We start from the raw sequence: 57,671 nt of genomic DNA, 5'->3' as shown, positions 1-57,671 counted from the left end.
GTCCTGCGCAGCAGAAACGGTTTGATCCGACCGTTGAGGTGCTGAAGTCGTACTTCACTGCCGCGCTTTTCAATCGGCACGCGGTAATCGCGGTTGAAGCTTTTCACATCGCCAAGCCAGCCGGGCAGCAAGAAGTGAAACAGCGACCACAGCTCGCCCAAGTGATTTTCCAGTGGCGTGCCACTCAGGCACAGGCGCTGGCGCGCATTCAGTTCACGAGCAGCCTGGGCGGCCTTGCTGTTGGGGTTCTTGATGTACTGCGCTTCATCCAGGACCAGCACGTGCAATGGCACTGCCGCGAGGGTTTCGACATCCTTGGGCAGCAGCGCGTAGGTGGTCAGGATCAGGTCGTAATCGGTCAGACTCTCGAAGTGTTTTTTGCGGCTGGCGCCATACAGGGCCAGCACTTTTAGCTGTGGTGTGAAGTGCGCCGCTTCGTCGAGCCAGTTGGGGATCAGGCTGGTGGGCATCACCACCATGCATGGCCGATCCAGGCGGCCGGCGATTTTCTCGCTGAGAATGTGCGCCAGGGTCTGTAGGGTTTTACCCAAACCCATGTCGTCCGCGAGAATCCCGCCGACTTCCAGTTGTCGCAACGACTGCATCCAGCTCAGACCTTCGAGCTGATACGGCCGCAACGTGGCGTTCAAACCTTCCGGCGCGGTCGATGTAAAGTCCTTGATGTCCCGCAGACGCTGGGCAAAGGTGCGAATCTGCTCGCCGCCTTCCCACAATAGTGGCATGTCTTCCAGCGGATTCAGCCGGATAGCGTCGGCCTTACTCAGGCGCAGCGTAGTTTCGCCAGGCCCTTGCAGGTAGAACTCGCCAAGGGTCGCCAGCACCGGTTTCAAGCGGCCGAAGGGTAGGGCGACTTGCAGCGGACCGTACTCGGAGTTCGGGCGATTCGGGATGTTCACCAGGATCAATTCGTCGTCGCGACGTCGGGCCAGTCGTTCCGGGTTGAGAATTTCGGTGTGCGAGCGCATCAGGTTTAACAGGATCGGCAGCAGGCTCAGCCGCTCGCCATTCACGATAATCCCCAGTTCCAGATCAAACCAGTCGCGTTCCGGTACCTGCTCGACGGTGGCGTACCAGTCGTCCACTGCGGTCAGGTCGAAGCCGAAATCCTCGTCGATCTGCAATTCCCAGCCTTGGGTGCGCAGCTTCGGGAGTTCGTTGAGGGTGAAAGTCAGCCAGGCGCTGTCGTTGACCATCTCGAACAGTTCGCCAGCGCTTTCCGGCAAGGCTTTGCTTTGGCGGGTGGCGATCTTGAAACCGAGGATTCGTAGCTGTTCCCTGTAGGCCTGTTCGACTTCCGGGTGACGTTTTATCCGTAAAGTCTGTGTCTCTTGGCGAATCAGGATGTCGGCATTTTTCTGCCCGGAAACGTATTCATCCAGATAGCTGAAGGACAGCGCCGCACGATGCTGGATGTAGCGCTGCATCTTGCCGTTGCGCGGTTCGAAGGCGCTGAACTCGATACTCGCCAGCCACAGGCGCGGCACCGGTTGCACGTTATCCACCAGCACTTGCGGCAACGCCTTCGGGCTGCGGTTTTCCAGTACGGCCTGGAGTTTTTCCAGCAGTTCGGCGTCTTGCGCGGCGGCGGGGTAGGCCAGGGTTTCCTGGACTTTCAGTAGCACCGCTGCGCAATGTTTGCAGTTGCTGTGGACCGGGCAGGTGCAGGTCGCGTCGATCATCAGCAACGTGCCTTTGGCCGACTCGCGCAGGCGAATGGTCTGACGGTAAACGTTACCGCCAGAGCCTTCGCAAGCGGCGATGATCGTCGCGTCGCCGACCTGGGCGATGCGTACCCGGTTTTCCAGGGCGTAGCGACGGCCGCGCTCCAGGCTCTGTTCCTTGAATCGGCTGACCCAGGAAGGTGCGAGGGGTTTGCTCAGGGTCGGGGGCATAGGGACTTCAATCAGTCCGGAATTTGTTCGGGGGCTGGCCGAGGCGCAGGTGCGGTCAACGAAGTGATCTTGATCAACAGGCCCAAGTGGCCGTTATCGAGAAAATTCAATTGGCCGTTCTTGGTGTGGCTTTCCTGCTTCAGGCGTTCGCTGGCGGTGACCATGCCGTTGGCGTCGATCTGGTTGACCCAGAAGTCGGCGTCGACGTCGGTGAAACGCCCCAGTTTCAGGTCCAGCGTGCCCTCGATCGGGAATTGGCCGTACTGTTCCTTGCCGTCGCTGATCGCGATTTTGCTGGCTTCTTCACCCAGTTCCTGTTGCCAGGCCTTGTGTAGCAGCACCGTGTAGTCGGCACTGGCGGTGAGTTTTTCCACTTCGCCATTGAGGCTCGGCGTGCGCAGGCTGTCCGGGTTGATGCGTTGTGCACCGGCCGCCCAACCTTCCGGCGCGGCACGACTGACAATCGCCGGCACGGCGTTTTGCCGGACCAGGATCATTTCAACCTGATACTTATCATCGGCAAACGCCGAGGGGGCAGCCAGCGTCATCAACAATGTCAGTGAGAGAAACAGGCGCATGCGGCGTCCTTCAAGCAGTTTTCGGGAGGAGGCGCTCAAACAGCGCCTCTACAGTATTAAAGCGTTCTTCCGGACGCTCCATGGGCACCATGAACTTGAACATCGTGGCGCCTTCGAATTTGTAGCGTTTGGGTTGGCTCTGGATCAGTTTGATCAGCGTCAACGGGTCGACCGGAGTCTGCGCCGCGAACTCGATTCGACCGCCTTGCGGGCCACCGTCGACTTTCTTGATGCCCAGTTGTTCGGCCTGCAATTTCAGCAGCGTGATCCGCACCAGGTTCTTGGTGGGCTCTGGCAGCAGGCCGAAACGGTCGATCATCTCCACTTGCAGGTCTTTGAGGCCTTCCTCGTCCGTGGCCGAGGCGATGCGTTTGTAGAGAATCAATCGCGCATGAACGTCCGGCAAGTAGTCCTCGGGAATCAACGCAGGTACCCGCAAATTGACTTCCGGACCACCGCCCAGCGGCTGATCGAGGTTCGGTTGTTCGCCCTTGCGGATCGACTTCACCGCGCGCTCGAGCATTTCCATGTACAGCGTGAAGCCGACGGCCTGGATCTGCCCGCTCTGGCCGTCGCCCAGCAGTTCGCCGGCGCCACGGATTTCCAGGTCGTTGGTCGCGAGCACGAAGCCCGCGCCGAGGTCCTGGGTGTTGGCGATCGCTTCCAGACGCTTTTCCGCGTCCGAAGTAATTTGCTGGCGCGGCGGCGTCAGCAGGTACGCGTATGCCTGGTGGTGACTGCGACCGACCCGGCCGCGCAACTGGTGCAGTTGCGCCAGGCCAAACTTGTCGGCACGCTCGATGATGATGGTGTTGGCGCTTGGCACGTCGATGCCGGTCTCGATGATGGTCGAGGCGATCAGCACGTTGAAGCGCTTGTGGTAGAAGTCGCTCATCACCTGTTCGAGTTCGCGTTCGCGCATCTGCCCGTGGCCGATGCCGATCCGAGCTTCCGGTACCAGTTCGGCGAGGTCGGCGGCGCATTTCTCGATGGTTTTCACGTCGTTGTGCAGGTAGTAAACCTGGCCGCCACGCAGCAGTTCACGGAGCAGGGCTTCCTTGACCGTGCTTTTGTTCTGCTCCATGACGAAGGTCCGCACCGACAGGCGACGGGCCGGCGGCGTAGCGATGATCGACAGGTCGCGCATGCCCGACACCGCCATGTTCAGCGTGCGCGGAATCGGCGTGGCAGTCAGCGTGAGGATGTCGACTTCACTGCGCAGGGCCTTGAGCTGTTCTTTCTGACGGACACCGAAGCGGTGCTCTTCGTCGATGATCACCAGCCCGAGGTTTTTGATCTTCACATCGTCGGACAGCAGTTTGTGGGTGCCGATAACAATGTCGATCTTGCCTTCGGCCAGATCAGCGATGGCGGCATTCACTTCCTTGGTCGACTTGAAACGGCTCATCACTTCCACGCTCACCGGCCAGTCGGCGAAGCGGTCGCGGAAGCTGTTGTAGTGTTGCTGGGCGAGCAGGGTGGTCGGCACCAGAATCGCCACCTGGCGACCGCCGTGCACGGCGATGAACGCAGCACGCATCGCCACTTCGGTCTTGCCGAAACCGACGTCGCCGCAGACCAGTCGGTCCATCGGTTTCGGCGCGAGCATGTCGGCACGCACAGCTTCGATGGTGGTTTGCTGATCCGGGGTTTCTTCGAACGGGAAACCGGCGCTGAAGGTCGCGTAATCGGCTTTCGGGTCAGCGAAGGCATGACCTTCACGGGCGGCGCGGCGGGCGTAGATGTCGAGCAACTCGGCGGCCACGTCACGCACCTGTTCGGCAGCTTTGCGCTTGGCCTTCTGCCAGGTCTCGGAGCCGAGGCGGTGCAACGGGGCCAGCGCATCGTCGCTGCCGGTGTATCGGGCGATCAGGTGCAGGTTGGCAACCGGCACGTACAACTTGGCGCCTTCGGCGTATTGCAGAGTCAGGAATTCGGCAACTTGGTCGTCGATTTCCAGAGTCGCCAGACCCAGATAACGGCCGACACCGTGGTCTATGTGCACCACCGGCGCGCCTTCGCGCAGCTCGGTGAGGTTCTTGATCACTGCATCGTTGTTGCCGTCGGCACGCTTTTCCCGGCGACGACGCTGCATCACCCGTTGACCGAACAGCGGGCTTTCGGCGATCAACGCCAGCGCCGGGTCATCCAGCATCAGGCCTTCGTCCAGCGGCGCAATGGTGATCGCCAGGCGATCCTTGCTCGCGACAAAGTCCGGCCAGCTGTCGACGGTTTTCGGTCGCAGCTTCAGGCGTTCGAGCAATTCCAGCAGCACTTCACGACGGCCCGCGGACTCAGCGGTAAACAGCACGCGGCCGGGGAATTCGTCGAGGAAACCCGCCAGTGCGGCCAATGGCTGGGTGGCTTTGGCTTCGATGGCCAGGTTCGGCAACAACTGCGCCGGGAAACGTTCGCGGCCGACGCCGGTTTCCACATCCTGTTGACTGGCCACCACGCGCGGCCAGTTCTTCAGGCGCGCGAAGCAGTCCTCCACCGGCAGGAACAACTCGGCCGGTGGCAATAAAGGACGGGAAGGATCGACGCGGCGCTCTTCATAGCGATTGCGCACGTCGTTCCAGAAGTTCTCCGCCGCTTGTTCGATGCCCGGCAGGGAAAACACCTGGGTGTCTTGCGGCAGGTAATCGAATAGCGTCGAGGTTTCATCGAAGAACAGCGGCAGGTAGTACTCGATACCGGCCGGGGTAATTCCGCTGCTCAAATCCTGGAAGATCGGGCAGCGGCGGAAGTCGACGTCGAACCGCTCGCGGAACCGTGCCTTGAAGCGGGTGACCGCGTCCTTCTGCAACGGAAACTCACGTGCTGGCAGCAGGCGTACGGTGTCGACCTTGTCGATTGAACGCTGGTTGTCCGGATCGAAGGTGCGCAGGGTTTCGATTTCGTCGTCGAACAGATCGATCCGGAACGGCAGTTTGCTGCCCATCGGGAACAGATCGATCAGCGAACCGCGGACAGTGAATTCGCCGTGTTCGTACACCGTGTCGACATAGCGATAGCCGCTGGCCTCAAGCCGGGTGCGCATTTGTTCGACGTCGAGCTTCTGGCCGACGTCCAGCACCAGGCTGCTGCCGAGCAGGAACTTGGTCGGCGCCAGGCGATGCAGGGCGGTGGTGATCGGCACGACCAGCACGCCATGGGTCAGCTCCGGCAACCTATATAAGGCAGCGATGCGCTGGGAGATGATGTCCTGGTGCGGCGAAAACAGGTCGTAGGGCAGGGTTTCCCAGTCGGGAAAATGCAGCACCGGTAAATCCGGGGCGAAGAAACTCAGCTCCTGTTCCAGCCGTTCGGCACTCTGGCTGTCGGCGGTCAGTAGCAGGGTAAAGCGCTTGGCAGCGCTGGCGGCCTCGGCAATGGCCAGGCTCAGGGCGGCACCGGGCAGGTTGCCCCAGTGCTGTTTACCTGCCGCGGCAGGGAGAAGCGGTAGACGCAGAACGGGCACGGAAGGTTGAGCTCCAAGCGTTGCGACAAAGTCGGTAATTGTAGCGGCCTCTGGTGCTGGCTGTCAGTTGCAGATGTGTCTATTACGCGGCTTGAGCGAAATGTAGTGGTAAAGACAAAATCGAGCGGTTTTTTAGTGAAAATTGCCGATTATGTAGTGGCAAAACGAGTTGGTGTTTCGGATGGTTACGGACAAGGCAGCGCTGTCCCCAAAAAATTGACGATGCTGGAGGCCCCGGTTTTATTGGGCTTCAGCGCGGCGTAATTTTTTTGAATGGAATTTTGTTATGGCTCGCACGACAGGCGCGCATTGCTACGGGAGGCACTCGGCGGCATAATGTAGCCCCTTTTTTCTGCCCCTACATATGTGGAAGGTTCCCGTGACTCAGAAGCCCGACCAGTGTCTTGGTGAATGGATCGACCGTGAAGCACTCGCAGAAGCGATGATTCCGCTTATCGGTCAGCTCTACCGCAATAACAACGTGGTGAGCTCGATCTATGGCCGCAGCCTGATCAATCGTTCAGTCATTGCGATTCTCAAAGCTCACCGCTTTGCTCGCCATCGCCAGTCCGACGACAGCGAACTGTCCGTCCACGAAACATTCCCGCTGCTCAAAGCCATGAGCGAGCTCAAACTCGGCGCCGCATCGGTCGACCTGGGCAAGCTGGCAGTCAAATTCAAGGCTGAAGGCAATGGCCGTACTGCTGAGCAGTTCGTCCGTGAAGAACTGGCTGACGTGGTTGGCCAGCAGAACGTTGCCGCTCGCAAAGGCACCGACGTTGTCCTCTACGGCTTCGGTCGTATCGGCCGTCTGCTGGCGCGCATCCTGATCGAGAAAACCGGTGGTGGCGACGGCCTGCGTCTGCGCGCCATCGTCGTGCGCAAGGGCGCCGAGAACGACCTGGTCAAACGTGCCAGCCTGCTGCGTCGCGACTCGGTTCATGGTCCGTTCGATGGCACCATCACCATTGATGAAGCCAACAACACCATCACCGCCAACGGCAACCTGATCCAGGTTATCTACGCGAAAAACCCGACTGAAGTGGATTACACCCAGTACGGCATCAAAGACGCGCTGCTGGTGGACAACACCGGCGTATGGCGTGACGCCGAGGGCCTGGGCCAGCATTTGGCTTGCCCGGGTATCGACCGCGTTGTGTTGACCGCGCCTGGTAAAGGCAAGCTGAAGAACATCGTTCACGGCATCAACCACGGCGAAATCACCGCTGACGACAAGATCGTATCCGCGGCGTCCTGCACCACCAACGCCATCGTGCCGGTGCTGAAGGCTGTCAACGACAAGTTCGGCATCATCAACGGTCACGTTGAAACGGTTCACTCGTACACCAACGACCAGAACCTGATCGACAACTTCCACAAGGGCGATCGCCGTGGCCGTAGCGCCGCGCTGAACATGGTAATCACCGAGACCGGTGCTGCCACCGCTGCTGCCAAGGCTCTGCCTGAGCTGGCCGGCAAGCTGACCGGTAACGCGATCCGCGTTCCGACGCCTAACGTGTCGATGGCCATTCTCAACCTGAACCTTGAGAAAGCCGCTACCCGCGAAGAGATGAACGAGTACCTGCGCTACATGGCGTTGCACTCCGATCTGCATAAGCAAATCGACTACGTCAATTCGCAGGAAGTGGTTTCCACCGACTTCGTTGGCTCGCGCCACGCTGGCGTTGTGGACGCTGAAGCAACCATCACCCAAGACAACCGCGTTGTTCTGTACGTTTGGTACGACAACGAATTCGGTTATAGCTGCCAGGTGGTTCGCGTGATGGAAGACATGGCCGGTGTAAACCCGCCAGCGTTCCCGCGCTAAGCGTTAGCTGCACATAAAGAGCCCCGACTTTGGTCGGGGCTTTTTTTTTGTGTGCCTTTTAGAGGTGTGTTGTCGCTGCTGGCCTCTTCGCGAGCAAGCTCTGCTCCTACATTGGATAGGTGGCGTTCACAAATCCCGTTGTAGGAGCAAAGCTTGCTCGTGATGGCGTCCTATCGGGTGCCGCCGACCACTGCGGCCTGCGCAGTCCGCAGTTCATGCCGGTTGCCACGGAACAGCACCAGCGTCGCGATCAACCCCATCACTGCTGCACCGCTGAGCCAGATACCCGGCGCAGCCTTGTTGTCCAGTATGTGGATCAGGTAGGTGCACGCCGCCGGCGTAAAGCCGCCGAAGGTTGCGGTCGCCAGGCTGTAGGCCAGGGAGAAACCGGTTGTACGAACTTCTACCGGCATGATCTCGGTAAGGGCGACCACCATGGCGCCGTTGTACGAGCCATACAGGAATGACAGCCACAACTCGACGATCAGCAAATGGCTGAAGCTCGGGTTGGCCACCAGCCACGACAGGGCAGGGTAGGCCGTGAGGATCGCCAGAATCGTCGCCGCCAACAGTAGGGGTTTACGTCCGATCCTGTCGGAAAGCGCGCCCATCACTGGTAGCCAGAAGAAGTTCGACACGCCGATGCACACGGTGACCAGCAGCGCATCAAAATCTGACAGGTGCAGTTCGGCTTTACCGAAGGTCGGGGTGTAGGCGGTGATCAGGTAGAACGATACGGTGGTCATGACCACCAGCGCCATGCCGGCGAAAACGATACCGAAGTTCTGACCGATCGAACGGACGATTTCCTGGAGGGTAGGGCGGTGTTTACGCGCCTGGAATTCAGGGGTTTCTTCCAGCGAGCGACGGATCACGAAGATCACCGGTACGATCATGCAGCCGATCAGGAACGGCACGCGCCAGCCCCAATCACCCATTTGTTCCGGGCTGAGCCAGTGGTTCAGGCCCACACCCAGCAAACCGGCGAAAACCACGGCGGCTTGTTGGCTGGCGGACTGCCAACTGACGAAAAAGCCCTTGCGGCCTGGAGTAGCAATCTCGGCCAGGTAGACCGACACACCGCCCAGTTCCACGCCCGCCGAGAAGCCTTGCAACAGACGACCGAACAGCACGATCAGCGGCGCGGCGACACCCAAGGTGGCGTAACCCGGCACGCAGGCAATCAGCACCGTACCGGCAGCCATCAACGCGAGGGTAATGATCAGCCCTTTGCGACGACCATGACGGTCAATATAGGCGCCGAGAAAAATCGCACCCAGCGGACGCATCAGGAACCCGGCGCCGAAGGTCGCCAGGGACAGCATCAGGGATGCGAAGGCGCTGTCGGCCGGGAAGAAGGTCTTGGCAATGGCCGTGGCATAAAAGCCGTAGACCATGAAGTCGAACATCTCGAGAAAGTTACCGCTGACAACGCGAAAGATCGCCTTGCCTTTGCCCGTGGAAGTGGACATTTTTAGATACTCTTTATTGGATTTTAGAAGCGCGTTGCATCCGTTGGGAGCGAGCGGGCCCTTTGATTCATAATGGCTGGCGCGGTTTTGCGGGGAGATGAAGAATTGTTCATTGGACGATGGGGCGGGTTTGTGATGCTGGCTGGCGTATTGGCGGGTTGTGGCAATGGCGATTCGATCGAGAGTTTCGGTGGCCCTACCATGGGCAGCACGTATTCGATTAAGTACGTGCGTCATGCAGGTGGTCCCGATTCATCGCAAGTTCGCAGGGAAGTAGAAGGCATCCTCGCCGACGTCGACCGGCAAATGTCCACCTACCGCAGCGACTCGGACATCGAGCGTTTCAACGATCTGCCTGCCAATAGCTGTCAGACAATGCCCGCGCCGATCCTCGAATTGGTCCGCGTCGGCGAGCAGCTGTCGCTGCAAAGCGAAGGCTCCTACGACTTGACTGTTGAACCGCTGATGAACCTCTGGGGTTTCGGTCCGCAGGGTCGAGAAGAAAAAGTCCCGAGCGCCGAAGCGTTGGCCGAGGTAATGAAGCGCGTCGGTCACGGGCACCTGCGCATTAACGGCGATCAGCTCTGCAAGGACGCCGCCATCGAGGTTGACTTCAACAGCATTGCCGCCGGTTACACGGTGGACACCATTGCCGCCAGACTCGAAGCGCTGGGCATCCACAGCTACCTCGCCGAAGCCACCGGCGAACTCAAGGCTGTCGGTAAAAAGCTCGACGGTTCGCCGTGGAAGATCGCCCTGGAGGAACCACGGGACGATCAACAAGTGGCTGAACGCATCATTAATGTCGACGGCTACGGTGTGTCCACCTCTGGCGACTACCGTAATTATTTCGAACAGGGCGGCCAGCGTTACTCCCACACCTTCGATGCCCGCACCGGTGCGCCGATCACCCACAACCTCGCCTCGGTCACGGTGATTATTCCTTCAACCCTGATGGCCGATGGCTTATCGACGCTGTTGCTGATTCTCGGCCCCGAGCGGGGTTGGGACTACGCGGAAAAACACAACATTGGTGCATTCTTTGTGATTCGTGCCGATACAGGTTTCGTCACACGGACTAATCAGGCTTTTGAACGCCTCAGTGGCGGCAAAACCGAATGATTACGGCGATTCGCGCATTGAAGGCTGGCGTTGTCGTGCAGGCAAAAGTAGCCTACGACGCGACCAAGGGTTAATGTGCGCGGCGTTGACGCTTCTATAGACTGTGTCCGGGTTCTGAATTGACCCCAAATTGTTCCTTCACGCCGCAGATCGGCGTGATTTAGCCGCCGGTGCCGAGGGCGCCGCGGCCTGTTCTGAGGAGTATGCATGGCTGTCTACAACTACGACGTGGTGGTATTGGGTTCCGGCCCGGCGGGAGAAGGCGCGGCAATGAACGCCGCCAAAGCAGGACGCAAAGTGGCAATGGTCGACAGCCGTCGCCAGGTCGGCGGCAACTGCACCCACCTGGGTACCATCCCGTCCAAGGCACTGCGTCACTCCGTCCGGCAGATCATGCAGTTCAACACCAACCCGATGTTCCGGGCCATTGGTGAGCCGCGTTGGTTCTCGTTCCCGGACGTACTGAAAAGCGCCGAAAAAGTCATCTCCAAACAAGTCGCTTCGCGCACCGGCTACTACGCCCGTAACCGCGTCGACGTATTCTTCGGCACCGGCAGCTTCGCCGACGAGCAAACCATCGAAGTGGTTTGCGCCAACGGTGTGGTCGAGAAGCTGGTCGCCAAGCACATCATCATCGCCACCGGTTCGCGTCCTTATCGCCCGGCGGACATCGATTTCCATCACCCGCGTATCTACGATAGCGACACCATCCTCAGCCTCGGCCACACCCCGCGCAAACTCATCGTTTACGGCGCTGGCGTGATCGGTTGTGAATATGCGTCGATCTTCAGTGGACTGGGTGTACTGGTTGAGCTGGTGGATAACCGCGGTCAGTTGCTGAGCTTCCTGGACTCGGAAATATCCCAGGCCCTGAGCTATCACTTCAGCAACAACAACATCACGGTTCGCCATAACGAAGACTACGACCGCGTCGAAGGCGTGGACAACGGTGTGATCCTGCACCTCAAGTCCGGCAAGAAGATCAAGGCCGACGCCTTGCTCTGGTGCAATGGCCGTACCGGCAACACCGACGCGCTGGGTCTGGAAAACATCGGCGTGAAGGTCAACAGCCGTGGCCAGATCGAAGTTGATGAAGCCTACCGCACCTGCGTGCCGAACATTTACGGTGCCGGTGACGTGATCGGCTGGCCAAGCCTGGCCAGTGCCGCGCACGACCAGGGCCGTTCGGCGGCTGGCAGCATTGTTGATAACAACAGCTGGCGCTTCGTGAATGACGTGCCGACCGGCATCTACACCATTCCGGAGATCAGCTCGATCGGCAAGAACGAGCAAGAGCTGACTCAGGCCAAGGTGCCGTACGAAGTGGGCAAGGCGTTCTTCAAGAGCATGGCGCGTGCACAGATCGCCGGCGAGCCTCAGGGCATGCTGAAGATCCTGTTCCACCGCGAAACCCTGGAAGTGCTGGGCGTTCACTGCTTCGGCTATCAGGCGTCGGAGATTGTTCACATCGGCCAGGCGATCATGAGCCAGCCGGGCGAACTGAACACCCTTAAGTACTTCGTCAACACGACGTTCAACTACCCGACCATGGCCGAAGCCTATCGGGTAGCGGCGTACGATGGCCTCAACCGGCTTTTTTGAGCGGCTCCGGCCGGTGGCCTGAGCCGGCCGGGGAGACCGATTTCAGCAATTCTCGAGCGTGGCAGTGGCCAAACCGGGAAAGTCTGTAATCAGGCTGTCAACGCCGAAGTCGGCGAGTCTGCGCATCAGCGCGGGCTCGTTGACTGTCCATACCGACACATGCAGCCCCTGGCGCTGCGCCTTCTGCAGGCGTTCCGGCGTACACAGGGTCCAGTTCAGCGCCAGAATCTCACAGCCATAGCTTTGCGCGACCTTCAACGGGTCGAGCCAGGCATACTCGGCCACCAATCCGCGGGACACGTCCGGCACCAGGTCCAGCGCGGCTTTCAACACTTCGCGCGAACTTGAGGTGATGGTTACCTTGTCGAGCAGGCCGAAACGCTGGGCCATTTCACGAATCGCCAACACAGTGGTCGCGGCGCGAGTGCGCGAAGCGCTTTTGACTTCCAGTTGCCAGTGCTCGAAATCACACTTCTCGAACAGTTCTTCCAGCGTTGGAATCGGGCACGGCTTGATCCAGCCCGGGCCGCCCTTGCGGGCGTCGTAGGTCACCAGATCTTTTGCCGAATGCTCGACCACTTTGCCGCGACGGTCGGTGGTGCGCTTGAGCGTCGGATCGTGGATGACCATCAATTCGCCGTCCATGGACAGGTGCAGGTCCAGTTCGCAACGGCGAACGCCGTGCTTGAGGCATTCCTGGAAACTGGTGAGGGTGTTTTCCGGTGCTTCGCCTTTGGCGCCGCGATGGCCGTAGATGAGGGTCACGGTTCTTCCTTAATTAAATGCCTGATTCGTTTTGTTCGCGGGCCAGGCGTCGTTCCTGGGCCTGCTTTTGCAATATGTAGCGGGCGAGTAACTGGCGTTGGGCATCGGTTGGGTACTCGAACTCGGTGCCGACGTCGTAGCCGTCGCCCTTGCGGTCGCAGTGGGTGACCTTGGCCCGCAGCAGCAGGCCCAGCGCTTGCGGCATCAGCACCATTTTGACTGACAGGTGCGCCCCGGCCGCAATGGGCGTCGGGTGCTGAAAGTCGATGCCGCCTTCAGAGATGATCACCGGTTGCGGTTCGCCAATGTGCCCGAGCACAGTCAGGGCGATCACCTGACTGAGCAGGTCGATGCGTTTGTTCTGGGATTTCAGGAAGGCGGCGATGCTGCGGTCGCGCTCACTGATCTGGCGCAACAGGTGCTGCGACTCGAATTCGCTCAGGTGCAGTTCGCTGAGCAGGTTGAACAGCGGGGAAGCATCCTGCAACACTTCCTGGCCTGCGGCTTCGGGAGCGGACAGGGGCCGAATTTCCAGTGCGATCGCGTCCTCGATACGGTAGTATTCGCGGCGATCTTCTTCATCTAATGTCGACATGGCGAACCCATGGTAGCGGCGGTGGTCTGAGTGTAAAGCTGGTTATCGACCCCCGCCACAAGGACGTTCCTTTTCCCTCCGAACAAGCCCCGACATGTTCAGACCTCTCTTCGTATTTATTGGCACGCGTTATACCCGTGCAAAGCGTCGCAATCATTTTGTGTCGTTCATTTCCCTGACTTCGATGATCGGGCTCGCCCTTGGCGTGGTCGTGATGATCGTCGTGCTTTCAGTGATGAACGGCTTCGATCATGAGATGCGCACCCGCGTGCTGGGCATGGTGCCCCACGCGACCATCGAGTCCGGTGAACCCATCAGTGACTGGCAAAGCCTGGCCGCGAAGGTCAAGCAGAACCCGCAGGTGACGGCCGTTGCGCCGTTCACCCAGATGCAGGGCCTGCTGACCAACAACGGCAAGGTGTCCAAGGTGCTGCTCAATGCCATCGACCCTGCGCTGGAGCGGCAGGTCTCGATCATTGATAACTTCATGCAGCAGGGCAAGCTCGACGACCTGACCCCCGGCAGCTTCGGCATCGTCATTGGCGATAAGGCTGCGGCCAAGCTCGGTGCGTCCATCGGCGATAAGCTGACGTTCGTCGCGCCGGAAGTCACAGTGACCCCGGCCGGGATGTTCCCGCGTATGAAACGCTTTACCGTGGTCGGCATCTTCCATGTCGGCGCCGGTGAGCTGGACGGCTACCTGGGTGTGACCAACCTGCAGGATCTGGCCAGGTTGCACCGCTGGAAACCCGATCAGGTCCAGGGCCTGCGCCTGAAGTTCGACGACCTGTTCCAGGCGCCGCGCACGGCATGGACCATCGCCCAGCAACTCGGCGAAGACCATTACTATGCCCGCGACTGGACCCGTACCCACGGCAACCTGTATCAGGCGATCCGCATGGAAAAAGCCATGATCGGTCTGCTGTTGCTGCTGATCGTTGCCGTTGCGGCCTTCAACATCATCTCCACGCTGGTAATGGTGGTGAACGACAAGAAGGGCGACATCGCGATTCTGCGTACCCTGGGTTCCACGCCGGGGCAGATCATGGCGATCTTCATGGTCCAGGGCACGGTCATTGGTGTGATCGGTACGCTGATCGGCGCTGTGGTCGGGATCTTCGCCGCGCTGAACGTCAGCGCCGCGATCTCGGCCCTCGAAGGGTTGATCGGGCATAAATTCCTGAACGCCGACGTGTATTTCATTGATTACCTGCCGTCGCAAGTGCAGAGCCAGGACGTATTGATGGTCTGCGCCGCCGCGTTGGTACTGAGTTTCCTCGCCACCCTGTATCCAGCCTGGCGTGCCGCGCGCACCCAGCCTGCGGAGGCGCTACGTTATGAGTGAGTCGGGCATGAGTGATAAAGCAATCTTGAGCTGCCGCAACCTGGGCAAATCCTACGAGGAAGGCCCGGAGTCGGTAGAAGTATTGGCCGGTCTGCAACTGGAACTGCATCCGGGTGAGCGCGTGGCCATCGTCGGCACTTCGGGTTCGGGCAAAAGTACTTTGCTCAACCTGTTGGGCGGCCTCGACACGCCAACCAAGGGCAGCGTCTGGCTCGATGGCGAAGAGCTGTCGGCACTGAGCGAGAAGAAGCGTGGCCTGCTGCGTAACCGTTCCCTAGGGTTCGTGTACCAGTTCCACCACTTGCTGCCGGAGTTCACCGCGCTGGAAAACGTCTGCATGCCGCTGCTGATCGGCAAGACTGCGATCCCGGAAGCGCGTCAGCGTGCCACCGCGTTACTGGAGCGAGTAGGGCTGGGCCATCGCCTGGAGCACAAACCGTCGGAGCTGTCCGGTGGCGAACGCCAGCGTGTCGCCATCGCCCGTGCTCTGGTGAACAACCCGGGCCTGGTGATGCTCGACGAGCCGACCGGCAACCTCGACTCCCACACCGCCCAAGGTATTCAGGATTTGATGCTGGAACTCAGCACCTCGATGCGCACGGCGTTCCTGGTGGTGACTCACGACATGAACCTGGCCCGCCAGATGGACCGCGTCCTGCATTTGCAGGAAGGTCGCCTGACAGCCATCTGATCGGCCCAAACCCGACGTCTGAAAAGACGTCGGGTCTTTTATTTTTATACGGTGCCCCAGCGAATGTTCAGACCGTTATCGATCTTTATCGGCGCGCGCTATACCCGCGCCAAGCGCCGCAATCGCTTTGTATCCTTTATCTCGATGACCTCGATGATCGGCCTCGCCCTGGGCGTATTGGCGATGATCGTCGTGTTGTCGGTGATGAACGGCTTCCAGCGCGAAATGAGCTCGCGCATTCTCGGCATGGTGCCCCACGCGACCATCGTCGGCGTGAACCCGATCGACGATTGGCAGCCAGTGGCCGCCGCAGCGATGAAAAATCCGGAAGTGACCGCCGCCGTGCCGTTCACCGAGATGGAAGGCATGCTGTCTTATAAAGGCTCGATGCAGCCGATCCAGGTTAGCGGCATCGATCCGGCGCAGGAAGGCAAGGTCTCGATCGTTGCGCAGCACATCGTGCAAGGTCGCCTCGATGACTTGAAACCCGGCGAGTTCGGCGTGGTAGTCGGTGAAATCACCGCGCGGCGCTTCCGCTTGAACGTCGGCGACAAGATCACCCTGATCGTGCCGGAAGTCAGCACCGCACCGGGCGGCATCACTCCGCGCATGCAGCGGCTGAACGTGGTCGGTGTGTTCAAGGTCGGCGCCGAGCTGGACGGCTCGATGGCGCTGATCCACATGGCGGATGCCGCGCAAATGCAGCACTGGCAACCGAATCAGGTGCAGAGCGTGCGCCTGGCGGTGAAGGATTTGTACGCGGCGCCTAAAGTGTCGAACGACATCGCCACCGCCCTCGGCGCGGGTTACAAGGCTGACGACTGGACCCACACCCAGGGCAGCCTGTTCAGCGCAATGAAAATGGAAAAAACCATGATCGGCCTGCTGTTGCTGATGATCGTCGCGGTGGCGGCGTTCAACATCATCGCAACCTTGATCATGGTGGTGAACGACAAAGGCGCGGACATCGCGATCCTGCGGACCATCGGCGCCACGCCACGTCAGATCATGGCGATTTTCATGGTGCAGGGCACGGTGATCGGGGTTGTCGGCACGTTGATCGGCGGCATTCTGGGTGTGATTGCGGCGTTGAACGTCAGTGAAATGGTGGGTTGGCTGGAACGCGTCAGCGGGCAGCATATCTTCAGTTCGGATGTGTATTTCGTCAGCAACTTGCCGTCCGAGTTGCAGGGCGGGGATGTGTTGTTGATCTGCTCCGCCGGGTTCATCTTGAGCTTTTTGGCGACGGTTTACCCGGCGTGGCGTGCGGCGAAGATCGAGCCGGCTCACGCGTTGCGGTATTCGTAACTCCTGATACCGCCTTCGCGAGCAAGCCCGCTCCCACATTAGATCTGAGTCAGCTCGATCAAATGTGGGAGCGGGCTTGCTCGCGAAGAGGCCGGCGCTGCCGGCCTCAATCCCCCTTCGGTAACTCAATCACAAACCTGGTCCACCCACTCTCCGATTTGCAACGAATCTGCCCGCCATGGGCACGGATGATCGACTGGGTGATCGCCAATCCCAATCCTGCATGTTCACTGCTGCCTTCCTGGCGCGCCGGGTCGGCCCGGTAGAAACGGTCGAACAAGCGCGGCAGCAGATCTTCCGAAATCCCGTCCCCGCTGTTCTCAACCGTCAGGCTCAAACCCTTGGGCTGATCGACAATCCGCAGCCGAACCTCGCCGTTGGCAGGCGTAAACCGCAATGCGTTATCCAGCAGGTTGGAAAGCGCCCGGCGCAACATGTTGCGGTCGCCCTCGATGTGCCCGCTGCCATCGCGGGTCAGCGTTACTTGCGCGTCCTCGGCCAGCGGCGCGAAGAACTCCAACAACAGATCTGCTTCCTCCGCCAATTCCAGCGGTTCGCACTTGGGCATCAGCAAACCGTGGTCAGCCTTGGCCAGGTACAACATGTCATTGACCAGTTGCGCCATCCATTGCAGTTCTTCGAGGTTGCTGTGCAGCGCTTCGCGGTAATCCTCAAGCTCGCGCGGGCGGGTGAGGGTGACCTGGGTATGGGTCAGCAGGTTCGACAGTGGCGTGCGCAGTTCATGGGCAATGTCGGCGGAGAAGGCCGAGAGCCGTTGAAAAGAGTCGTCGAGACGTCCGAGCATTGCGTTGAAGTTGTGGGCCATTTCCGCAAGTTCTGGCGGCATGTTCTCTTCCGGCAACCGCGCATTCAGCGATTGCGCAGAAACGCCGCTGGCCACTGCACTCATGCGCCGCAACGGCCGCAATCCACTGCGTGCCGCCCAGGCCCCGAGCAGCGCGGTGGCCAGGGCCGAGAGGCCAACGGTCAGCCAGATCAGATGCTGCATGCGTTGCAGAAAGTGCTGGTGATGGGTGATGTCCAGCAGCAGGGTCAGTTGCGGTGAGTCGGGTTTGTCCAGGTACAACGGCGCATTCAGGACGCGATAGTCAGTGCCGTCGTCGTTCACGGTCGACAAGCCCGGTTTTTGCGGGAGTTCCTTGGGCAAATTCGAGGCGCTGTCGTACCAGCGCTGGCCATCACTGCCAGTAATACGCAGCGACAGATCGGCCTGTCGGCTCAGTTCATCCGCAAGCTTTGCCTTGCTTTCACTGGACTGAATGTCGTGTAGCGCCCGGCGCAAACCGATCAACTTGCCGTCCAGCAACTGCTGATCGAGTTCGATGAAGTGGGCTTCGCTGGCGCGGCTGAACAACACCCCGGCGAATAACGAAACCACCGCCGTGCAGGCCGCAAACAGCAGCGCAAGGCGATTACTCAAGGACAGTCGGCGCATCAGGCGTCGCGCTCTTCAAGGACGTAACCCATGCCGCGCATGGTGTGGATCAGCTTGTTGGGGAATTCGTCGTCGATCTTCAGGCGCAGCCGTCGGATCGCCACTTCAATGACATTGGTGTCACTGTCGAAATTCATGTCCCACACCTGGGAAGCGATCAACGATTTGGGCAGCACTTCACCTTGCCGGCGCAGGAGCATTTCAAGCAGGGCGAATTCCTTGGCGGTCAGGTCGATGCGCTGGCCGCTGCGTTCGACCCGGCGGCGGATCAGGTCCAGACGCAGGTCGGCCAGTTGCAGGCAGGTCTCCTGAGGCGTGGTGCTGCCACGGCGCAACAGGCTGCGGACTCGGGCCAGCAGTTCGGAGAAGGCGAAAGGTTTGACCAAGTAGTCGTCGGCGCCGAGCTCCAGGCCGTGAACCCTGTCCTCCACCGCGTCTCGCGCCGTCAGAAACAGTACCGGCGTGTCGAGACCCGCACCGCGCACCGCTTGCAAGATTTGCCAGCCATCACGGCCGGGCAGCATCACATCGAGGATCAACAAGGCGTAATCGCCGGTCAGCGCCAATTGCTGGCCGGTACTGCCGTCGGCCACCAGTTCGGTATTGAAGCCAGCCTCGGTAAGGCCCTGGCGTAAATAATGGCCGGTTTTGGCCTGGTCTTCGACGATCAGCAGTTTCATGGGTAACTCTGGGTAAATGGAACGAAAGCTTTATACCGTGGGCGGCCGCAAGGCAGGCCAACCTGACAAAGTTGTAATCTGGCTGTCAGGTTGCGGGCAGGCGTGTCAGTTTAGAGTTTTCCACAGGCTGAACCTTATCTTGTTGGAGTACGACTATGTTTTTGCGCAATCGTCTGGTGTTGGCCGCGTGTTTGCTGGTACTGGGTTCGCCGGTATGGGCCTCGCCCGCGCAGACTTACGACTTCGGTCAACCGGCCGCGGCGGCCAAAGCCAGCCGCAGCGTGGAAGTGGTGATGGGCGATATGTCATTCGATCCGAAGACCATCGAGGTCAAGGCTGGTGAGACCATTCGTTTTGTGTTGGTGAATAAAGGCCAGTTGCTGCACGAATTCAACCTCGGCGATGCGGCGATGCATGCCGCACACCAGCAGGAAATGTTGAAGATGCAGCAGAACGGAATGCTGACTCCTACAGCGATGAAGGAAATGGACCACGGTTCGATGTCCGGTATGGATCACGGCTCGGCGGATCACGGCATGAAGCACGACGACCCCAACAGTATTTTGGTGCCGCCGGGCAAAACCGCCGAGCTGACCTGGACCTTCACCAAGGCGACCAACCTGGAATTTGCCTGCAATATCCCTGGCCACTATCAGGCTGGCATGGTCGGCAAACTGACAGTCAGTCAGTAAGCACTCAAAGGCGGACGCAAAGGCTGATAGAATCCGCTGATTCTTCAGTCAGGTTTCCGCCATGCATCCCGCAGCCGAACATTCGCCGCTGGGCAAATCCAGCGAATACATCGCCACCTACACGCCGTCCTTACTGTTCCCGATCCCGCGCACCGCGAAATGGGCCGAGTTGGGGCTGACAGCGGACACGCTGCCGTATAAAGGCGTGGACTTCTGGAACTGCTTCGAGCTGTCGTGGCTGTTGCCGTCGGGCAAGCCCGTGGTGGCGATCGGTGAATTCAGCATCCCGGCGGATTCGCCGAACATCATCGAATCCAAGTCGTTCAAGCTGTACCTCAATTCCCTGAACCAGACGCCGTTTGCCGACACTGCGAGCCTTGAAGCCGTGTTGGTGAAAGACCTGTCGGCGGCTGCCGGTAAACCGGTCGGCGTGCGGATTCGCAGCCTCAAGGACGTTGAGGCGGAAGGCGTCGTGGCGTTGCCGGGCGTTTGCGTTGATGACCTGGACATCAGCGTCAGCAACTACGAACACCCGCGTCCGGAACTGCTGCGTTGCGATGATTCGCGCATTGTCGAAGAGAGCGTGCACAGCCATTTGCTCAAGTCCAATTGCCCGGTCACCAGCCAGCCGGATTGGGGCAGTGTGGCGGTCGAGTACCGTGGCGCGGCACTGGATCACGCGAGTTTGCTGGAGTACATCGTGAGCTTCCGTCAGCACTCGGACTTCCATGAGCAATGCGTGGAGCGGATCTTCCTCGACCTGCAGCGGTTGCTGAAACCGGAGAAATTGACGGTGTATGCGCGGTATGTGCGGCGTGGTGGGTTGGATATCAACCCGTATCGCAGTACTGAAACGGTCCAACTGCCGAACCACCGTCTGGTCCGCCAGTAAGATCAAGATCAAAAGATCGCTGAAAACGAAAAAGCCCCGCTATCACTGGCAGGGCTTTTTTGTATCTGGCGGGTTCAGATCCCGATGTTGCCCAGGGTCTGCACAATGTTGCGTAAGGTGCCGGCAATGGCCGGGTGTTCCAGTTCGAAGCGTTCGACAGCCAGGTTCACGCCATCGGCGAGGTTGGAGTCTTTGGTCTTGGTTTCCAGTTCAATCTCAAGTTCGATCTGTTGCATCAGCGCGTGCAGGTCATCGCGCTCGGCTTCGGACAGCGGCGGATTCTGTTCCAATTGCTCGCGCAGGGTATTGAGCTGTTCTTGCAGTTCGCGGGCAGGCATGGCGTTCTTCCTTTTATCGATAGGCACTGGCATAGACCGCAGCAGCACGCCAAAGGTCTATGGCTGGTCTTTAGATTAATCCACTCCCGGGCAACCTGCATGATCTCTGTCAGGGCTTTTCGCCCTTGAGTCGGCGCAGGCTGATGTCCGCCAGGCAGGTATCGAGTTCACCGAGGTGATCAATCACCGAATGTACCCCTAAACCAAACAGCTGCATCGTCGCCTTGCCCCGCAGGTGTTCGCGGTCCTTTTGGCTCAAGGCTTGCCATTCGTTCGGCGCCAGCCCGCACAGCGAACCGCAGGACGCCAAGCCAATGGTCCACAACCCGGCATTGAGCCCGGCCTGCAGCAATCGCGGTTCGCCGCTGACCAGCACGCAGCCGTCCAGTCGCTCGACATTCAACGCCATTAACGCTTGCCAGCAGGCGTTTGGAGCCGGCCATGGATTGATTGTTGCTGGATGTTGCGAAGGTTTGATCCACGCTGGCAGGGCGGCAGCAAGGGCTTGGCTGAGGGCAGGGGAGAGTTCATCCAGCCAGGCGCAGGGGATTTTCTGACGCTGCAAGCTGTGCAGGCTATCCAGGGCACCGGGGGTGACCTCGGCGTGTTCGGCGCAGGGCGCGCCCGGCTGGCGCGTACGGGCGCCAAAATCCACCAGGCAACCACTGAGTCCGAACAGTACGGCAGTCAGGCTGAGTGCGGCGTCAGGCAAGGCTTCGGCATGCGACATATCAACGTCCCTGAAATAGCGACAAGACTATGGGAGGACGGTGACAGTTGAGTGACATTGATGTGAATTGCTCTCAGTCATTTTGCAACATCCGCAAGCCGACTCATGCGACGCTGACTAAACTCGCTTTTCCGTCTTATACTAGCCGTCTTAACGCTTGGGCCGCGCGCCCGCGCCAGTACAATCCAAGGAGTTTTTCTATGCGCTGGAGCAATCAACTCGCTCAGCTTTGTGTGTGTGCCAGCGTGTTGCTGGTTCCGTTTGCCGCTCAGGCAGCTTCGGAAGACGATCCTTGGGAAAGTGTCAACCGCCCGATTTACCAGTTCAACGACTTTGTCGACACCTACGCGCTGAAGCCGATTGCTCAGGGCTACGACTACGTGACGCCGCAATTCCTGGAAGATGGTATCCACAACATGTTCCGCAACGTCGGTGACGTGACCAATCTGTTCAACAACGTGTTGCAAGCCAAGCCACATGCTGCTGGCGTCGATACCGCACGTATCCTGCTCAATACCACTTTTGGTCTGGCAGGCTTCTTCGATGTAGGCACCAAAATGGGCCTGAACCGCAGCGACGAAGACTTCGGTCAGACCCTCGGTCATTGGGGCGTTGGCAGTGGTCCGTACGTGATGCTGCCATTGCTCGGCCCAAGCACCCTGCGAGACGCACCGTCCAAGATTGTCGATGGCTACACCGGCCCGTACCCGTACATCAACGATATTCCGGTGCGTAATTCGGTATTCGGCCTGAACATCGTCGACACCCGTGCCAGCTTGCTGTCGGCCGAGAAGCTGATCAACGGCGACAAGTACATCTTCATCCGCAACGCTTACCTGCAGAACCGCGAATTCAAAGTCAAAGACGGCCACGTCGTAGACGATTTTTGATTTAAAGCGGTAAAACGAAGAAGGCGGCCATTGGCCGCCTTCTTTCGTTGTGGATTGGTGGTTATTTCATTTTCAAGATTGTAAGCCCGAGTTTCTGACTTTCGCCGTCCTGTTCCTTCACCCACACCACTTCGGTGTCGGCTTCAAGGCCCTTGAGGGCGGTGTGATCGGAATCGATCCGTACGTTCAGCCGGTCCCCGACCTTGAACAAGCGTGGTGCCTCAACCTGCATGCCACTGCTGGAAAGGTCGATGCAGACGGCTGGCACCTCATCGCCTTCGTGAATCAGCGACACATCGGCATCGACCCGCATGCGAATGAAATCGCGCTTTTCGCTGTAGTCCCGATCGGTTTGACTCATGGGCTTCATCCTTCCATTGGGTTACGGTTTTGCCTGTTCTTATAACTCCCGGTGATTTGACAAGTAAAGACGTCAAGCGACCATCGGCGTGAGCTTGAAACGCCCCGCGGATGGGAGTACCGTCTGCGCCTTAGAAGGGCACCTTTGGTGGACCTGTGTGTAGGGCAAACGCTCGAAAACAGTGCAACAGAGAGGCTAGAAAGCGAATCCAGTAGTACGAGCCGGGATAAAACCCTTGCCTGCTACGCCAACCTAATTCTGGCGCCGTTTGCCCACATGCCAAAAACCAGTGCCACGCTGCTGATAATCGATGATGACGAAGTAGTGCGCGCGAGCCTCGCCGCCTATTTGGAAGACAGTGGTTTCAGTGTCCTGCAAGCCAGCAATGGCCAGCAGGGTCTTCAGGTATTCGAGCAAGACAAGCCCGACTTGGTCATCTGCGATCTGCGCATGCCGCAGATGGGCGGACTCGAACTCATTCGCCAGGTCACCGAGCTGTCGCCTCAAACCCCGGTTATCGTGGTATCGGGTGCCGGCGTGATGAACGATGCGGTCGAGGCCCTGCGCCTGGGCGCGGCGGACTACCTGATCAAGCCTCTCGAAGATCTGGCTGTGCTCGAGCACTCTGTGCGCCGGGCCCTGGATCGTGCGCGCCTGCTGCTGGAAAACCAGCGCTACCGCGACAAGCTCGAAAAGGCCAACCGCGAGCTCGAAGCCAGCCTGAACCTGCTCCAGGAAGACCAGAACGCCGGTCGCCAGGTGCAGATGAACATGCTGCCAGTCAGTCCCTGGACCATCGATGAGTTTCAGTTTGCTCACCAGATCATCCCGTCGCTGTACCTATCGGGTGATTTCGTTGACTACTTTCGGGTCGACGAACGTCGGGTAGCCTTCTACCTGGCGGACGTTTCCGGTCATGGCGCCTCTTCAGCCTTCGTTACTGTGCTGCTGAAATTCATGACCACGCGCTTGCTGTTCGAATCCAAGCGAAATGGCACATTGCCGGAATTCCAACCTTCAGAGGTCCTTGGTCATATCAACCGAGGCCTGATCAGTTGTAAGCTGGGTAAACACGTCACAATGGTCGGTGGTGTCATCGACGAGGAGACAGGTTTGTTGACCTATAGCATCGGCGGTCATTTGCCCTTGCCTGTGTTGTACACGCCAGACAGTGTTCGTTATCTGGAAGGGCGTGGTCTGCCGGTGGGCCTCTTTAACGAAGCCACCTACGAAGATCACGTGATGGAGTTGCCACCGACGTTCAGCTTGACGCTGATGTCTGATGGCATCCTGGACCTTTTGCCAGAACCTACACTCAAAGAGAAAGAAGCGGCGTTGCCCCAACGGGTCAAGGCTGCGGGCGGCACCCTGGATGGGCTGCGGCAGGTTTTTGGATTGGCCACGCTAGGGGAGATGCCGGATGATATCGCCCTGTTGGTGTTGAGCAGGAATCTTTAATGAGTACCGGTAGAATCCAGTTCGCCGAGCAGGATGGCACCTTCGTCCTTAAGTTCGTCGGTGAAGTTCGCCTGACCCTGTGTTCGGCGTTGGATGCGACTATTGAGCGGATCTTCACGGCGTTGAACTTCAACGCGATCGTGATCGACCTGACCGAAACCCGCAGCATCGACAGCACCACGTTGGGCCTGTTGGCCAAACTGTCGATCCTGTCGCGGCAGAAGGTCGGCCTGCTGCCGACCGTCGTCACCACCCACGAAGACATCACCCGTCTGCTGCAGTCCATGGGCTTCGAGCAGGTGTTCAACATCGTTGACCGCCCTATCCCGTGCCCTGAGTGCTTGACCGACCTGCCAGACCAGGATCAGTCCGAAGAAATCGTACGGATCAAAGTGCTTGAAGCACACAAGATCCTCATGGGCCTCAACGACTCCAATCGTGAAGCGTTCCATGATCTGGTGAATGCTTTAGAGCGTCATTGATCCCCGGCCATCCGCTGGCCTGTGGCGAGGGAGCTTGCTCCCGCTGGGCTGCGAAGCGGCCTTAAAACCATTCACCTCGTTACGTCAGTCAAATCCCAGTTAGCCGGATTACGAATGCTGCGCAGTCGAGCAGGAGCAAGCTCCCTCGCCACAGGTCCTCATCTGCCTCAACGCCGCACAAACACCAGCGCATAAAAAAGGGCGAACCTGTGAGGGTTCGCCCTTTTTGCATTGCCTCGAACTAGATCACAGCTTGGCTTGCAGCAGCGCCTCAAGCTTCTCTTGATCCCGAGCAAACTGACGAATCCCCTCAGCCAGTTTCTCGGTCGCCATAGCGTCTTCGTTGGACAACCAACGGAACTGCGCTTCATTCAAGTTCAAACGCGCTTCCCCGGCATGCCCTGGCGCCAATTTGCGCTCCAGCTTGCCGTTATCCGCTGCCAGTTTCTCCAGCAGGTCCGGGCTGATGGTCAGGCGATCGCAACCGGCCAACTGCTCGATCTGATTCAGATTACGGAAGCTCGCGCCCATCACTACGGTTTTGTAGTCATTGGCCTTGTAGTAGTTGTAGATGCGCGTCACCGACTGCACACCCGGATCATCCGCGCCGGTGTAGTCGTTGCCGTTGGCCTTCTTGTACCAGTCGTAGATGCGACCCACGAACGGCGAAATCAGGAACACACCCGCATCAGCACACGCCGCAGCCTGAGCGAAGGAGAACAGCAGGGTCAGGTTGGTCTGAATGCCTTCCTTTTCCAGAATCTCGGCGGCACGGATGCCTTCCCAGGTGGAAGCGATCTTGATCAGTACGCGGTCGCGGCCGATGCCGGCTTTGTCGTACAGCTCGATCAGACGGTGCGCGCGCTTCAATACGGCGTCAGTGTCGAACGAAAGGCGCGCGTCCACTTCAGTGGAAATGCGGCCAGGGACCACTTTCAGAATTTCTTGACCTACCGCAACGCCAAAACGGTCGCTCGCCAGGCCCACATCGCCCTTGCAGTCGTGAACGCAAGCGTTCAGCAACTCGGCATAACCGGGAATGGCGGCCGCTTTGAGCAGCAGGGAAGGGTTGGTGGTAGCGTCCACGGGTTTTACGCGAGCGATTGCTTCGAAGTCGCCGGTGTCGGCAACGACGGTAGTGATTTGTTTGAGTTGTTCCAGCTTGGAAGTCATGGGCGTGCTCTGTCCTATGGGTCTGATGACATTACCCGAGCGCTGACAGCCACTCAAGGGCGTGTGTGCGTATCAATGGCCCCAGCGGCAACATCCGCGAAACGGGTGTTTGAATGGCGGGGCGCGGTATCGGTAAATACGATGCCAAATCAGACCACAGGTTCAACGCAACCGACCTGCGTACAGACCGGTTGCGCGGGGACTATTCGGCGTTCAACAGGGCTTCGACCGACAGGCGTGCCGGTTTCGGCTGGCCGTCAGAGGTCAGCAGGCCGAAGTTCTTCTCGCGATCATTACTGCCCGTATCACTGTTTTTCCATTCATAGATGGAGGTCAGCGGGATCTTGAGTTTTTTAACATCGCCGATAAACGCGTCGATCTTGCTCGCTTGCCCTTCAGCGCCGCCGTTGGACGCGAGCGCCGAGATACCCCATTCACTGATCACCCCCGGCAGATGAAAGTTTTGCTGAATGAAGTTCTGCGCATTACTGATCTGCGTGGCCGTCATGCCATACGGGTGATAGGAAACGGCGTTCAGGCATTTGGGGTATTCGCTGACGATGCGGCTCAGCGCCACGGTGGACGCTGAACCAGCGCTGGGTGGACGGGCGAAGCCGTAACCGATCACCGGGGTCGATTGCGGTTGCTCCTGCAGCGTCTTGCATACGCCGCTCATGAACGGCACAAACGTCGTGTCGAAATTACGCGTCGGCCAGTACGTTTCCAGGTCGGGCTCATTCCATAGCTCGATCGCTACCAGTTGCTCGCTGTACGACTGCTGCAGCCCTGTCACGGCTTTAGCGAAGCCTTCCCCGGCGGTGGCCAGCTCGGCGCTTGAGGTTGCGGGCAACGGTTTGATCGCACGGACCGTCAGCAAGACCGGCAGGCCCGCAGACTGGGCCGCTGCAAACGCATCGCTGACCTGTTTCTGATAAGCCTTGGCACTCAGGCTGTCACTCCACACGCCGAAGCGTACAAAACCGAAGCCTGCCGATTTGATTTGCGCGGCGTCAGCGGCAGAGAAGTTCTGAATCTTCACCTGAACGCCGATGTTCTTGGCCGGAAGGTTGGGAAACGTTTCGCTGGCGTGCACCTGAGTCGTTGTACCCAGCACCATCAGCGCCAGCGCGCCGAGTTTTTTGAGATGGACTGATTTCATGTCTGCTCTCCCGAAGAGAAGTGACAACTACGAACAAATATCTCGTTACCCAAGTTTCGATAGGGATGATGGCACTTAGTGCACGAATGTTATTTTTTGTCGGAAATCAAACAGCTGAAAATCACAGTTATTTTTAGTCCGCTAATTGTGGTTGGGGGCTTTTAAACGCTGTGGTACTTAATGCTCCGGTACTAACAGGGCGAATCTATTTCTGAGTGCAGGAAGATCTTGAGGGTTCATTCAAATGCCCTCGGGATGTTGGCCGTTTGACATGACAGAGGAAAGTAAAACCTTGTTCAGAAAGATCCTTGTTGTTTGCGTGGGCAATATATGCCGAAGTCCGACGGCAGAACTGTTGTTGCGTAATGCGCTGGGTGCCTCGGCAATCACGGTGTCCTCTGCGGGCCTGTCGGCCAGAGTCGGCGAGGGCGTCGAGGCTTCGGCCCGCGAAGTTCTCGAAAACCACGGACACTGCGCCGAAGCGTTCCAGGCGCGGCAACTGACCTCGGACATCATCAATGACTCGGACTTGATTCTGGTCATGGAAAAACAGCATGTAAATCAAGTATTGAAGATTGCCTCTCACGCGAGGGGCAAAGTGTTTCTACTCGGCAAGTGGCAAAGCGAGCGCGAAATACAAGATCCGTATCGTCAAGGCAAGGCCGCTTTTATTCATGCCCATGCATTGATTGAAGATGCTGTCAGCTCATGGGCGCAACGCTTGGCGCGTTGATGAATATTCTTCAGATCAATGAATGGTAAGAACAGACTTATGCAGTTACCGTCCGTAATCGGCACCCGTGACAACGATCAAGACAGTATTGATCTGCTCGGTATATTTGGCAGTCTGATCGATCAGAAGTGGTTGATCGGCGCATTGACCGGGGCCTTTATGGTCACCGGTGTTGCCTATGCCGTTCTGGCGACGCCGGTGTACCTGGCGAACGCGCTGGTGCAGGTCGAACCGAAAAAGAACGACATGCTCGGGTTCTCCGACCTCAACAGCATGCTCGGCGGCCAATCGCCATCGGTGACCGAAATCGGCATCATCAAGTCCCGCGCCGTCATCGGTAAAACCGTTGACGACCTGCGCCTGGATATCGATGTCACGCCCAACACGTTCCCGGTCATCGGTGGCTTTCTCGCCCGGCGTTACCGCGGCGAAACCGATACCAGCGTCGCCGCGCCGCGCTTCGGCCTGAGCAGTTACGCCTGGGGCGGTGAGCGTCTGGAATTTTCCCGGCTCAATCTGCCCAAAGAACTGCTGGGCAAGAAACTCACCCTGATTGCGGGTGAACAGAAGCGCTTCCAGTTGCTCGATGACAACGACAACCTGCTGGTCGACGGCGTCGTCGGTGAAGCGTTCGCGCAGGACAGCGTAGAAGGGCAAATCACCCAGTTACTGGCTAACCCCGGCACCCGTTTCGAAGTGGTGCGCAATCCACGGATCGTGACCATTCAGGGGTATCAGGACGCGCTGGATATTTCCGAACAGGGCAAGGAGTCGGGGATCATTCGTCTGGCCCTGGCCAGCAGTGATGCTGCGGAAGCGGTGAAGATTCTCAACAAGATCGCGTCGCTGTACGTTGATCAGAACGTACGACGCACTTCAGCCGAAGCCGCACAGAGCCTGGCCTTCCTGCAAAGCCAATTGCCGCAGGTCAAGCGTGATCTGGCCAAGGCCAGCGATGCGCTCAACGCCTATCAGACCCACGGCAAGACCGTGAACATCTCGTTGGAAACGCAATCGGTGCTCGGCCAGTCCGTAGCGCTGGAAACGCGGATTTCCGAGCTGAAAATGCAGCAGGCGGAGATGGATCGCAAGTTCACCAAACAGCACCCGGCCTACCGCGCACTGATGAGCCAGCTCGGTGAACTGGTCCAGCAGCAGAAGTCGCTGGAAGGCAAGGTCGGTGATCTGCCCGCCACGCAACAGGAATTGCTCAACCTGACCCGCGACGTTGAAGTCGCCTCGCAGATCTACACGCAATTGCTGAACAAGTCCCAGGAACTCGACATCATCCGCGCCGGTGCGGTGGGCAACGTGCGCCTGATCGATACTGCGGACGTCGACCTGACCAGCCCGGTCAAACCGAAAAAGCCTTGATCGTGCTGATCGCAACGCTGCTCGGCGCTTTCGTCGGCGTGGCGCTGGTGCTGCTGCGTAAATCCTTGAGTCGCGGCCTCGAAGGCCCCGAAGCCATCGAGCAACTGGGCTTGCCGGTGTACGCGTCGATCCCCTACAGCGCGTTGCAGCAGGAAGAGGACAGCAAAAAGGTCGCGCCCGCGACGGCGTCGATAAACCGGCGTATCTGTTGGCGCTGCGCAACCCGACGGATTTGTCCATCGAGTCGATTCGCAGCCTGCGCACGTGCCTGCATTTCGCCGGGCTTGATTCGACCAACAACCGCATCATGATTTCCGGGCCGAGCCCGCAGGTCGGCAAGACCTTCGTGTCTTCCAACCTCGCTGCGGTGATGGCGCAAAGTGGTCAGCGCGTGGTGCTGATCGATGCCGACATGCGCAAAGGTCATCTGCACAAAACCCTCAACACGCCGATCACCAACGGTTTGTCCGATCTGCTGGTCAAGCGTTGCAGCATCGAACAGGCAATCAACCGCGTCGAAGTCGACAATTTGCACTTCATCAGCCGTGGTCAGGTGCCGCCCAACCCGTCCGAGTTGCTGATGCACGCCAACTTCCGCGAGCTGCTGGCGCAACTCAGCGAAATGTACGACCTGGTGATCATCGATACGCCGCCGCTGCTGGCCGTGACCGACGCAGCGATTGTTGGCCGTGAAGCCGGCATCAGCCTGATCGTCACGCGCTTCGGGGTGAACCCGGCCAAGGAGATCGAATTGACCATCCGCCGCTTCGCGCAGAACGGCATCGAGTTGAAAGGCGCAGTGTTCAACGGCGTCGAGAAGCGTGCCGCGAGCTATTACGGCAATGGCGGCTACGGCTATTACAACTACGAATACGCGTCCGACAAATCCTGACTGTCAGCGACTGTTTTTTCCTGTTTGAAGTGGGTGATTTGTGAAAAAAATACTGCACGTGGCCGAGACGATCAAAGGTGGCGTAGCGACCGTTATTCGCACGATTTCGGCGTCCCCCGAGGGCGACGCGGCGAACTACGAGCTGGTGTATCTGGTCCCGCAGGATCAGGAAAAAGAGCTGCACGGCATCGAAGCGCAGCAGATCCGCACCTTCGCCCGCACCGGGCGCAATGTGCCGTCGCTGCTGCGCTTCGCCTGGCGTCTGACCCAGGTGATGCTCAAGGAAAAACCCGATGTGGTGCATCTGCACAGCACCTTTTCCGGGGTGATCGGGCGTTGCGTGTGCGTGCTGTTGCGCCCGTGGCGCAAGCCGAAAATCGTCTACTGCCCGCATGCATTTTCATTCCTGATGGAAAGCTCGCCGATCAAGCAGAAAGTCTATGCGTGGATCGAGCGAGTGCTGCAGAAAGTCACCGACGTGATCATTTGCGTCAGCCAGTACGAGCTCGATAAAGCCGCGCGTTTCGGCATCGAGCGCAAGCGCATGAAGCTGATTTACAACGGCATCCATCGCAAGGATGACGCGCCGAAAGCCAGCAGCCCCGAGCCGATTCATCTGCTGTTCGTCGGCCGTCTCGATTATCAGAAAGGCTTCGACGTGTTGCTCAAGGCTTTCGCCAAGGTGCAGCGCAACGACCTGAAACTGACGGTGGTGGGCAGCGCGGTCAATGAAGATTCGGTCGAGTGTCCACCGATGGCCGCGGTTGAATATTTGCCGTGGGTCACGCCGAGCGAAGTGCAGGCGCTGTACCAAAAAGCCGATGCGTTGATCGTGCCGAGTCGCTGGGAAGGGTTTGCCATGGTGCCGCTGGAAGGCATGGCCATGGGCTTGCCGGTGATCGCGAGCAATTGCACGTCGCTGCCCGAGTTGGTCACCAACGAAGTGTCCGGCTATGTCTTTCCCTCCGGCGATCACCAGGCGCTGGCCGATGTGCTGGCGAAAATCCAGAAGCCGCGCTTGCTCGACCTCGGCAACGAGGGTCGCAGCATCGTCCGCGAACGTTTCAGTGCCGCGTTGATGATTCGCCAGACCTACGACCTGTATTGCGCCCCCACTTATTAAGTAGAACTCAAGCTTATGAACGTAACGATTTTGCATGGCTACAGTGCGTCCAACTCCGGTGACGGCCTGCTCGTCGATCTGGCGATTGCCTTGGTGCAGCGCAATTTTGGTGAGGACACCGCGATCAGTGTTGTGGCCTCCGATCCAGATTCTTTCAGTTACTTGCCGCATCCACGTTTTGACGCGCCAGTGATGGCGGCCAAGGGTTTGGGCCGGGTCAAGCAGGCGGTGTTTCTCAACCAGTCCTACGCTGGCCTTGCCGATCTGTTGAAGAAAACCGATTTGATCGTCGGCGTCGGCGGCGGCTACATGCGCTCGAAAAGCGCCTTCGAGCACATCAAATTGAAACTCGGCCACGCCAAGCAATTGGAAACCGCGATCCTCAGCAAAGTGCCGTCGGTGTATCTGCCGCAAAGCATCGGCCCGTTCCATGGCGAGAGCAGCAAGATCGTCGAGCACTACGCCAACGCTGATGCGGTGTTCGTGCGCGACAATCGCTCCTCGGCGATCTTCGACGCCTGTGAAAACGTCTACCGCGCGCCGGATCTGGCGGTGCAGTCGCTGGCGAGCAAAATTCTTCAGCAACCCAAGTTCACCCGCTGCGCCTCGTCACCAGCAACGGTGTGCGTGGTGCTGCGCAAGCCGCCGGAGTGGAGCAAGGAAAAGAAGCTCGCCTACGTCGCCAACCTGAAGGTGCTGCTGCAGCGCCTGAAGGACAAAAGCAAAGTGGTCTGCGCCGTACAAAGCGCGGTGCGCGGCAACGATGACGGCGCGTTCTATCGCGAGCTGGGCATTACTGAAGATTTGCTGTCGTTGAAGGCGACGATTGCCAAATATCAGCCCGACCTGGTGATCTCCGTGCGGCTGCACGGCGCTATCGAATCGCTGCTGTCGGGCGTGCCGGCGTACCACATCAGCTATGAGCGCAAAGGCTTCGGCGCCTATCAGGACATGGGCGTAGAAGACTGGGTGATCAACGGCGGAGACATTAATGTCGACACCATCATCAACACGGTTTACGCGCCGAATGCGCTGTCGAATTTCGGCCAGCGCCTGACCGATACCTGCCGTGAGATCGAAGCGAAAACCGTGGCCATGGACGACATCATCAAAGGTGTCGTTCGATGATATTTCGGCTGTTGCTTCGCGGCGGTGCCTTGGGCGCGAAGTTTTTGCTGGTGTTGGCGATCACTCATTACCTCGGTTATGAGGCCTTGGGCTTTTATGGCGTAGTGGTCGCGGCTTCGCTGATCGCCTCGAAGTTCTACAGCGTCGGCTTCAGTTCCGAGATCAATCGTTTGATCAGCGTGGGCGGCAGTTCGCGCCGGGTCGTCGACAAAGTCCTGCTGCTGTACCTGGCCGTGGGGCTGGTGCTGTCGGTGGTGACGGTGCTGATTTATTCGCTGTTCCAGACAGTTGAAGCGACCGCTGCATTGATCCTCTGTGTAACGCTGGTGCTGCTCACCGAACACCTGTCGTTCGAGATCAACTCGTTCGTATTTTCCGCGCAGAAAGCCACGGCCGGTGCGTTGCTGTTTTTCATCAAGACCGGCCTGTGGGCGGTGTTGGCGGTGGGCGGGATGATGCTCGGCTGGGTGTCGGGTATCGCCAGTGTCTTGTGGTTGTGGGTCGCCGCGAACGTGATGGTGATCATCGCCGGTTATTTGATCGTGGTGAATGTGCACAAGGGGCGCGTCGCCGGCACCTTGGCCACGGCCACCGTGTGGAAGGCCGGGTTGCCGTTCTATCTCGGTACCGGGCTGATTGCGCTGAGTCAGTACGCCGAGCGTTTCCTGATCATCGACCTGGAACCCTACGCCAGCCTCGGTAAATACGTGTATGCGTGGTCGGCGGCCAACACCTTGCAAGCTTTGTCGTATGCGGTGGTGGCGGTGGTGGGCATTCCGGTACTGGCCAAGCGTTTTCAGGCCGATCAACAAGCGTTCACGGTCAAGCAACTGTTCATCAACAAGTGGGTGATGCGCTCGCTGGTGGTGTCGGCTGCGGTGGCAGTGGCGATTTATCTGTTCTTCAACGTGGTGCTCGATTACGTCGCCACCAGCGTTCCGCGCCCGGACAACGCGATCCTTGGCGTACTGATTTTCTCCTTTGCCTTGCGCGCGATTGGCGACATCGTCTGGGGTGGTTTGATTGCCTCGAAAAACAGTCGTGTATCGCTGGCCAGTGCGGCGATTTGCTTGCTGGTCTCGGTGCCCGTCAGCTATGTGTTGATCAAGCACTATTCGATCTATGGCGCCGCGTGGGGCAACGTCTTTGCGATCATCGTGCAGCTCGGCGTGATTGCCGTGTTGACCCGTGTAACCACTGCGAAAAAGGCCGCTCTGTCATGGGCCTGAAGCTGCCGTGCATCGAGTTTCGCGGCAAGAAACTCGACTCGTCAATTTCGTTCCTGATCCTCTTCACCGGGCTGTTTCTGTCGGTGGCCATGCCGCTGCTGATCCCCCGTGATCCGGGGCCGGATGCGATGACCTTGTGGTCGTCCTACGCGCGTGCCGACAACTGCAACTTCTGGAACCCGTTCTCGCCGGATCGCTCCTCCTACGAGTGTTCGGCGTTCCTGCTGCGGCCCACCGGGATCAACCTGACCAATGCCTGGGCCTACGGCATGTTCTGCAATTTTTTCCTCACGGCGATTCCGGTGGTGGTGTTTCGGCGCATGCCGTTGGCGATCTTCGGCACCTTGTGTCTGTGGGGCATCGTTCGCTCGTTCTTCCTGGAAAACCTGACCAAGGAAATCATTGTGTCGGTCGCGGTGTTGAGCATTTTGCTCAGCTCGTTGACGCGCAAATATCGCGGCGGATTTTTCTTTTCGGCGGTGATCTACGGCGTATTGATCAGGCCCTACTGGATTCTGTTCTCACTGTCGTGGGTCGGCGTCTGCGTGATGAAGAAGTACGTATCACGCACGACCTTCTTCCTGATGCTGTTCCTGTTCTACCTGGCCGTGGCGATGTCGATCCAGATCGCGCTGGGCTTTCCGGTGTCGTCGATTCGCGCCAGCAACAACGAGCTGCGCACGGCGGGTGAAGAGGGCTCGAAATCGTTGATTGTCTCGTGGCTCAGCGGCAGCGACTTCGTTTCGCAGGCGCTGGACTCGATGATCATCTTCTTCCGCCTGTCGTTTCCGGTGGAGCTGATTCTGTTGTCCGGGCCGGGCCAGGTGATCTTCGTTGCGTTGATGATCATGACCGCGCTGCTGCTGTTCAAAGTCATCACCTCGACCGATTACAAGGGCGCGCCGATCCAGACCAAACCCAAGGAATTGATCGCGATTCCGCTGGCGTTTCTGCTGGTGCAAGGCTTGTTCGAGCCGGATTTCGGCTCGTTCGCCCGACACTTCTCGATGGTGGTGCCGGTGCTGTTCGTCGGTTTGGGATTGATGCTGCGGGCGAACAAACCGGTGCAGGTTGAATCAAGAATTCTGAATTGAGGCAGGTGCTTTATGTCGAGCAAGAAAAAGTCCCTGGAGATTGAAACCCTGCGCGGCCTGGCGTGCCTGCTGCTGGTGCTCTATCACGTCATCGGGCCGTTGGGCGGTGGTTTGAAGATCGATATCGGCTCGCCGTTCCGGGTGATCGCCGATTCGATGGTGTACGTGCGCATGCCGCTGTTCACCTTTATTTCCGGGTACATCTATTCCATCTACAAAATTCGCGGCAATGACTTTTCCGCGTTTTTCAGCGGCAAGGTGCGGCGTTTGATTGTGCCGTTGTTTTGCGTCGGTGTGCCGTTCTCGGTGTTGCAGGCGGTGGGGCCCGGGGTGAACAAGGATGTCGGCGTGATCGACGCATTGTTGTCGTTTTGGGTGCCGATCAACCACTTCTGGTTCTTGCAGGCGGTGTTCATCATTTTCATGTTCGTCGGGCTGCTGGAATGGCGCGGGATGCTGCGTTCGGCAACACGCTTGTATGGGCTGTTCGTTTTTTCAGCGGTACTGTTTCTGCTGCCGCCCTTCAAGTTCGACGCGTTCGGGATTAATGGCGCCGTCTATCTGCTGCCATTTTTTGTCGCGGGGATGATTGGGCAGGAGAACGTCGACGTTTTGAAACAGCGGTTCAAAGTGATCGGGCCGCTGGTGTTTGTGTTGATTTCACTGACGCTGTTGTATGTGGCGGCGATTGATCGTGAATTGATTGTTGATCGTCGCAGCCTGATCGGCCTGACCGTGGGGTGCGTGTCGTGCATCGCTTTGCTGTCGAGTGATATGCGCTCGAAGGCGCTGACCTGGCTCGGTGGGTATTCCTATGCGATTTTCCTGTTCCACGTGCTGTTCGCCGCGACTTCGCGGTTTGTGCTGGGGCGTTTAGGCATAAAGGATGAAAGCCTGCTGGTGTTGGGCGGCTTGACCTTCGGCCTGCTGGGGCCGGTGGTGCTGTCGATGATCTTCAGTCGCTTCAACTTCACCTCGGTGCTGTTCCTCGGCGAGCGCGCGGCAAGCAGAAAACCGGCGACGCCTATCGTTCCGGTGGTGCAGACGCAAAACAGCTAAAAGCTTCGAGAGCAGGCTCGCTCCCACGGGGATGGTGTGCCCTGCACAGATCCACTGTGGGAGCGAGCCTGCTCGCGAAGGGGCCATTTCAGATTTAAGGAATTTTGCATGTTGGCAGTAGATGACGCGCAACCCGTTGCTGCGTCGGTGGTTCAGGTGGGCGACGCCCGTGAGCGTTTTGCGCAGTGGCGTGAAGGCAAGGCCGGTAAGGTTTTGTCCGTCTCGGTGATCGGCGACAGCTACAGCGCCGGACAGGATTTCTATCTGAACAAACTGGTGCAACGCGTGGCCGGGGAGGTCGGTTTTGCCGGGCCGGGTTACGTCGGTTTCAACCATGGCGCGGCACTGGGCGGTACCCACTTCAAATACACCCGCAGCAGTGAAAAGTATTTTGGCGGCGGCTGGAAGGTTTCAGGCCTGGGGCAGGCGAGCCCGGACAGCCGCACCGTGACGGGCAAGTCGGGCGCATGGTTGCAGGTCGATGCCAGTCCTACGCCCGCGATCGACACGACGGTCAGCCAGGCAAAACTGCTTTACCTGGGTAACGGCGAATCCAGCGAGATCCGCTATCGCTGGTCAACCTCGCAAGACTGGCAACCCTTGAAGCTTGACGGTTCGGGCGTTCAGGAAGTGCCGCTGGCCGGACTGTCATCGGCGCAGGACTGGTCCTTCAGACTGGAAGTGGTCAAGGGCGCACCGACGTTGTTCGGCCTGTGGATGAGCAATGATCAGAAGGGCGTGCGCGTTTCGAAACTGGCGGCATCCGGTGCCGCCTCCGCAGACTTTTATCACAAGGATCCGCAGTGGCAGATTCAGTGGAAAGCCGCTGTATCGAAGATCCCTGCGGACGTTTACCTGATCATGCTCGGTGGCAATGACCAAGGCTTCGGCGTCAAGCCAGCGCAGTATCTACAGAACGTTCAGGGGCTGGTGGGCATGCTGCGCGAGATTCAACCGCAGGCGAGCATCAACCTGATCATGCGCCAGGACACCACGCGCTCCAGCGCTTATCCGATGTCGGCGTATGCGCAGGTGCTTGAGCCGTGGGCGCGTGAGCAGCGTCTGGGGTACGCGAACCTGCAATGCGCGTTTGGCCCCAACGTCAAACGTTACGCGGCGGCAATGATCGGCCCGGACAAGATTCATCCCGTGCCGGCCACGGGCGGCAAGGTGATTGCCGATTACTTCTACGCCTGGATCACTGGCGCCAACGTGCGCTGCAATAATTAGCCACTGCAGGAGCTGCCGAAGGCTGCGATCTTTTGATCTTGTCTGTCAAAACAAGATCAAAAGATCGCAGCCTTCGGCAGCTCCTACAGGGGACAGTTCAGGCGTCGGTGAACGTGTCGATCTGATCGAGCAGTTCCTTGAGCTTCTGTGGCATCAAGCGTGTATCGCAACGGGTTTCCACGTTGATGATCACCGCCGGGTCGCTGCAGCAGATGCGCACGCGAAAGCGCCAGTCGCTGAAGATCACTTTCAGACCATCACAGTCGTCCATTTCCAGTGCCTGCTCGGCGTACAGACTTTTCAAATGAGCGAGCAGGGGATAGGGGTTGCGCAGCGTGCGGCGAATATCGCCGGACGCGGGAAACACGCCGATGCGCTCCACCAGCAGAATCGTGCCCAGCCAGGATTCGTTGGCGCTGGGCAACGGTTGATGGCGTGACAGCCAACTCATCACCCCAAGGTTACCCACCTCGCGTTCAATCTCTACGGAATGTTGTGCAATGTTCATGGTTGCCTGCCTGAAGTGAAAAGTGGGCGTCGGGTTCTGGAGCCGTTTCAGCGGCCCTTGAGGTAGACGTTTTCGAAGCAGAAATTGGTCGCTTCGATATACCCTTCGGCACCTCCGCAATCGAAGCGTCGGCCCTTGAATTTGTAAGCCAGCACACAACCGTCCTTGGCCTGTTTCATCAGCGCATCGGTAATCTGGATTTCACCGCCCTTGCCAGGTTCGGTGTCGGCGATCAGGTCAAAGATGTCGGGAGTCAGAATGTATCGGCCGATGATTGCCAGATTGGAAGGTGCGTCCTCCGGACGAGGTTTCTCAACCATGCTGCTGACCCGATAAATGCCCTCACTCAGCAACTGGCCGGCAATCACACCGTACTTTTGAGTCTGCTCGAGGGGGACTTCCTGGATCGCCACGATTGAACAGCGGTACTGCTCGTAGAGCTTGAGCATTTGCGCCAGTACGCCATCACCACCCAGGTTCAGGCACAGGTCGTCCGCCAGGACCACCGCGAAGGGTTCATCACCGATCAGCGGGCGACCGCTGAGAATGGCGTGCCCCAGGCCCTTCATCTCTACCTGACGGGTATAGGAAAAACTGCAGGTGTCGATCAGCTCCCGAGTACCGGCCAGAAACATCTCCTTATCGGTGCCGCGAATTTGATGTTCCAGCTCGAAGCTGACATCGAAATGGTCTTCCAGCGCTCGCTTGCCGCGACCGGTGACGATGGCCATATGTTGCAGGCCGGCATCGCGCGCTTCCTCGACGGCGTACTGGATCAGCGGCTTGTTGACGATCGGCAGCATTTCCTTGGGCATGGCCTTGGTCGCGGGTAAAAAACGGGTTCCATAGCCGGCAGCGGGGAACAGACATTTACGAATCATGAAAGTATCCTGGACAGTCATGGAACACAGGCAACGATTGCGTGCACTAATTAAGTGCGTGCAAGTTTCAATGCATATTGAACGATTGCTTTAATACCTGAGTCAGGTTGTTAATGGCAATCAACCATCGCGGTTTAACCCGACAATGTTATGAGATGTCGGTCAGTGCGTTATTAGTTATTTTTAGTCGGTATCTGTTGATAGTGATGAGTGCACAGGGAGTGCTAATAAGTAGCGGGCAATACAGTGTGACCTGCAAAAATATTTATTGCCAGTCATTGAACTAGTTTTGTTTTCGATTGTTGTCGCCTTATTTGTGTGGAGTGCAACACATCTTCAGCAAGTCAGGCTTGACACGCTACTTGTCACTCATCCAAAGACGGACCTCGCTATGAAGATTCTGGTTACGGGTGGCGCCGGTTATATCGGCTCGCACACCACACTCGCGCTGCTGCAAGCAGGTTATGAAGTTGTCGTGCTGGATAATCTTTGCAACAGCAGCGAAGCCGCATTGCACGCCGTTGAAACAATCTGCGGCAAGAGTGCCTGGATGATCCGTGGCGATGTCTGCGACCGGGCACTGCTTGACCGGATTTTCCGTGAGCACAGCATTGAAGCAGTGCTGCATTTTGCCGGTCTGAAGGCGGTCGGCGAGAGCGTGCGCAAGCCGCTTGAGTACTACGAGACCAACGTCAGCGGCAGCATCACGCTGTGTCAGGCAATGGCGGCAGCGGGGGTGTTTCGCCTGGTGTTCAGTTCCTCGGCGACCGTGTATGGCGAGCCTGAGCAGATGCCGATTCGCGAGGATTTCCCCACGGGTATCCCGACCAATCCTTACGGTCAGTCGAAACTGATCGTCGAGAACGTGTTGCGTGACTTGAGCCAGGCTGAGCCGCGCTGGAGCATCGCTTTGCTGCGCTACTTCAACCCGATCGGTGCTCACGACAGCGGTCACATGGGCGAAGACCCCAACGGCATTCCCAACAATCTGGTGCCTTATATCAGCCAGGTAGCGGTCGGCAGCCTGCAAGAGCTGTCGATCTTCGGCAACGATTACCCCACAGTCGACGGCACGGGTGTGCGCGATTACATCCACGTCGTCGATCTCGCCGACGGGCATTTGAAGGCCTTGCAGTCGATCGCCGGACGCACCGGCATTCACACCTGGAACCTTGGCACCGGCGATGGCTACAGCGTGTTGCAAGTGCTGCACGCGTTCGAGCAGGCGTGTGGGCAACCGGTGCCGTATCGGATGATGCCGCGCCGCTCCGGTGATATCGCCGAGAGCTGGGCCGATGCCTCCAAGGCTGCCAAAGAGCTCGGCTGGAAAGCCACGCGCAGTTTGCAGGACATGGTCACCGACACGTGGCGCTGGCAATCAAATCATCCCAATGGTTACTTGCGATGATGGCCATTTAGTCCAATGTTATTTTCAGTCAGGTTGTTAGATAACGTCGGGAAATTACACTGGCAATGCCTTTTGCAAGTCCGTAGATATAAACCTGCCGTTCGACTTTTATCAGTTGCGTAAGACTGTGAAAGAACAACGGATCTTGTTCGCGCTTTTTGCGGACTTGAACGCTACCACCTCTAGCACAGATCAGTTTTTAACAGATCGAATGTTAGAAAGGAGTTGATATGAAAAAAGTGATGGCAATTGCCCTGTTGTCGATGTTGAGCAACTGGGCTGCCGCTGCTGAAGCACCGCTGACAGCGGTAACCAATGTAGGTGGCAATGTAGCGGCTTCTCAAGCGCCTGCAGCCAGTACTGCAATGGTTGCCAGTGCTGTAGCGGCGTCTAACAGTGGTGGCAGTGCCAACGGCGGTACCACCGGTACGACGGGTACCACCGGCACCACCGGCACGCACAACTAACAGGAACATTTGTTAGTGCAGTACAAGGTCGCCCGACGCAAGTCGGGTGACTTTGTTTTTGGATTCGCCCTTGAATAGCGTAGTGCCATTATGACTCGTAGTGTTTATCTTTTAATGTTGGCAAGTCTCGCTTTGCAAGGTTGCATGTTTTCCCCGGTCAATACCTCAGCACCGGCAGCATCACCCGCCAGGGCGCCAGTGAGAGCAGCCGGGTCGAGCTGATCCCGATTACGCCCAAGCTGATCGCCATGAACCGCGCCACGCAAAAGCGTGAGTCGTTGCCGGCGGAGCTGTTGGTGACACCTGCCGAATACCGTATTGGCAACAATGATGTCCTGTACATCACGGTGTGGGATCACCCTGAGCTGACCGCACCCTCGGGCGCGCAACAACAGATCGATGCCAACGGCCGTCTGGTGCGTTCCGACGGCACGCTGTACTACCCGTTCATCAAGGAAGTCCAGGCCGCCGGCCGGACGATCCAGCAACTGCGTTCGGACATCGAGCAGCGACTGTCGGCGTTCATCGCCGAGCCACAAGTGGATGTCGCTGTGCTGCGTTTCGCCAGCCAGAAGGTGGTGGTCACCGGCGCCGTGGCCAAGGCCGGCCCGCAAGCAATTTCCACCAACCCGCTGAGTGTGGTCGAGGCGCTCGGTTCGGCCGGTATCGATACCAACAACGCCGATTTGTCCGGGCTGTTGCTGACGCGTAGCGGACGCACCTATCCGTTGAATCTCGATTCGCTCAATCAGCAGGATTCCGAGTTGCAAAACGTCTACCTCAAGGGGGCGACCAGCTCTATCTGCCGTACAACGACAACAAGCGCATCTACGTGATGGGCGAGGTCAACCAACCGCGCGCGCTGAGTTTCAAGACAGCGACCATGAACCTCACCGATGTCCTCGGTTCGGTCGGAGGCTTGAGCCAGACCACCTCCAACGGCAACGCGGTGTACGTCATTCGTGGCGTGGAAAACCTCGATGTCGAACCGGCCAAGATCTATCAGCTGGAAGCCGAATCGCCGACCGCCATGGCGCTGGCCTCGCACTTCGAAGTCCGCCCGCAGGACGTGGTGTATGTCGGGCCTGCCAACGTGACTCGCTGGAACCGTCTGATCAGTCAATTGGTGCCTTCGGCATCGATTGTCGGCACGGGCGCTTCCGCTGCGAAGAACTGGAGCGAATACAGTAACAACAGCAAATAAGGTCGCCGACTGTGAACACGTTGAAAGTTGGCGTCTGCCTGATGGCGGCCCTGATGTTGAGTGGCTGTAACCCGCTGATGAGTGCTTCGTTGAACAACCTCAAGGCAGCGGTCGTTGGCCCGGATGAAGTGGAGGTAACGCCGGCCGAAGTCGCCGGGGTCAACTATCCGCAACTCAAATTGACCACACCGTCCGGCTCCGGGGTACTGGCGCTGGTGCGTGAGCGTGAAGACCTGCAGTTCTGGGTCGCCTCCGGCAAACAAGTCCTGCTGCTGCGTAATGGCCTCGCCGTGCGCAGCATCGGCCTGGGCCTGGAAGGCGATCTCGATGGTACGCGGCTGTCCGATGACTCGCCGTTCAAACAAGGTCTGCAGCACGTCGTGGACGGTTTCACCACGCGGCGCTGGATTGATCTCTACAAGGGTCAGGAAGTCGGGGTGATCGTTAACAGCCGCTTTTCCCGCCGTTCGGAACAGACCCTGCAGATTCTCGACAAGGAGTACACGGTGCTGCGTGTCGATGAGCAGATTGATGCCCCGGCCATTGGCCTGAGCGCGACCAATCGTTACTGGGTCGACCCGCGTGACGGTTTCATTTTGCAGAGCGAGCAGCAACTGACGTCGCAGTTGCGCGTCAAGGTCGTGCAACTGACCCCTGATCGCAGGCACTTGCCGTGATGCGCCTGAGCATATTGGCGGCGGGCCTGATGCTGGTCGCGAGTGTCAGCCAGGCGGCCGTCATCGTGTCGGGCGATGTTGCTAATCCCGGGCCGGTCGAGTTGCCGGTGGGTGGGCGCTTGCTCGATGTGATCAACGAGGCCGTACCGAACGCCGAAGGCTACTGGCTGGCGGGCGCCTTGTTGCGTCAGTCGCTGGTGGAGCAGCAGACGCGGCTCAAGGTCGGCGTGCTGTTTGATCTCGACGTGTTGCAGCGCATGGCAATGTTGTTCGACAGACCGAGTCGTGCAGCGTTGGCGCAGCGGATCGCCGAAGAAGTCCGGCAGATGCCGGTCACCGGGCGCCAGGTCGCGGATCTCGATCCGGTGGCGCTGGAGGTGGGTTTCGCGCGCAACATCCGCCTCGACGATGGCGATCGACTGATCTACCCAGCGCGGGTGGATGAAGTGCAGGTTCTTGGCGCGGTCGCCGAGCCATGCCACTTGCCGTATCAACCGCTGCAAGAGGCCCGTGAGTATCTGCAAGGCTGTTCGATTCTGGCCGATGCCGAAGCCGATTACCTGTGGCTGATCCAGCCCAACGGTGCTGCGCAGCGCGTCGGCATTGCCCACTGGAATCGCGAGAGCGGGCACTTTGCCGTGGCCGGCAGCAAGATTCTGGTGCCGGTAAAAAATGATGATCTTGATCCGCCTATCCCTGAGCTCAATCAACAATTGGCCGAGTTTCTCGCCACGCAACCGCTGGCTGAGGTGGCCCCTTGAAGATACGTTTTGCTGCTGTTTTGCTCCTTCCCTGTGGATTGGTTCATGGCGAACCGCGTTACACCCAGAGTGATTTTGGTGGTGTCGGTTTATTGCAGACCCCTACAGCGCGGATGGCCCCGGCGGGCGAGTTGAGCGTCACTGCCAGTCGTACCGACCCCTATTCGCGTTACAGCTTATCCCTGCAACCGTTCGATTGGCTGGAAGGCTCGTTCCGTTACACCGCGATCACCAACCGCAAGTACGGCACCGAGGCGTTGAGCGGCAGCCAAAGCTATAAGGATAAGGCGGTCGACGTCAAAGTCCGGCTGTGGGAGGAAAGCCACTGGTTGCCCGACTTCGCCCTGGGCATGCGAGACGTCGGCGGTACGGGTTTGTTCTCCAGCGAATTTTTCGTCGCCAACAAGCGCTTCGACAACTTCGATTTCAGTGCCGGGATTGCCTGGGGTTACCTCGGTAATCGCGGCGACATCGACAACCCGCTGGGCTACGTCAGTGATCGCTTCGATACCCGGCCAGCCCTTGAAGGCACCGGTGACGTCAACTCGGGTTCGTACTTTCGCGGCAAGCCATCATTCTTCGGCGGCGTGAGTTACCAGACGCCCTGGGATCGCCTCAGCCTGAAACTCGAATACGAAGGCAACGACTACAAGCACGAGCCCAAAGACAACATCATCAATCAGGACTCGCCGATCAACTTCGGTGCGATGTTCAAGGTGACTGATTCGATCGACCTCAGTGCGGCGTGGGAGCGGGGCAACACGGCGATGTTCGGCGTGACGTTCCACACCAATTTCGTCAGCCGCAAGGCGCCGGCCAAGACCTACGATCCGACACCCGAGCCGCTGCCGGCAAAGATGCCGACCACCTCGATGGAGCAGGTCGATTGGGCCAACGTATCGCAGCGCTTGCAGCAGAATGCCGGCTACAAAGTCGAGCGCATTGCTCAGCGTGATTCCGAGCTGATCGTCTATGGCGAGCAGCAGCGTTACTTCCACGCGCCGAAGGCTGTTGGCCGGGCGAGCCGGATCCTCGACAACAGCGTCAACGACGATATCGACTGGTTCACCGTGGTCAACAAGCGCTACGACCTGCCGCTGGAAGAGACCAGCGTGCCGCGCCAGACCTTCCGCGAAGTGATCAACAACGAGGAACCGCTGGAGTCGCTGCACCGCACCACCGAGATCAACCCGGCGATGCCGCACAACGAGAAAACCCTCTACACCGAAGCGCCGCAACACTTCAGTTATGGCGTGGGGCTGGGTTTCAAGCAGAACGTCGGTGGCCCGGATGGTTTGCTCTATCAATTCACTGCCGACGCCGACGCCGAGTACCGTTTCAATCGCAACACCTGGTGGAACGGGTTGCTCAGTGCCAACCTGGTCAACAACTTCGACAAATTCACCTACGACGCGCCGAGCGGTTTGCCGCGTGTGCGCACGGATTTGCGTCAGTACCTGACCACGTCCAATACGACCATGCCGCTGTTCCAGGTCAGCCACGCCGAGCAGTTGGATAAAGACCTGTATGGCATGGTGTATGGCGGTTATCTGGAGTCGATGTTTGCCGGTGTGGGCGGCGAGGTGTTGTTCCGGCCGACCGGTGAACGCTGGTCGGTGGGCGCGGATATCAACTGGGTGCGCCAGCGTGATTTTGATCAAGGGTTTGCGCTGCGCGATTACTCGGTGGTGACCGGGCATATCACCGGGTATACGGATTTGCCGTTCGATACGTTGGCGGCCGTCAGCGTGGGACGTTATCTGGCCGGGGATTGGGGCGGGACGGTCGACATTTCGCGCGAGTTTTTCAATGGCGTGCGCTTTGGCGCCTGGGCGACGATCACCACCGCAGGCAGTGCCGAGTATGGCGAGGGTAGTTTCGACAAGGGCCTGTATCTGTCGATTCCGTTCGACGAAATGATGAGCATGTCGACCATGCGCCGCGCCAACCTGGTGTGGGCACCGCTGACCCGTGACGGTGGCGCACGCCTCAACCGCAGCTTCCAGCTGCACTCCATGACCGACAGCCGCGAAGGCGACATGTTCTACCGCAACTTCGAGAAGATCACCGAGTAACGCTCGATCCTTCAGGCACACCCGTAACCTGTGGGAGCGAGCCTGCTCGCGAAGGCGTCGACACAGTCAGCATCATCGTTGCCTGACCCAGCGCTTTCGCGAGCAGGCTCGCTCCCACATTGGCCATCTGTCACGTCACAGATCCTCAGCCAACCACAAATCCCCTGTAGGAGTGAGCCTGCTCGCGATAGCGTCCGAGCAGTCGACATCCCTGTTGCCTGACCCACCGCAGTCGTTATGCGGAGGAACCAGAATCCACACCACGCCCAAATCCCTGTGGGAGCGGGCTTGCTCGCGAAAGCGGTTTCACATCCCACATCAATGTCGGCTGACACTCCGCCATCGCAAGCAAGCCAGCTCCCACATTGGTTATTTGTCACGCCACAAATCCCGAACCAACCCCAAATCCCCTGTAGGAGTGAGCCTGCTCGCGAAGGCGTCCGAGCAGTCGACATCCCTGGTGCCTGACCCACCGCAGTCGTTATGAGGAGGAACCAGAATCCACACCACGCCCAAATCCCTGTGGGAGCTGGCTTGCCAGCGATGAGGCCGGCACATTCAACATTGATGTCGCCTGACCCACCGCCATCGCTGGCAAGCCAGCTCCCACAGGCTTGTGCGTCGAGCCCAAATCCCAGGCACAAAAAGGGGACTTTCGTCCCCCTGCGCAGTGCAACTTCGATCTCAGTAAATATCCTTGGAAAACAGCGTGAAGGGCGTCTTGATCAGAATCTTGATATCAAGCCACAACGACCAGTTGTTGATGTAGTTGAGGTCGATTTCCACGCGTTTTTGCATCTTGTCGATGGTCTCGGTTTCGCCGCGGCAGCCACTGATCTGCGCAAGCCCGGTGATGCCCGGTTTGATCCGATGGCGCGCCATGTATGCGCGAATTTTGCCGGTGTAGTAGTCGTTATGGGCGACGGCATGCGGACGAGGTCCGACCAACGCCATATGCCCTTGCAGAACATTGAAGAACTGCGGCAATTCATCGATGGAGGTGCGCCGTATAAAGCGCCCGATCGGTGTAATGCGAGTGTCCTGACGGCTGGCCTGTTGGACCTCGTGATCATCGTGCAGGCGCATGGAGCGAAACTTCCAGACCTTGATGATCTTGCCATTCCAGCCGTGGCGCTCCTGTTTGAAGATGACCGGGCCGGGAGAGGAGATTTTCACCGCTAGCGCAATGATCGCCAGCACCGGACTCAACGCAATGATCGCCAGCAGGGCCACGGTTTTTTCCACCAGACTTTTGCTCAGCGCAGCCGTCGGGCGGCTGGTCAGTGGGCTTTCGTTCAAGTAGATCGCCGGCAGGCCATCCACGACTTTCACCGAGTGATTGAGCAGCGTCAGCGCGTTCAGATCCGGCACCCAGACCACGTCGACATTGGCGCCCAGCAGATCGATGTACATCGCTTCGATCTTCGCCGCTTCGCACAGCGGCAGGGTGATGTACAAGCGGCGGATGTCATGCGCCTCGATCAGCTCCAGCAACGCTTCCTGATCGCCAACAATGCGTGGTGCATCCGCGTTCAGCGAAGGCACATCGCCGTTACTGACCAACCCTACCAACGGCAGGTTTTCCAGTTGGCTGAGCTTCTTCGCCAAGCCCAGCGCCAGTTCGCCTGTCCCGACAATCAGGGTCTTGTGCTCGCTTTTACGCGAGCGCTGATAGAACTTCGAAAACGCATGCAGCGGCGCATACAACAGTGCCTGACCGAGGAAACCGTACACCGCCCAGCTCAGGATCACTTGCCGCGAAAACAACTCATCGGCCTTGCAGACAAAGGCAATGAACGCCAGTGCCGCCATGGTCATCGCCCAACCCATGAACAGGCGACCCAGGCCAGTCAGATAATTGTCACGTTTTCGATAAACACCGCTAAAGGTGTAAGCCGGCACCGAGGCCAGTACCGCCAGTGTTGCGCACATTCTGTAGTAGAACGCGACGGTTCCGGTGTGCTGTTCAGCGAGTATGAACAACAGAGTTACAACAAAGCCCTGTGCCAGCGCCCATTGGCCCCAAAAGGTCAGTCCCTTGAGGCCCGTGTTTCGATTGATACTAAGAGAAAGATCCATACGATATCCCCAAAAGACGTCCATTCAGGTTTCAACAGTTGAAAGCCGAGTTGTTAGGAAGACTTATTGTTTTTGTTGTAGAAAGTGTCCTGAGGTAACAACGTCGAGAGGTCGAACTGTCGTCAGTCAATAGACTAATTTATTGGCGGGGATGGTGTCTGACGAGTTCTAACAAGATGGCAAAGTGCCAACTTTTTAATAATTAAATATTAGAGTGTTAGAAATGGTCGCAGAGCAAAGGGTGAATAAATGATGTTGTATTTGTTACTGTTGGAGGGGTCGAAGCAGGGAGTTGGAATCTTGATGAGGGAGGTGTAGCCAAACAGAGTGCTCTTGTTGTTTTTATAATCGCACTTTTTTCTGTTTGTTGTGTTCGCAGGTGTCGGGTGAGATTACGCGACGATTTCCTGGATCAAGCAGTAACCGCGATTTCTGACGGCGCGAAACAATCGCTCACCGTTACTCGCGCTTTTGAATTTGTCCTGCAGGCGACTCAGGCACATTTCCAGGCCACGGTATTGTTCCGGCTCTCGACCGATGCTCAGAATCAAATCGTCGCGGCTGACAACACGCTCTTCATGGTTGAGCATTTTTCTGACCAGCGCTGTTTCCAGGCCCGTAAGGCTGATCTCGACATCGTCTTTTACCAGTGCGCCCTGATCATCATCGAGATGCCAGGTTTCGCTGGCAGGCATATCAGCTTCGATGGCCACTGGTGTCTGGCTTTCGCCGGTTATGACCGGAATGCTCTGGAAAGGATTGGTCGATTGTGCGGCCAGCCATTCGGACTCAAGAGTGGCCAATATTCGCTGGGTATCATGTTCAATACTGCGGGCGACGTTCTTTCGACTGACGCTGGGATATGTGAACTCCATCACCATCGGAGTGGAGGAGGGCGAAGCAACACCTTCAACAAACATTTGCGCCTGAGACGTGCCAAATGAATTGAAGCGCTCGCTGGACAAGAGGTTCTCAAGTTCGCGCTGGGACGTTGTACTGTGAGTCACGACGACAAAATATTTTCTGGGGAGGGTTGTACTAGTTTCCATGTCTCTCTCCTTAACTGCGTACCAAAAATTGGCTAAAAGGTAAATCGGCAGGCGAGCAATTGCTTCCTTGGAAGTAATCGACAGGCAGGGTCTGGGCCCGAAATGGCCCTCGATAAGTTCCACTCGATCTGCTGCTATGTTGTTAAGTTTATTGTTATGGTGTCGCGCTCATTCAATTGCTTTTTTATAGGTAGGCTTGAAGTACAACTAGGGCTATATGGTTGCATCAGACGATCCTTCGTACGTATGCAAAAGGTGGCTGCCCTTGAGTCAGGCAGTCGATATCAGACCCCGCAGCAGGCGATAGCCATAACCGCGGATACTCTGAATCGCGTTTGTACCATACATGTCCTTGATTTTTCCACGCAAGCGACTGATCGATTTTTCCAGCGCTCGAGGGTCGTAGAAATTGGTATTGAGCCCCATGATGCCTGCGATTTCATCATGGCTGAGAATGTGATTACCGGTTTGCGCAAACGCTTCCAGGATCTTCATCTCGGCAAATGAGATGTCGAGTTTCCGGCTGGCATCCATCAAGCAGATGCGTGTCGGATCAAGCGTCAGGTTGATCTCGCGTTGCCATTCTTCACTGTTGAAGAACTCGCCCAGCAAGTCGGCGCCATCATCGGAAAGGGTATTGAGCTTGATACAGACATCCGCCCCGGCAAGATAGTATTTGATCTTGTTGAAGGCGCCTCGCCCGGTAATGACCGCGCAAATGATCGGTTTCAAGTTATCGCTGCGCAGGTTCTCCACCAGCGCGAGATTGTCTTCGAGGGCCTGTGGGCTGTCGATGACGAGGAAGATGGCGCGATACGAACCAGAGTGTTCATTGTGCTGATATGAACTAGCGTACGCATCGGCCTCAAGTGCCATATCAGTTCGCACGTGCTTGGCGACCAGCGCTCTAAAATGTTCAGCCACGCCACGGGTACGACCCAAAGTGAGAACACCGGGTTCGTCGTTTGTCGGGCGCGGGCTTCTAGTCGCTAAGTTCCCTGAGAGCATCATGCATTGACTCGAATTAGTGCTGACGTCGGGATGTTAAAGCACCGGTTCTCATCTGTGACTGACAATTGGTAACATTTACGCGGATTTTAGACGTGTCTCCCGAGTTTTCTAACAATAAATAAGCTTTTCAAGCTTTTAGTTGATTTTCTCGGGGTGGTGAACTAGTCACTAGATGGTGGCTATATGCAATGGTGCCACTATTTTGAGTCTATTGCGATGGCTTTGTTTATGTCCTTTTGCCACTGTCTGGCCATCTCTGAATAGTGTGATATTGATCACAGTTTGTTGGCGGGGCAAGTTTTTTCTGCGCAAGGCCTAAATATTCTTCGTTTAGATCGTCAGCCGACGATTACTAACATGGCTTGAGTGTGGCAATTCATAAGCCCTATTCTTTCAAAGTCAAAAGATCGCAGCCTTCGGCAGCTCCTACAGGGGAATGCGTTCTCGTGCAGGAGCTGGCGCAGCCTGCGATCTTTTGATCTTCAAATAAACCAATTGTTTAACTTCTGATACTCAACCCCTGAGTGTTATAGCCCGGTCGCTCGCCAAGAGCGCTCTGACGGAGGATTAATGGATTTCTGGACTCTTTTTCAGGTGTTGATATTAGGTGCAGTAGAAGGCCTGACCGAGTTCCTGCCCATCTCAAGTACCGGTCACCAGATCATCGTCGCCGACTTGCTCGACTTTGGCGGTGAACGCGCCATGGCCTTCAACATCATTATTCAACTGGGTGCCATCCTTGCCGTCGTCTGGGAGTTTCGACCAAAGATCATCGACATCGTCAAAGGCCTGCCCACCGAGCGTAATGCGCAACGCTTCACCCTGAACTTGCTGATCGCCTTTCTGCCCGCCGTGGTGTTGGGCGTGTTATTCGCGGACGCCATCCACGAATACCTGTTTAACCCGATCACCGTCGCCGTGGCCTTGGTGGTCGGCGGCATCATCATGCTGTGGGCCGAACAGCGCAATCATGTGATCAGCGTCGAACACGTCGACGACATGCGCTGGTCCCACGCACTGAAGGTCGGTTTCGTACAATGCCTGGCGATGATTCCCGGTACCTCGCGCTCCGGTTCGACCATCATCGGCGGCCTGCTCTTCGGCCTGTCGCGCAAAGCCGCCACTGAGTTCTCGTTCTTCCTCGCCATGCCGACCATGGTCGGCGCCGCCGTGTATTCCGGCTACAAATACCGTGACCTGTTCCAGCACAGCGACCTGCCGGTCTTCGCCCTCGGCTTCGTCACCGCATTCATCTTCGCCATGATCGCCGTGCGCGGGTTGCTGAAGTTTATTGCCAACCACAGCTACGCCGCGTTCGCCTGGTATCGGATCGCGTTCGGCTTGCTGATTCTGGCAACGTGGGCGTTCGGTTGGGTCAACTGGACGGCAGCAGCGGCAAGCTGATTACTGACTGCTGATCAACGCGGCGACGGCGAGGTCGTTTAACTCGCTGTCGGGCGACTCCTGGCGAAAACGCTGTAACGCTGACGTGAAGTACGCGGCCTGCAGCATGCCGTCACTGGCAAGGTAGAGACGCGCGTCCTCCAGCTCTTCAGCGGAGTAAACGCGTTTAAAGCTTTCGGTGGTGTTATTGGTCGCCGAGAAGGGCGTCAGCAACAGCACCATGATCGAAAAGCCGGAAAACTGCGTAACTTGCCACGGCGTCTCGGTTTGGCCCATGCAAAAGCCATCGCAATGCGCATAAGCATTGGAGGTAAGGCTAAACAAGGCGAGAAAGGCGTAACGCTTGAAACCGGAGAAGTTAAACGCGGGCATACCCAAAAGACATCCTGTCAGCAAAACAAAACTACGGGCAACGCTCATGCATTGCCCGCCTATTCAAACCTTCAATCAACGCCCCTCAAGCAACTCCGCCGCCTGATCCAGCAATGCCAAAGGCTCTTTAGCCTTGTGAATATCCACCGACAACAACTGCCGAAACTTGCGCGCCCCCGGAAAACCGGTGCCCAGCCCGAGCACATGCCGAGTGATATGGTGCATCGAACCGCCTGCATCGATGTGCGCGGCTATATAAGGTCGCAGCTGCGCCAGTGCCTCGGCCCGGGTGATCACTGGCGCCGTACTGCCGAACAACTGCTGATCCACCTCAGCCATCACATAAGGATTGTGATACGCCTCACGGCCCAGCATCACGCCGTCAAACGTCTGCAAATGCTCGTGACAGGCCTCCAGCGTCTTGATCCCGCCGTTGAGAATAATCTCCAACTCCGGGAAATCCTTCTTCAACTGCGCCGCCACGTCATAGCGCAGCGGCGGAATGTCCCGATTCTCCTTCGGCGATAACCCCTCCAGAATCGCAATCCGCGCATGCACCGTAAAACTCGTGCACCCGGCATCCCGAACCGTGCCGACGAAATCACACAACTGCTCGTAACTGTCCCGCCCATTAATCCCGATCCGATGCTTCACCGTCACCGGAATCGACACGGCATCGCGCATCGCCTTCACACAATCGGCCACCAACTGCGGATGCCCCATCAACACCGCGCCAATCATGTTGTTCTGCACCCGATCACTCGGGCAGCCGACATTCAGGTTTACCTCGTCGTAGCCGTGGTCCTGAGCCATGCGTGCGCAAGCGGCCAGGTCGAGGGGGACGCTGCCGCCGAGTTGCAGGGCTAACGGGTGTTCGGCTTCGTTGTGGCGTAGGAAACGGTCGTGATCGCCGTTGAGCAGCGCGCCGGTGGTGACCATCTCGGTGTAGAGAAGAGCTTGTTTGGATAGTAGGCGTAGGAAGAAGCGGCAATGTCTATCGGTCCAATCCATCATCGGTGCGACGCTGAAGCGGCGGGAGAGTGGGGCGGGTTGTAGAGGCATTGGGGGAATCTGGATCAGAGGGGCGAAGGTGGGGGAGTTTATCAGGATCGGTGGGGAGAGGCTTGAGTGAGTCGAGATAGGAGGACTTCTGATGACCACGAATGGATGAATGGGGGGATGTAAATTAGCTTCCTGTTCTATTGCGCCGTCATTGCGAAAAAGTACGGTCCGAAGTGAGAGCAATAATGCTATAGGTTTTGCAAAATTTAGTGTGCAAGCGGTTCAGCATTCACGGGCTTGACGAATATCGTTTTTGCTTGGCGAAGATTGTTTTTTTCACTATGCTCGGCATCGATATTGATATTACCTTTGTTCAGATAAAAAAAGGCATGGGATGGCAATGGCAGAATTAGCTTCGCAACAGACTCCGATCCAATCTGTTTATACATGGTATCGAGAAGATAAGTTGTACGTGAATAGACGCTATCAACGAAAGTTAGTATGGACGCTAGAGGAAAAACAGAAGCTTGTAGAATCCATCCTGAAAAAATATCCAATCCCAGCAATTTTGATAGCAGAGCGGGAAGAGGAAGCAGGAACTTACGAGATTATTGACGGATTGCAGCGCCTGCACGCCATCGTTTCGTTTATTGAGACCTCATTCCCCACGCTTGAGGGAGAGCTTTTTGATCTGAATTTCTTTCCTACCGCTCTTGCATATTCAGTAGATGGTGATTTTGTTGCCGAAACCGCTGATGAATATATTACGCAGAAACAGGTCAGCACCCTACTCGATTACCCCTTGGCCTTATCGGTGATGCGTCAAGCTACAGATGCAGAAATTAATGATGTTTTTGATCGCATCAACACTTATGGACACCGACTAAGTGATCAAGAGCGGCGACAAGCAGGGGTGCAAAACGATTTTTCGAACATGGTGCGTTTGATTGCATGTACCTTAAGAGGAGATGAGTCTTCTGATACGTTAGTGTTACGTGCAATGCCGGCTATTAGTATTGACTTGCCGAAAACCAAGCATGGTTACGAAATTCAGGCTGATGAAGTATTTTGGGTGAATCAAGGGATTTTGAAGTCGACAGATCTTCGAGATAGCATGGATGAACAATGTATCGCCGACATTGCTGCTTGCATAGTAGGGCCGGATTTGATCGAGAGATCCAAAGATGCTCTAGATAAAATATATAATTTTGAGACTGCTGAAAGCAATCAAATAATGAATGCGATGGAGGTTTATGGGGCAGAGCGTTTTGCGAAAGAATTCAAGCATTGCACAGACGAAATATTGAAAGTGTGTCACGTCGCCCCGGCTAACAAATTGAGAAATATTGTATTTAAAACGAAGACGACTAACGCGTTTCCTTCGTTTTTTGCCGTAATTATGATTGCTTTTCATGAGTTGGTTTTTAAAGAGAAAAAGAGGATTTCTGACTACGCCGGAATAAGGAAGATCATCACCAATTTGAACGAGCGAGTTGAAACTAGTAAAAAATCTACGTCGCCTCAAGAGCGAAGAATTAACGTTAATACTATTAAAATGTTAATTGATAATTTCTTTGTGGATGCTGGCGAGTTTGAGCCGATTTATGGAGATCATGCTACTGCTGATATTGACGCTCTCATCAAACGCTCGGAAATTGAGCTTCCAAATTATGAATTGAAACAAGGGATGCTCTCGCTCGGTACAGAACGGAAGGTTGACAAGAATCTTATTGCCAAAGTTTTAAAAACAATCTGTGCTATCGCAAATAACGGCCCAAAGCAAATGGGGAAACTAATTCTTGGTGTCACTGACAAGAAGGCTGATGCGGACAAGGTCGCGCGTTTGGATAGCATTGTTCCTGCTAAAGTAGGGCATCGTTTCGTGGTAGGGATCGCCCGAGAAGCCAAACAGCTCGAAATCAGCGTTGAGGAATATTATTCGCGTTGGAAACGTTCAATTGCTGATTCAAAGCTTTCTGATTCCCTAAAAATGTCTGTTTTATCGAGTATGGACTATAATTCGTACTTTGGGCTTGGCGTAATTGTAATTACCATAAAACCTCAGCAGGATATTTCTTATTTTGGTGGGGAGGTTTATTGGCGGGATGGTGACGAAACTAAAAAGGCGGAGGATGCAATGCAAGTTGCAACAATAGCCAAGCGTTTCTAGCGTTTGTTTGTTCGAAAGGCCCAATATGCGGGCCTTTTTTATTTTTTGAACTAGAGCTTGAAAAGATAAATTCTCCTATTGTTCTGTGTATCTCCATTTTTCGTGATTCTCTATTCTCCACAATAAAAGGTATCTGCATATCCAGCGTCTTCTTCACGACTCCATTTTGGTCTACTCAAAAGTTAGAGATGTATTCGCACATTCTATTGAAAACTGCCGGGAGATCGACGCAGAATACGCGAGATTTACTGGAGCTCAAATGCACTAATACGCATCTAGATGCCAAGCCGTAAATATATTGCTTCAACAAAATAAGCTTTGGGATAGCGATATTGTGATGCGATCGGCTCTCGAGTGTGCCACACGCTTCTTGTTTGTTAGTATTGCTTCACAGCCAGAGCGAGGTGAAAGAATTATTGAGTGTACGGTGTTTTTAAAGGAAATTGAGGATATCCAGCGCGCCGAAAAAGCTAGGGCTGCTGGTAGAAATTCTATTAATGCTAATTCGGCGATGTTATTCAATGGAGCGGCATTGGATGCAGATAGGGAGGCAGAACTTCGCTCTAGATGGCCAAAAACAAAGCGACAAATACTGAATCAGAAATGGTCATTTTCACAGATGGTTAGAGTTCTCGAAAAGGTAAAGGAACCAACACTTGATCTGACCCGTTATGATTCGTTGTTACACAGTTATGGTATTAGTAGCCATCTAATTCATGCGGATCAAACCGCTATGGATTTCATGTACGATAGAGTCACCCGGGAGCCAGAAGAAAGGTGTTTGATGGAACGAGCTCACTTCGCTCGGCTTGCCGTTCAGCAAACTACTCTGCTTTTTCTTTGTTGGCGTGCGCTAGAGCACGCAACTGGAGGTAGAAAGGTAGAGAGGGCTCTGGCTGATGATTTATTTTCACTTTATGAAAAACATGAAAAGTACCAACACGAATTTGCGCTTTCCCAAAAGCATCGCTACAAAACTAGCAATCCACACTAACTAGCAACAATTCTTCCGTTGTTGTAGGCACATCTACCTTTTTATTGGTCTTGTGTAAATCTTTTGGCGCTTGTATCTATAATATATTTTTCAACGTCGGGTATCCTTTTCATTTAAACGACCAAATCGCTGGCGTTTAATGTGGTCTATGTTGAGGGCGCTTAGGCCTACAACACCTTGCGCCACGCCCTACACCTAAGACAGAATCCGCCGGCTTGTGCCTCTAGCTCGCGGGTTCTATTGTTCCTGGGTCACTGAAAAACAGTGATCGGGTTTGGTAGACCCGCAGCATTGATGCATTGCGTCATCCCAGCACAGCGCCTTTCTTGGGGGCTGTTTTTATGGTGGTCATGCGTAGGGCGTCCTCGGATGCGCCGGGCTTTTGCTCCAGGTAACCGGTCTACCAACCTGCGTATGGCCCCCACCCTTCGTTTGGTAGCGAGGCTGATAGCTCCTTATGTCTTACCTGGAGTTTCATCTATGTTCAAAATTACACCCAACCCACCAGCAACCGATTCAATCCCCCACGACCCGGCCCTCGACCCCAAAAGCTCAAGGAAGCCGCCGACCGCGCGCTCGATCACTATCTCCTTCCCGCCAGCCAGAACATTGCCGACACCGACGAGCCTGAACGCATGTACTTCGCTAATCCGAAGTACGACTCGGAATCCCTGTTGGCCAATGCCAGCGAAACCCTGGGTTCTGCCTCGGAGATGCTCAACAATTTTGCCGCGACGCTGGACAACACGCGCCGGAAAACCGCGCTAGGCATTGCGCAGGTGGTGATGTTGGCCGAGTTGGCGGTGAATCGGGCGTTGGATAACGTCGAAATCAAGCCGTAAATCCGTGTCCCTCTGCGGCGTGCGGCACACCGTTGTCGCAGAGGGGCGGGGTTTTGAATCGGCATTTTCAGCGTCTTTTTGCGCCAGTAGCGATGTGCCACAAATCGTGATGGCAATGCGTCATCACGCAGCTCCAAAAGTTCAACGATTGTACAAAAATAAAAAGTTGTACAAGTTTTCGCAAAGTTAATAGCATCCCTCCCAGACACCTCTGCTGAATCGATAAACCCTGCATCCAGACCTTCTTTCTGCGATGTGTTGGCGTTGTCTGTCGATGTTCGCGCCGGGCTCTTACGGACGTGACAACCAGCAGGCGCATTTTGCATTTCCGGGACAGCTGGAGCGTCCCGTAGCACGCCTTGGATGACGACCCCTGAATGTCTGGACGGTGACTGTGGTTGCCGGAGATCTATTTTTTGTGCCTGGCGTTTAGCGTCAGGGCGTTTGAGGCTGAATATGGCAGTTGCATCGAATTTCCTGGGTGACATGAAAGTTTCCCGCAAGCTGGGAACCGGTTTCGGCATTCTTTTGCTGGCTGTTCTGGCGGTTGCCTTCATTGGCTATAACAGCAACAACGTGCTGGTGGATCGCTTGAGCACGACGCGCCTGATCGGCACGCTGAATGACGCTACGCAAAATATGCGTCTGTCCGAGAAACAGTACGAAGCGGCCGCCGATGCAGCTTTCGCCGACGCTTATCGCGTTCAGCTGAATGTCTTGCAGGGCCTTGTGAGCAAGGCACTCGAAACATTGACGCGCACTGAAAACCAGCAAGCCTTGAAGGCGTTGCAATCCACGATTGTTGCCTATGATCAGAAGGTAAAGCGGCTGATCGATGCCGATAAGTCGACGACGGATGCCCTGAAACCGCTGGGTGCGCTGTCGGACAAGTACGCGCAGACTTTTGCCGGCATGCTTGAAGGCACCACGAGCAGTGCCTTGGTGTCTGCCGATAGCGAACGCGTTCGGGAACTGCGCAGCGTGGCCGACTTGCGCTACGGCATGACCACGTTTCGCCTGATGTTGCGTCGTTACATTGCGGTGCCCGACGAGGTGAACAAAAAAGTGCTGCTGGAGACCATCGATACGTTCCTGAGCGATATCACCCAAGCGCGTGCCAGCCTGCCGGCGACCCTGTCGAGTCAGTTGGAAGAAGCGCACGCCGGTATGCGTCGTTATCGCGAAGTATTGGTAGAAGTGACCGGGCTGTTTGAGCAGAAGCAAAGCATGCGCCAGCAGGTCGATCAGGAAAGCAAGGCGATGGACAGCATCGTGAACGGCCTGATGGACACCCAGCAGCGCCTGGCGCGTGAAGATCAGCACTCAGCCTTTATCCAGATTGCGCTGTTGACCGTGTTGGCGCTGGTGGTCGGGCTGTTTGCTTCGGTGGTCATTTCGCGCCAGATCACTGCGCCGCTGGCGCTGACGGTTGATCTGGCCCGGCGTATTGCCAAAGGCGATCTGACGGTAAAGGCCAAATCAAACCGTAAAGATGAGTTGGGCGATATGCAAAATGCGATGCAGGACATGGCGCAAAACCTGAACATGCTGGTGCAGGGTATCGGCAATGGCGTGACGCATATTTCCACTTCTGCGGAAAAACTCTCGGCCATGAGCGAGCAGACCAGCGCGGGTGTGCGTCAGCAAAAAAGTGAAGTGGATCAAGTTGCCACGGCGATGCACGAAATGGCCTCGACCGTGCAGGAAGTGGCCCGCAACACCACCGATGCGTCTGCTGCCGCGACCTTGGCCGATCAACAGGCTCGTCACGGCAGTGCAGTGGTGAAGCAGGCGACTGTGCAGATCAGTGAATTGTCTGTGGCCATTGAAGAGTTGGGCACTGCGATGAACGTGCTGTCTCAGGACAGTGAACAGATCGGCAAAGTGATCGACGTGATCAAAGCCGTCGCCGAGC

The 57,671-nt window shown here is 57.1% G+C and carries 47 protein-coding genes and 4 pseudogenes (2 of these 51 cut by a window edge); 31 read left to right on the top strand and 20 right to left on the bottom strand.

The window, feature by feature from the left end; genetic code table 11:
• The 3 genes in view from JFT87_RS23515 to mfd are tightly spaced (at most 11 nt apart) and all read right to left on the bottom strand, a layout consistent with a single transcriptional unit that may run on beyond the window.
• On the bottom strand, positions 1-1,913 hold the 5' portion of the coding sequence (locus tag JFT87_RS23515) for a DEAD/DEAH box helicase (protein WP_201204966.1). It extends 781 nt beyond the left edge of the window; only the first 1,913 of its 2,694 coding nucleotides appear in the window; its start codon is at positions 1,911-1,913; the stop codon falls past the left edge of the window.
• Between the two features lie 11 nt (positions 1,914-1,924).
• On the bottom strand, positions 1,925-2,491 hold the full coding sequence (locus JFT87_RS23510) for a CsiV family protein (protein WP_201204964.1): 567 nt from the start codon (positions 2,489-2,491) through the stop codon (positions 1,925-1,927).
• A 10-nt stretch (positions 2,492-2,501) separates the two neighbouring features.
• Complete coding sequence (mfd, locus tag JFT87_RS23505; RefSeq protein WP_201204962.1) at positions 2,502-5,951, bottom strand: transcription-repair coupling factor; 3,450 nt, start codon at positions 5,949-5,951, stop codon at positions 2,502-2,504.
• A gap of 364 nt (positions 5,952-6,315) precedes the next feature.
• Here mfd and JFT87_RS23500 point away from each other — a divergent pair, with 364 nt between their 5' ends.
• On the top strand, positions 6,316-7,779 hold the full coding sequence (locus tag JFT87_RS23500) for a glyceraldehyde-3-phosphate dehydrogenase (RefSeq protein ID WP_131059940.1): 1,464 nt from the start codon (positions 6,316-6,318) through the stop codon (positions 7,777-7,779).
• Positions 7,780-7,949: 170 nt separating this feature from the next.
• Here the strand turns inward: JFT87_RS23500 and tcuC are convergent, their stop codons facing one another.
• A complete protein-coding gene (gene tcuC, locus JFT87_RS23495) occupies positions 7,950-9,251 on the bottom strand; it encodes an MFS transporter (RefSeq protein WP_201204960.1) in 1,302 nt (433 codons plus the stop codon).
• A 135-nt stretch (positions 9,252-9,386) separates the two neighbouring features.
• Here tcuC and JFT87_RS23490 point away from each other — a divergent pair, with 135 nt between their 5' ends.
• Positions 9,387-10,373 carry an FAD:protein FMN transferase gene (locus JFT87_RS23490; RefSeq protein WP_242487341.1) on the top strand — a complete coding sequence of 329 codons (987 nt, stop codon included), beginning with the start codon at positions 9,387-9,389 and terminating at the stop codon, positions 10,371-10,373.
• A gap of 207 nt (positions 10,374-10,580) precedes the next feature.
• Entirely contained in the window at positions 10,581-11,975 is a 1,395-nt protein-coding gene (gene sthA / locus JFT87_RS23485; RefSeq protein ID WP_201204956.1) for a Si-specific NAD(P)(+) transhydrogenase, read from the top strand.
• 42 nt (positions 11,976-12,017) lie between these two features.
• Here sthA and JFT87_RS23480 read toward each other — a convergent pair whose 3' ends face one another.
• Positions 12,018-12,740, bottom strand: coding sequence for a glycerophosphodiester phosphodiesterase (locus JFT87_RS23480; RefSeq protein WP_201204953.1), 723 nt, complete (start codon positions 12,738-12,740; stop codon positions 12,018-12,020).
• 13 nt (positions 12,741-12,753) lie between these two features.
• On the bottom strand, positions 12,754-13,335 hold the full coding sequence (locus JFT87_RS23475) for a PilZ domain-containing protein (RefSeq protein ID WP_201204951.1): 582 nt from the start codon (positions 13,333-13,335) through the stop codon (positions 12,754-12,756).
• Positions 13,336-13,429: 94 nt separating this feature from the next.
• Here JFT87_RS23475 and JFT87_RS23470 point away from each other — a divergent pair, with 94 nt between their 5' ends.
• From JFT87_RS23470 to JFT87_RS23460, 3 genes are all read left to right on the top strand, one after another.
• The gene (locus JFT87_RS23470) at positions 13,430-14,680 is read left to right on the top strand and encodes a lipoprotein-releasing ABC transporter permease subunit (RefSeq protein WP_201204950.1); all 1,251 of its coding nucleotides are present in this window, start codon (positions 13,430-13,432) and stop codon (positions 14,678-14,680) included.
• A 7-nt stretch (positions 14,681-14,687) separates the two neighbouring features.
• The gene (lolD, locus tag JFT87_RS23465; RefSeq protein WP_201192792.1) at positions 14,688-15,371 is read left to right on the top strand and encodes a lipoprotein-releasing ABC transporter ATP-binding protein LolD; all 684 of its coding nucleotides are present in this window, start codon (positions 14,688-14,690) and stop codon (positions 15,369-15,371) included.
• 63 nt (positions 15,372-15,434) lie between these two features.
• Positions 15,435-16,679, top strand: a complete 1,245-nt coding sequence (locus tag JFT87_RS23460; protein ID WP_201204948.1) for a lipoprotein-releasing ABC transporter permease subunit — start codon at positions 15,435-15,437, stop codon at positions 16,677-16,679.
• A gap of 106 nt (positions 16,680-16,785) precedes the next feature.
• Here JFT87_RS23460 and JFT87_RS23455 read toward each other — a convergent pair whose 3' ends face one another.
• Together JFT87_RS23455 and JFT87_RS23450 are read right to left on the bottom strand one after the other, a co-directional pair.
• Positions 16,786-18,135, bottom strand: a complete 1,350-nt coding sequence (locus tag JFT87_RS23455) for a heavy metal sensor histidine kinase (protein ID WP_201204946.1) — start codon at positions 18,133-18,135, stop codon at positions 16,786-16,788.
• A complete protein-coding gene (locus tag JFT87_RS23450) occupies positions 18,135-18,815 on the bottom strand; it encodes a heavy metal response regulator transcription factor (RefSeq protein WP_201204944.1) in 681 nt (226 codons plus the stop codon). Before JFT87_RS23450 ends, JFT87_RS23455 begins: the two co-directional genes overlap by 1 nt.
• A 155-nt stretch (positions 18,816-18,970) precedes the next feature.
• Here JFT87_RS23450 and copI point away from each other — a divergent pair, with 155 nt between their 5' ends.
• Positions 18,971-19,507, top strand: coding sequence for a copper-resistant cuproprotein CopI (copI, locus tag JFT87_RS23445; protein ID WP_201204942.1), 537 nt, complete (start codon positions 18,971-18,973; stop codon positions 19,505-19,507).
• 61 nt (positions 19,508-19,568) lie between these two features.
• Positions 19,569-20,399: an NADPH-dependent 7-cyano-7-deazaguanine reductase QueF gene (gene queF, locus JFT87_RS23440; RefSeq protein WP_201204940.1), complete on the top strand. Its 831-nt coding sequence runs from the start codon at positions 19,569-19,571 to the stop codon at positions 20,397-20,399.
• A gap of 74 nt (positions 20,400-20,473) precedes the next feature.
• Here the strand turns inward: queF and JFT87_RS23435 are convergent, their stop codons facing one another.
• Entirely contained in the window at positions 20,474-20,737 is a 264-nt protein-coding gene (locus JFT87_RS23435; protein ID WP_201204938.1) for a DUF4404 family protein, read from the bottom strand.
• A 109-nt stretch (positions 20,738-20,846) separates the two neighbouring features.
• A complete protein-coding gene (locus JFT87_RS23430; RefSeq protein WP_201204936.1) occupies positions 20,847-21,467 on the bottom strand; it encodes an HAD family phosphatase in 621 nt (206 codons plus the stop codon).
• Positions 21,468-21,667: 200 nt separating this feature from the next.
• Here JFT87_RS23430 and JFT87_RS23425 point away from each other — a divergent pair, with 200 nt between their 5' ends.
• Complete coding sequence (locus JFT87_RS23425) at positions 21,668-22,357, top strand: MlaA family lipoprotein (protein ID WP_201204933.1); 690 nt, start codon at positions 21,668-21,670, stop codon at positions 22,355-22,357.
• Between the two features lie 61 nt (positions 22,358-22,418).
• On the opposite strand, the gene JFT87_RS23420 is transcribed toward JFT87_RS23425, so the two are convergent.
• Positions 22,419-22,718 (bottom strand): PilZ domain-containing protein, encoded by a 300-nt coding sequence (locus tag JFT87_RS23420; protein ID WP_201204931.1) that lies wholly within the window; start codon positions 22,716-22,718, stop codon positions 22,419-22,421.
• A 276-nt stretch (positions 22,719-22,994) separates the two neighbouring features.
• On the opposite strand from JFT87_RS23420, the gene rssB reads away from it, so the two are divergent.
• On the top strand, positions 22,995-24,176 hold the full coding sequence (gene rssB / locus JFT87_RS23415; protein ID WP_201192762.1) for a two-component system response regulator RssB: 1,182 nt from the start codon (positions 22,995-22,997) through the stop codon (positions 24,174-24,176).
• The gene (rssC, locus tag JFT87_RS23410) at positions 24,176-24,658 is read left to right on the top strand and encodes an anti-sigma factor antagonist RssC (protein WP_123403442.1); all 483 of its coding nucleotides are present in this window, start codon (positions 24,176-24,178) and stop codon (positions 24,656-24,658) included. The genes rssB and rssC overlap by 1 nt, the downstream gene beginning before the upstream one ends.
• A gap of 246 nt (positions 24,659-24,904) precedes the next feature.
• Here the strand turns inward: rssC and tal are convergent, their stop codons facing one another.
• Both tal and JFT87_RS23400 read right to left on the bottom strand, forming a co-directional pair.
• Positions 24,905-25,831, bottom strand: a complete 927-nt coding sequence (gene tal / locus JFT87_RS23405) for a transaldolase (protein ID WP_169370732.1) — start codon at positions 25,829-25,831, stop codon at positions 24,905-24,907.
• Between the two features lie 202 nt (positions 25,832-26,033).
• Positions 26,034-26,990 carry a cellulase family glycosylhydrolase gene (locus JFT87_RS23400; protein WP_201204929.1) on the bottom strand — a complete coding sequence of 319 codons (957 nt, stop codon included), beginning with the start codon at positions 26,988-26,990 and terminating at the stop codon, positions 26,034-26,036.
• A 292-nt stretch (positions 26,991-27,282) separates the two neighbouring features.
• On the opposite strand from JFT87_RS23400, the gene JFT87_RS23395 reads away from it, so the two are divergent.
• The 8 genes and pseudogenes from JFT87_RS23395 (at position 27,283) to JFT87_RS23360 (ending at position 36,852) form a co-directional block, all read left to right on the top strand.
• Positions 27,283-27,723: a low molecular weight protein-tyrosine-phosphatase gene (locus JFT87_RS23395; protein WP_201204927.1), complete on the top strand. Its 441-nt coding sequence runs from the start codon at positions 27,283-27,285 to the stop codon at positions 27,721-27,723.
• A 39-nt stretch (positions 27,724-27,762) separates the two neighbouring features.
• Positions 27,763-29,989, top strand: a pseudogene (locus JFT87_RS23390) (polysaccharide biosynthesis tyrosine autokinase).
• Between the two features lie 40 nt (positions 29,990-30,029).
• The gene (locus JFT87_RS23385) at positions 30,030-31,112 is read left to right on the top strand and encodes a glycosyltransferase (protein ID WP_201204925.1); all 1,083 of its coding nucleotides are present in this window, start codon (positions 30,030-30,032) and stop codon (positions 31,110-31,112) included.
• Between the two features lie 15 nt (positions 31,113-31,127).
• Entirely contained in the window at positions 31,128-32,240 is a 1,113-nt protein-coding gene (locus JFT87_RS23380) for a polysaccharide pyruvyl transferase family protein (RefSeq protein ID WP_201204923.1), read from the top strand.
• Positions 32,237-33,469: a phosphoribosylaminoimidazole carboxylase gene (locus JFT87_RS23375; protein WP_201204921.1), complete on the top strand. Its 1,233-nt coding sequence runs from the start codon at positions 32,237-32,239 to the stop codon at positions 33,467-33,469. Before JFT87_RS23380 ends, JFT87_RS23375 begins: the two co-directional genes overlap by 4 nt.
• Positions 33,460-34,563 (top strand): hypothetical protein, encoded by a 1,104-nt coding sequence (locus JFT87_RS23370; RefSeq protein WP_201204919.1) that lies wholly within the window; start codon positions 33,460-33,462, stop codon positions 34,561-34,563. Before JFT87_RS23375 ends, JFT87_RS23370 begins: the two co-directional genes overlap by 10 nt.
• Before the next feature lie 12 nt (positions 34,564-34,575).
• A complete protein-coding gene (locus JFT87_RS23365; RefSeq protein ID WP_201204917.1) occupies positions 34,576-35,622 on the top strand; it encodes an acyltransferase family protein in 1,047 nt (348 codons plus the stop codon).
• Positions 35,623-35,730: 108 nt separating this feature from the next.
• Positions 35,731-36,852: an SGNH/GDSL hydrolase family protein gene (locus JFT87_RS23360; protein WP_201204915.1), complete on the top strand. Its 1,122-nt coding sequence runs from the start codon at positions 35,731-35,733 to the stop codon at positions 36,850-36,852.
• A gap of 97 nt (positions 36,853-36,949) precedes the next feature.
• Here the strand turns inward: JFT87_RS23360 and JFT87_RS23355 are convergent, their stop codons facing one another.
• Positions 36,950-37,360, bottom strand: a complete 411-nt coding sequence (locus tag JFT87_RS23355; protein ID WP_201204913.1) for a mannose-1-phosphate guanylyltransferase — start codon at positions 37,358-37,360, stop codon at positions 36,950-36,952.
• A 47-nt stretch (positions 37,361-37,407) separates the two neighbouring features.
• Positions 37,408-38,241: a UTP--glucose-1-phosphate uridylyltransferase GalU gene (gene galU, locus JFT87_RS23350; protein ID WP_201204911.1), complete on the bottom strand. Its 834-nt coding sequence runs from the start codon at positions 38,239-38,241 to the stop codon at positions 37,408-37,410.
• Positions 38,242-38,632: 391 nt separating this feature from the next.
• On the opposite strand from galU, the gene galE reads away from it, so the two are divergent.
• From galE to JFT87_RS23320, 6 genes and pseudogenes are all read left to right on the top strand, one after another.
• Complete coding sequence (galE, locus tag JFT87_RS23345; RefSeq protein WP_201204909.1) at positions 38,633-39,649, top strand: UDP-glucose 4-epimerase GalE; 1,017 nt, start codon at positions 38,633-38,635, stop codon at positions 39,647-39,649.
• A gap of 230 nt (positions 39,650-39,879) precedes the next feature.
• Entirely contained in the window at positions 39,880-40,116 is a 237-nt protein-coding gene (locus JFT87_RS23340) for a hypothetical protein (protein ID WP_201204907.1), read from the top strand.
• Between the two features lie 90 nt (positions 40,117-40,206).
• Positions 40,207-41,320, top strand: a pseudogene (locus JFT87_RS23335) (polysaccharide biosynthesis/export family protein).
• Positions 41,321-41,331: 11 nt separating this feature from the next.
• On the top strand, positions 41,332-41,997 hold the full coding sequence (locus JFT87_RS23330; protein WP_201204905.1) for a YjbF family lipoprotein: 666 nt from the start codon (positions 41,332-41,334) through the stop codon (positions 41,995-41,997).
• A complete protein-coding gene (locus JFT87_RS23325) occupies positions 41,997-42,758 on the top strand; it encodes a capsule biosynthesis GfcC family protein (RefSeq protein ID WP_201204903.1) in 762 nt (253 codons plus the stop codon). The genes JFT87_RS23330 and JFT87_RS23325 overlap by 1 nt, the downstream gene beginning before the upstream one ends.
• On the top strand, positions 42,755-44,833 hold the full coding sequence (locus tag JFT87_RS23320; protein ID WP_201204901.1) for a YjbH domain-containing protein: 2,079 nt from the start codon (positions 42,755-42,757) through the stop codon (positions 44,831-44,833). Before JFT87_RS23325 ends, JFT87_RS23320 begins: the two co-directional genes overlap by 4 nt.
• A gap of 684 nt (positions 44,834-45,517) precedes the next feature.
• Here JFT87_RS23320 and JFT87_RS23315 read toward each other — a convergent pair.
• The 3 genes from JFT87_RS23315 to JFT87_RS23305 all read right to left on the bottom strand — a co-directional run bounded on the left by JFT87_RS23315 (position 45,518) and on the right by JFT87_RS23305 (position 48,972).
• On the bottom strand, positions 45,518-46,912 hold the full coding sequence (locus JFT87_RS23315; protein WP_201204899.1) for an undecaprenyl-phosphate glucose phosphotransferase: 1,395 nt from the start codon (positions 46,910-46,912) through the stop codon (positions 45,518-45,520).
• 392 nt (positions 46,913-47,304) lie between these two features.
• Positions 47,305-47,961, bottom strand: coding sequence for a winged helix-turn-helix domain-containing protein (locus tag JFT87_RS23310; RefSeq protein ID WP_201204897.1), 657 nt, complete (start codon positions 47,959-47,961; stop codon positions 47,305-47,307).
• A gap of 270 nt (positions 47,962-48,231) precedes the next feature.
• Entirely contained in the window at positions 48,232-48,972 is a 741-nt protein-coding gene (locus JFT87_RS23305) for a winged helix-turn-helix domain-containing protein (protein WP_201204895.1), read from the bottom strand.
• Positions 48,973-49,542: 570 nt separating this feature from the next.
• On the opposite strand from JFT87_RS23305, the gene JFT87_RS23300 reads away from it, so the two are divergent.
• A complete protein-coding gene (locus JFT87_RS23300) occupies positions 49,543-50,376 on the top strand; it encodes an undecaprenyl-diphosphate phosphatase (protein WP_201204893.1) in 834 nt (277 codons plus the stop codon).
• Here JFT87_RS23300 and JFT87_RS23295 read toward each other — a convergent pair whose 3' ends face one another.
• Positions 50,377-50,796, bottom strand: a complete 420-nt coding sequence (locus JFT87_RS23295) for a DUF2388 domain-containing protein (protein WP_242487293.1) — start codon at positions 50,794-50,796, stop codon at positions 50,377-50,379.
• A gap of 27 nt (positions 50,797-50,823) precedes the next feature.
• Entirely contained in the window at positions 50,824-51,810 is a 987-nt protein-coding gene (gene dusA, locus JFT87_RS23290; RefSeq protein WP_201204891.1) for a tRNA dihydrouridine(20/20a) synthase DusA, read from the bottom strand.
• A gap of 334 nt (positions 51,811-52,144) precedes the next feature.
• Between dusA and JFT87_RS23285 the strand changes: the two genes are divergently transcribed.
• From JFT87_RS23285 to JFT87_RS28920, 5 genes and pseudogenes are all read left to right on the top strand, one after another.
• Entirely contained in the window at positions 52,145-53,920 is a 1,776-nt protein-coding gene (locus JFT87_RS23285) for a DUF262 domain-containing protein (protein ID WP_242487292.1), read from the top strand.
• A 298-nt stretch (positions 53,921-54,218) separates the two neighbouring features.
• Positions 54,219-54,914, top strand: a complete 696-nt coding sequence (locus tag JFT87_RS23280; protein WP_201204888.1) for a hypothetical protein — start codon at positions 54,219-54,221, stop codon at positions 54,912-54,914.
• A 480-nt stretch (positions 54,915-55,394) separates the two neighbouring features.
• Positions 55,395-55,756 (top strand): annotated as a pseudogene (locus tag JFT87_RS23275) (DUF6124 family protein).
• 363 nt (positions 55,757-56,119) lie between these two features.
• A pseudogene (locus tag JFT87_RS28925) lies at positions 56,120-57,289 on the top strand (methyl-accepting chemotaxis protein); the annotation flags it as partial.
• Positions 57,263-57,671, top strand: the 5' end (the start) of a protein-coding gene (locus JFT87_RS28920; RefSeq protein WP_446739738.1) for a methyl-accepting chemotaxis protein. It continues 476 nt past the right edge of the window; 409 of the gene's 885 nt are visible here — the first part of the coding sequence; its start codon is at positions 57,263-57,265; its stop codon lies off the right edge, out of view. The pseudogene JFT87_RS28925 and the gene JFT87_RS28920, both read left to right, overlap by 27 nt.

It is taken from the genome of Pseudomonas sp. TH15, from assembly GCF_016651105.1.
Classification (GTDB): domain Bacteria; phylum Pseudomonadota; class Gammaproteobacteria; order Pseudomonadales; family Pseudomonadaceae; genus Aquipseudomonas.
The sequence above is the reverse complement of the archived record's forward strand: the minus strand, read 5'-3'. Positions and strand labels throughout refer to the sequence as shown.

What these genes read in the sequence shown, in the direction of transcription:
- copI (WP_201204942.1), top strand. Translation starts at nt 18,971, where the DNA reads ATGTTTTTGCGCAATCGTCTGGTGTTGGCCGCGTGTTTGCTGGTACTG.
- JFT87_RS23420 (WP_201204931.1), bottom strand. Translation starts at nt 22,718, where the DNA reads ATGAGTCAAACCGATCGGGACTACAGCGAAAAGCGCGATTTCATTCGC.
- JFT87_RS23510 (WP_201204964.1), bottom strand. Translation starts at nt 2,491, where the DNA reads ATGCGCCTGTTTCTCTCACTGACATTGTTGATGACGCTGGCTGCCCCC.
- galU (WP_201204911.1), bottom strand. Translation starts at nt 38,241, where the DNA reads ATGATTCGTAAATGTCTGTTCCCCGCTGCCGGCTATGGAACCCGTTTT.
- tcuC (WP_201204960.1), bottom strand. Translation starts at nt 9,251, where the DNA reads ATGTCCACTTCCACGGGCAAAGGCAAGGCGATCTTTCGCGTTGTCAGC.
- JFT87_RS23360 (WP_201204915.1), top strand. Translation starts at nt 35,731, where the DNA reads ATGTTGGCAGTAGATGACGCGCAACCCGTTGCTGCGTCGGTGGTTCAG.
- JFT87_RS23435 (WP_201204938.1), bottom strand. Translation starts at nt 20,737, where the DNA reads ATGCCTGCCCGCGAACTGCAAGAACAGCTCAATACCCTGCGCGAGCAA.
- JFT87_RS23450 (WP_201204944.1), bottom strand. Translation starts at nt 18,815, where the DNA reads ATGAAACTGCTGATCGTCGAAGACCAGGCCAAAACCGGCCATTATTTA.
- rssC (WP_123403442.1), top strand. Translation starts at nt 24,176, where the DNA reads ATGAGTACCGGTAGAATCCAGTTCGCCGAGCAGGATGGCACCTTCGTC.
- JFT87_RS23460 (WP_201204948.1), top strand. Translation starts at nt 15,435, where the DNA reads ATGTTCAGACCGTTATCGATCTTTATCGGCGCGCGCTATACCCGCGCC.
- tal (WP_169370732.1), bottom strand. Translation starts at nt 25,831, where the DNA reads ATGACTTCCAAGCTGGAACAACTCAAACAAATCACTACCGTCGTTGCC.
- JFT87_RS23340 (WP_201204907.1), top strand. Translation starts at nt 39,880, where the DNA reads ATGAAAAAAGTGATGGCAATTGCCCTGTTGTCGATGTTGAGCAACTGG.
- JFT87_RS23295 (WP_242487293.1), bottom strand. Translation starts at nt 50,796, where the DNA reads ATGAGCGTTGCCCGTAGTTTTGTTTTGCTGACAGGATGTCTTTTGGGT.
- queF (WP_201204940.1), top strand. Translation starts at nt 19,569, where the DNA reads ATGCATCCCGCAGCCGAACATTCGCCGCTGGGCAAATCCAGCGAATAC.
- JFT87_RS23425 (WP_201204933.1), top strand. Translation starts at nt 21,668, where the DNA reads ATGCGCTGGAGCAATCAACTCGCTCAGCTTTGTGTGTGTGCCAGCGTG.
- JFT87_RS23490 (WP_242487341.1), top strand. Translation starts at nt 9,387, where the DNA reads ATGCTGGCTGGCGTATTGGCGGGTTGTGGCAATGGCGATTCGATCGAG.
- JFT87_RS23400 (WP_201204929.1), bottom strand. Translation starts at nt 26,990, where the DNA reads ATGAAATCAGTCCATCTCAAAAAACTCGGCGCGCTGGCGCTGATGGTG.
- sthA (WP_201204956.1), top strand. Translation starts at nt 10,581, where the DNA reads ATGGCTGTCTACAACTACGACGTGGTGGTATTGGGTTCCGGCCCGGCG.
- JFT87_RS23430 (WP_201204936.1), bottom strand. Translation starts at nt 21,467, where the DNA reads ATGTCGCATGCCGAAGCCTTGCCTGACGCCGCACTCAGCCTGACTGCC.
- JFT87_RS23315 (WP_201204899.1), bottom strand. Translation starts at nt 46,912, where the DNA reads ATGGATCTTTCTCTTAGTATCAATCGAAACACGGGCCTCAAGGGACTG.
- JFT87_RS23370 (WP_201204919.1), top strand. Translation starts at nt 33,460, where the DNA reads ATGGGCCTGAAGCTGCCGTGCATCGAGTTTCGCGGCAAGAAACTCGAC.
- JFT87_RS23305 (WP_201204895.1), bottom strand. Translation starts at nt 48,972, where the DNA reads ATGATGCTCTCAGGGAACTTAGCGACTAGAAGCCCGCGCCCGACAAAC.
- JFT87_RS23380 (WP_201204923.1), top strand. Translation starts at nt 31,128, where the DNA reads ATGAACGTAACGATTTTGCATGGCTACAGTGCGTCCAACTCCGGTGAC.
- JFT87_RS23455 (WP_201204946.1), bottom strand. Translation starts at nt 18,135, where the DNA reads ATGCGCCGACTGTCCTTGAGTAATCGCCTTGCGCTGCTGTTTGCGGCC.
- JFT87_RS23475 (WP_201204951.1), bottom strand. Translation starts at nt 13,335, where the DNA reads ATGTCGACATTAGATGAAGAAGATCGCCGCGAATACTACCGTATCGAG.
- lolD (WP_201192792.1), top strand. Translation starts at nt 14,688, where the DNA reads ATGAGTGATAAAGCAATCTTGAGCTGCCGCAACCTGGGCAAATCCTAC.
- JFT87_RS23300 (WP_201204893.1), top strand. Translation starts at nt 49,543, where the DNA reads ATGGATTTCTGGACTCTTTTTCAGGTGTTGATATTAGGTGCAGTAGAA.
- JFT87_RS23325 (WP_201204903.1), top strand. Translation starts at nt 41,997, where the DNA reads ATGCGCCTGAGCATATTGGCGGCGGGCCTGATGCTGGTCGCGAGTGTC.
- JFT87_RS23500 (WP_131059940.1), top strand. Translation starts at nt 6,316, where the DNA reads ATGTGGAAGGTTCCCGTGACTCAGAAGCCCGACCAGTGTCTTGGTGAA.
- galE (WP_201204909.1), top strand. Translation starts at nt 38,633, where the DNA reads ATGAAGATTCTGGTTACGGGTGGCGCCGGTTATATCGGCTCGCACACC.
- JFT87_RS23375 (WP_201204921.1), top strand. Translation starts at nt 32,237, where the DNA reads ATGATATTTCGGCTGTTGCTTCGCGGCGGTGCCTTGGGCGCGAAGTTT.
- JFT87_RS23310 (WP_201204897.1), bottom strand. Translation starts at nt 47,961, where the DNA reads ATGGAAACTAGTACAACCCTCCCCAGAAAATATTTTGTCGTCGTGACT.
- rssB (WP_201192762.1), top strand. Translation starts at nt 22,995, where the DNA reads ATGCCAAAAACCAGTGCCACGCTGCTGATAATCGATGATGACGAAGTA.
- JFT87_RS23365 (WP_201204917.1), top strand. Translation starts at nt 34,576, where the DNA reads ATGTCGAGCAAGAAAAAGTCCCTGGAGATTGAAACCCTGCGCGGCCTG.
- JFT87_RS23285 (WP_242487292.1), top strand. Translation starts at nt 52,145, where the DNA reads ATGGCAATGGCAGAATTAGCTTCGCAACAGACTCCGATCCAATCTGTT.
- dusA (WP_201204891.1), bottom strand. Translation starts at nt 51,810, where the DNA reads ATGCCTCTACAACCCGCCCCACTCTCCCGCCGCTTCAGCGTCGCACCG.
- JFT87_RS23355 (WP_201204913.1), bottom strand. Translation starts at nt 37,360, where the DNA reads ATGAACATTGCACAACATTCCGTAGAGATTGAACGCGAGGTGGGTAAC.
- JFT87_RS23470 (WP_201204950.1), top strand. Translation starts at nt 13,430, where the DNA reads ATGTTCAGACCTCTCTTCGTATTTATTGGCACGCGTTATACCCGTGCA.